43 protein-coding genes, 1 tRNA gene and 2 other RNA genes (1 of these 46 running past the window's edge) are annotated in these 57,671 nt (G+C 61.0%); 9 read left to right on the top strand and 37 right to left on the bottom strand.

Going from position 1 to position 57,671, the window contains the following annotated elements:
• The 6 genes from wecC to trxA all read right to left on the bottom strand — a co-directional run.
• A protein-coding gene (gene wecC, locus REA38_RS17650; RefSeq protein WP_049195650.1) for a UDP-N-acetyl-D-mannosamine dehydrogenase crosses the window boundary here: on the bottom strand, positions 1 to 876 show its 5' portion. It extends 387 nt beyond the left edge of the window; only the first 876 of its 1,263 coding nucleotides appear in the window; the start codon lies at positions 874 to 876; its stop codon lies off the left edge, out of view.
• Positions 873 to 2,003 carry a non-hydrolyzing UDP-N-acetylglucosamine 2-epimerase gene (gene wecB, locus REA38_RS17645; protein WP_041037227.1) on the bottom strand — a complete coding sequence of 377 codons (1,131 nt, stop codon included), beginning with the start codon at positions 2,001 to 2,003 and terminating at the stop codon, positions 873 to 875. The genes wecC and wecB overlap by 4 nt, the downstream gene beginning before the upstream one ends.
• A gap of 86 nt (positions 2,004 to 2,089) precedes the next feature.
• Positions 2,090 to 3,142 (bottom strand): ECA polysaccharide chain length modulation protein, encoded by a 1,053-nt coding sequence (gene wzzE / locus REA38_RS17640; protein ID WP_308886341.1) that lies wholly within the window; start codon positions 3,140 to 3,142, stop codon positions 2,090 to 2,092.
• Between the two features lie 20 nt (positions 3,143 to 3,162).
• On the bottom strand, positions 3,163 to 4,260 hold the full coding sequence (gene wecA, locus REA38_RS17635) for a UDP-N-acetylglucosamine--undecaprenyl-phosphate N-acetylglucosaminephosphotransferase (RefSeq protein ID WP_103772982.1): 1,098 nt from the start codon (positions 4,258 to 4,260) through the stop codon (positions 3,163 to 3,165).
• Between the two features lie 296 nt (positions 4,261 to 4,556).
• Positions 4,557 to 5,816 carry a transcription termination factor Rho gene (gene rho, locus REA38_RS17630; RefSeq protein WP_004934188.1) on the bottom strand — a complete coding sequence of 420 codons (1,260 nt, stop codon included), beginning with the start codon at positions 5,814 to 5,816 and terminating at the stop codon, positions 4,557 to 4,559.
• Between the two features lie 400 nt (positions 5,817 to 6,216).
• On the bottom strand, positions 6,217 to 6,543 hold the full coding sequence (gene trxA / locus REA38_RS17625) for a thioredoxin TrxA (protein ID WP_033636629.1): 327 nt from the start codon (positions 6,541 to 6,543) through the stop codon (positions 6,217 to 6,219).
• A gap of 131 nt (positions 6,544 to 6,674) precedes the next feature.
• Here trxA and rhlB point away from each other — a divergent pair, with 131 nt between their 5' ends.
• Both rhlB and ppx read left to right on the top strand, forming a co-directional pair.
• Complete coding sequence (gene rhlB / locus REA38_RS17620) at positions 6,675 to 7,961, top strand: ATP-dependent RNA helicase RhlB (RefSeq protein WP_004934183.1); 1,287 nt, start codon at positions 6,675 to 6,677, stop codon at positions 7,959 to 7,961.
• 5 nt (positions 7,962 to 7,966) lie between these two features.
• Positions 7,967 to 9,463: an exopolyphosphatase gene (gene ppx, locus REA38_RS17615; protein ID WP_308886340.1), complete on the top strand. Its 1,497-nt coding sequence runs from the start codon at positions 7,967 to 7,969 to the stop codon at positions 9,461 to 9,463.
• A gap of 177 nt (positions 9,464 to 9,640) precedes the next feature.
• On the opposite strand, the gene rep is transcribed toward ppx, so the two are convergent.
• A complete protein-coding gene (gene rep / locus REA38_RS17610) occupies positions 9,641 to 11,665 on the bottom strand; it encodes a DNA helicase Rep (RefSeq protein ID WP_033654001.1) in 2,025 nt (674 codons plus the stop codon).
• Between the two features lie 109 nt (positions 11,666 to 11,774).
• Between rep and ppiC the strand changes: the two genes are divergently transcribed.
• On the top strand, positions 11,775 to 12,056 hold the full coding sequence (gene ppiC / locus REA38_RS17605) for a peptidylprolyl isomerase PpiC (RefSeq protein WP_004934175.1): 282 nt from the start codon (positions 11,775 to 11,777) through the stop codon (positions 12,054 to 12,056).
• Between the two features lie 25 nt (positions 12,057 to 12,081).
• On the opposite strand, the gene REA38_RS17600 is transcribed toward ppiC, so the two are convergent.
• From REA38_RS17600 to bcsR, 9 genes are all read right to left on the bottom strand, one after another.
• Positions 12,082 to 13,584 carry a pitrilysin family protein gene (locus REA38_RS17600; RefSeq protein WP_033636624.1) on the bottom strand — a complete coding sequence of 501 codons (1,503 nt, stop codon included), beginning with the start codon at positions 13,582 to 13,584 and terminating at the stop codon, positions 12,082 to 12,084.
• A 260-nt stretch (positions 13,585 to 13,844) separates the two neighbouring features.
• A complete protein-coding gene (locus REA38_RS17595; RefSeq protein WP_060428425.1) occupies positions 13,845 to 15,131 on the bottom strand; it encodes a dicarboxylate/amino acid:cation symporter in 1,287 nt (428 codons plus the stop codon).
• Between the two features lie 274 nt (positions 15,132 to 15,405).
• Entirely contained in the window at positions 15,406 to 17,412 is a 2,007-nt protein-coding gene (gene hmsP, locus REA38_RS17590) for a biofilm formation regulator HmsP (protein ID WP_033636621.1), read from the bottom strand.
• A gap of 229 nt (positions 17,413 to 17,641) precedes the next feature.
• Positions 17,642 to 21,115, bottom strand: a complete 3,474-nt coding sequence (bcsC, locus tag REA38_RS17585; protein WP_308886338.1) for a cellulose synthase complex outer membrane protein BcsC — start codon at positions 21,113 to 21,115, stop codon at positions 17,642 to 17,644.
• Entirely contained in the window at positions 21,097 to 22,209 is a 1,113-nt protein-coding gene (gene bcsZ, locus REA38_RS17580; RefSeq protein WP_308886337.1) for a cellulose synthase complex periplasmic endoglucanase BcsZ, read from the bottom strand. The genes bcsC and bcsZ overlap by 19 nt, the downstream gene beginning before the upstream one ends.
• Positions 22,210 to 22,214: 5 nt before the next feature.
• Positions 22,215 to 24,521, bottom strand: a complete 2,307-nt coding sequence (gene bcsB, locus REA38_RS17575) for a cellulose biosynthesis cyclic di-GMP-binding regulatory protein BcsB (RefSeq protein WP_308886336.1) — start codon at positions 24,519 to 24,521, stop codon at positions 22,215 to 22,217.
• A 62-nt stretch (positions 24,522 to 24,583) separates the two neighbouring features.
• Positions 24,584 to 27,187, bottom strand: coding sequence for a UDP-forming cellulose synthase catalytic subunit (gene bcsA / locus REA38_RS17570; RefSeq protein ID WP_308886335.1), 2,604 nt, complete (start codon positions 27,185 to 27,187; stop codon positions 24,584 to 24,586).
• Entirely contained in the window at positions 27,184 to 27,924 is a 741-nt protein-coding gene (bcsQ, locus tag REA38_RS17565) for a cellulose biosynthesis protein BcsQ (RefSeq protein WP_033653997.1), read from the bottom strand. The genes bcsA and bcsQ overlap by 4 nt, the downstream gene beginning before the upstream one ends.
• Before the next feature lie 3 nt (positions 27,925 to 27,927).
• Complete coding sequence (gene bcsR / locus REA38_RS17560; RefSeq protein WP_033649881.1) at positions 27,928 to 28,119, bottom strand: cellulose biosynthesis protein BcsR; 192 nt, start codon at positions 28,117 to 28,119, stop codon at positions 27,928 to 27,930.
• A gap of 189 nt (positions 28,120 to 28,308) precedes the next feature.
• Between bcsR and bcsE the strand changes: the two genes are divergently transcribed.
• From bcsE to bcsG, 3 genes are read left to right on the top strand one after another with little or no spacing between them, the layout of a single operon-like run.
• On the top strand, positions 28,309 to 29,877 hold the full coding sequence (gene bcsE, locus REA38_RS17555) for a cellulose biosynthesis protein BcsE (protein WP_308886334.1): 1,569 nt from the start codon (positions 28,309 to 28,311) through the stop codon (positions 29,875 to 29,877).
• Positions 29,864 to 30,067, top strand: a complete 204-nt coding sequence (bcsF, locus tag REA38_RS17550) for a cellulose biosynthesis protein BcsF (RefSeq protein WP_004934139.1) — start codon at positions 29,864 to 29,866, stop codon at positions 30,065 to 30,067. The genes bcsE and bcsF overlap by 14 nt, the downstream gene beginning before the upstream one ends.
• Positions 30,064 to 31,719, top strand: coding sequence for a cellulose biosynthesis protein BcsG (bcsG, locus tag REA38_RS17545; protein WP_041037239.1), 1,656 nt, complete (start codon positions 30,064 to 30,066; stop codon positions 31,717 to 31,719). The genes bcsF and bcsG overlap by 4 nt, the downstream gene beginning before the upstream one ends.
• A gap of 299 nt (positions 31,720 to 32,018) precedes the next feature.
• On the opposite strand, the gene dppF is transcribed toward bcsG, so the two are convergent.
• From dppF to REA38_RS17470, 15 genes are all read right to left on the bottom strand, one after another.
• Positions 32,019 to 33,008, bottom strand: a complete 990-nt coding sequence (gene dppF / locus REA38_RS17540; RefSeq protein WP_308886332.1) for a dipeptide ABC transporter ATP-binding subunit DppF — start codon at positions 33,006 to 33,008, stop codon at positions 32,019 to 32,021.
• Positions 33,005 to 33,985: a dipeptide ABC transporter ATP-binding protein gene (gene dppD, locus REA38_RS17535; RefSeq protein ID WP_004934132.1), complete on the bottom strand. Its 981-nt coding sequence runs from the start codon at positions 33,983 to 33,985 to the stop codon at positions 33,005 to 33,007. The genes dppF and dppD overlap by 4 nt, the downstream gene beginning before the upstream one ends.
• A gap of 15 nt (positions 33,986 to 34,000) precedes the next feature.
• On the bottom strand, positions 34,001 to 34,903 hold the full coding sequence (dppC, locus tag REA38_RS17530) for a dipeptide ABC transporter permease DppC (RefSeq protein WP_033636612.1): 903 nt from the start codon (positions 34,901 to 34,903) through the stop codon (positions 34,001 to 34,003).
• Between the two features lie 11 nt (positions 34,904 to 34,914).
• Positions 34,915 to 35,934: a dipeptide ABC transporter permease DppB gene (gene dppB, locus REA38_RS17525; protein ID WP_033636611.1), complete on the bottom strand. Its 1,020-nt coding sequence runs from the start codon at positions 35,932 to 35,934 to the stop codon at positions 34,915 to 34,917.
• 170 nt (positions 35,935 to 36,104) lie between these two features.
• Positions 36,105 to 37,712 carry a dipeptide ABC transporter periplasmic-binding protein DppA gene (gene dppA, locus REA38_RS17520; protein ID WP_019452584.1) on the bottom strand — a complete coding sequence of 536 codons (1,608 nt, stop codon included), beginning with the start codon at positions 37,710 to 37,712 and terminating at the stop codon, positions 36,105 to 36,107.
• Between the two features lie 601 nt (positions 37,713 to 38,313).
• On the bottom strand, positions 38,314 to 40,005 hold the full coding sequence (locus REA38_RS17515; RefSeq protein ID WP_033636610.1) for a glycosyl hydrolase family 18 protein: 1,692 nt from the start codon (positions 40,003 to 40,005) through the stop codon (positions 38,314 to 38,316).
• Between the two features lie 425 nt (positions 40,006 to 40,430).
• Positions 40,431 to 40,559: non-coding RNA, RtT sRNA (locus REA38_RS17510), on the bottom strand.
• 35 nt (positions 40,560 to 40,594) lie between these two features.
• Positions 40,595 to 40,723: non-coding RNA, RtT sRNA (locus REA38_RS17505), on the bottom strand.
• A gap of 35 nt (positions 40,724 to 40,758) precedes the next feature.
• Positions 40,759 to 40,835, bottom strand: a tRNA-Pro gene (locus REA38_RS17500).
• A gap of 120 nt (positions 40,836 to 40,955) precedes the next feature.
• Positions 40,956 to 42,287: an MFS transporter gene (locus REA38_RS17495; RefSeq protein ID WP_033650009.1), complete on the bottom strand. Its 1,332-nt coding sequence runs from the start codon at positions 42,285 to 42,287 to the stop codon at positions 40,956 to 40,958.
• Positions 42,288 to 42,382: 95 nt separating this feature from the next.
• A complete protein-coding gene (uhpB, locus tag REA38_RS17490) occupies positions 42,383 to 43,927 on the bottom strand; it encodes a signal transduction histidine-protein kinase/phosphatase UhpB (protein ID WP_228657928.1) in 1,545 nt (514 codons plus the stop codon).
• Positions 43,924 to 44,514 (bottom strand): transcriptional regulator UhpA, encoded by a 591-nt coding sequence (uhpA, locus tag REA38_RS17485; RefSeq protein ID WP_033636607.1) that lies wholly within the window; start codon positions 44,512 to 44,514, stop codon positions 43,924 to 43,926. The genes uhpB and uhpA overlap by 4 nt, the downstream gene beginning before the upstream one ends.
• A gap of 127 nt (positions 44,515 to 44,641) precedes the next feature.
• Positions 44,642 to 46,336 (bottom strand): kdo(2)-lipid A phosphoethanolamine 7''-transferase, encoded by a 1,695-nt coding sequence (eptB, locus tag REA38_RS17480; RefSeq protein ID WP_308886331.1) that lies wholly within the window; start codon positions 46,334 to 46,336, stop codon positions 44,642 to 44,644.
• A 226-nt stretch (positions 46,337 to 46,562) separates the two neighbouring features.
• Positions 46,563 to 46,988, bottom strand: a complete 426-nt coding sequence (locus REA38_RS17475) for an organic hydroperoxide resistance protein (protein ID WP_004934114.1) — start codon at positions 46,986 to 46,988, stop codon at positions 46,563 to 46,565.
• 160 nt (positions 46,989 to 47,148) lie between these two features.
• The gene (locus REA38_RS17470) at positions 47,149 to 47,613 is read right to left on the bottom strand and encodes a MarR family winged helix-turn-helix transcriptional regulator (RefSeq protein ID WP_033653991.1); all 465 of its coding nucleotides are present in this window, start codon (positions 47,611 to 47,613) and stop codon (positions 47,149 to 47,151) included.
• A 97-nt stretch (positions 47,614 to 47,710) separates the two neighbouring features.
• Between REA38_RS17470 and REA38_RS17465 the strand changes: the two genes are divergently transcribed.
• Positions 47,711 to 48,310 carry an HD domain-containing protein gene (locus REA38_RS17465; RefSeq protein WP_033636604.1) on the top strand — a complete coding sequence of 200 codons (600 nt, stop codon included), beginning with the start codon at positions 47,711 to 47,713 and terminating at the stop codon, positions 48,308 to 48,310.
• Here the strand turns inward: REA38_RS17465 and REA38_RS17460 are convergent, their stop codons facing one another.
• The 4 genes from REA38_RS17460 to REA38_RS17445 form a co-directional block, all read right to left on the bottom strand.
• Complete coding sequence (locus REA38_RS17460) at positions 48,311 to 49,708, bottom strand: carbohydrate porin (protein ID WP_374213798.1); 1,398 nt, start codon at positions 49,706 to 49,708, stop codon at positions 48,311 to 48,313. It lies immediately after the preceding gene.
• Between the two features lie 124 nt (positions 49,709 to 49,832).
• On the bottom strand, positions 49,833 to 51,236 hold the full coding sequence (locus REA38_RS17455; RefSeq protein ID WP_041037251.1) for a glycoside hydrolase family 1 protein: 1,404 nt from the start codon (positions 51,234 to 51,236) through the stop codon (positions 49,833 to 49,835).
• Positions 51,237 to 51,250: 14 nt separating this feature from the next.
• Positions 51,251 to 53,113, bottom strand: a complete 1,863-nt coding sequence (gene bglF / locus REA38_RS17450; RefSeq protein ID WP_033650002.1) for a PTS beta-glucoside transporter subunit IIABC — start codon at positions 53,111 to 53,113, stop codon at positions 51,251 to 51,253.
• A gap of 260 nt (positions 53,114 to 53,373) precedes the next feature.
• Positions 53,374 to 54,132 carry an SDR family NAD(P)-dependent oxidoreductase gene (locus tag REA38_RS17445; protein WP_101427607.1) on the bottom strand — a complete coding sequence of 253 codons (759 nt, stop codon included), beginning with the start codon at positions 54,130 to 54,132 and terminating at the stop codon, positions 53,374 to 53,376.
• 114 nt (positions 54,133 to 54,246) lie between these two features.
• On the opposite strand from REA38_RS17445, the gene REA38_RS17440 reads away from it, so the two are divergent.
• On the top strand, positions 54,247 to 55,110 hold the full coding sequence (locus REA38_RS17440; protein ID WP_033636600.1) for a LysR family transcriptional regulator: 864 nt from the start codon (positions 54,247 to 54,249) through the stop codon (positions 55,108 to 55,110).
• Between the two features lie 93 nt (positions 55,111 to 55,203).
• Positions 55,204 to 55,953: an NAD(P)-dependent oxidoreductase gene (locus tag REA38_RS17435; RefSeq protein ID WP_103830162.1), complete on the top strand. Its 750-nt coding sequence runs from the start codon at positions 55,204 to 55,206 to the stop codon at positions 55,951 to 55,953.
• Between the two features lie 32 nt (positions 55,954 to 55,985).
• Here the strand turns inward: REA38_RS17435 and REA38_RS17430 are convergent, their stop codons facing one another.
• The gene (locus REA38_RS17430) at positions 55,986 to 57,152 is read right to left on the bottom strand and encodes an MFS transporter (protein WP_308886328.1); all 1,167 of its coding nucleotides are present in this window, start codon (positions 57,150 to 57,152) and stop codon (positions 55,986 to 55,988) included.
• A 411-nt stretch (positions 57,153 to 57,563) separates the two neighbouring features.
• A partial coding sequence (locus REA38_RS17425) for an integrase core domain-containing protein (protein ID WP_308886352.1) occupies positions 57,564 to 57,671 on the bottom strand: 108 nt, incomplete at its 5' end.

Raw genomic sequence — 57,671 nt, 5'->3', positions numbered from 1 at the left:
GTTCACCAGGCGTGCGGTGTGGATCAGGCGCGCCTGCTGCGGATTCTGCGCCACGATAAACCACGGATCGACGGCAATGCAGTGACCGCCGACGCCCGGCCCCGGCTGCAGAATATTCACCCGCGGATGGCGGTTCGCCAGGCGGATCAGTTCCCAGACGTTGATCCCCTGCTCAGCGCAGATCAACGACAGTTCGTTGGCAAAGGCGATATTCACGTCGCGGAAGCTGTTTTCCGTCAGCTTGCACATCTCGGCGGTGCGCGAGTTGGTGATCACGCATTCGCCCTCGAGGAAAATCTTGTACAGCGCGCTGGCACGTTCCGAGCACTTCGGCGTCATGCCGCCGATCACACGGTCGTTTTGAATCAGCTCCACCATCACCTGCCCCGGCAACACGCGCTCCGGGCAGTAGGCGATATTCACGTCCGCCGCTTCGCCCGCTTGCTGCGGGAAGCTGAGATCGCTGCGCGCCTGCGCCAGCCAGTCCGCCATTTGTTCGGTGGCCCCCACCGGCGAGGTGGACTCCAGGATCACCAGATCGCCTTTTTTCAGCACCGGCGCCAGCGATTTCGCCGCCGCTTCGACATAGGCCAGATCCGGCTCGTGATCGCCCTTGAACGGCGTAGGCACCGCGATCAGGAACGCATCGGCCGCCAGCGGTTTGGTCACCGCCCGCAGGAAACCGCCGTCGACGGCGTCCTTGACCACTTTGTCCAGATCCGGTTCGACGATGTGGATCGCGCCGCGGTTAATGGTATCTACCGCATGTTGGTTAACATCTACACCCACCACTTTTTTCTTGCGGGAAGCGAACGCCGCCGCCGTTGGCAAGCCGATATAACCCAGGCCGATAACCGAAATAGTGTCAAAACTCATAGTGTCACCTGATGATTCTTTAAAGCTTCGAGGATACGCTGACAGGCATGTCCGTCACCGTATGGGTTATGCGCCCGACTCATCGCGTGATATTCGCTTTCGTCCGTCAACAGCCGGGTCACCGCTTCAACAATTTTGGCCACATCGGTGCCGACCAGCCGCACCGTGCCCGCATCTATCGCTTCCGGGCGTTCGGTGGTGTCGCGCATCACCAGCACCGGTTTACCTAACGATGGCGCCTCTTCCTGAATGCCACCGGAATCGGTCAGGATCATGTAAGCCTGGGTCATCAAATAGACAAACGGCAGATAATCCTGCGGCTCGATCAGCATGACGTTGTCGATGCCTTTCAAAATGCGATTCACCGGCTCACTGACGTTCGGATTGAGATGCACCGGATACACCACCTGCACTTCCGGGTGATTGCGGGCGATCTCCGCCAGCGCGCTGCAAATCCGCTCAAAGCCGCCGCCAAAGCTTTCGCGGCGATGACCGGTGACCAGGATCAGTTTCTTGTCGGCGTCGAGGAACGGATAACGCTGTGCCAGGCCAGCCCGCAGCGCGGCATCGCTCATCACGCGGTCACGCACCCAGAACAGCGCGTCGATCACCGTATTGCCGGTCACGAAAATACGGTTGTCCGGCAGCAGCTCGCGCAACAGATTTTGGCGCGAGTTCTCGGTTGGCGCGAAATGGTACATCGCCAGGTGGCCGGTCAGTTTGCGGTTGGCCTCTTCCGGCCAGGGAGAATACAGATTGCCGGTACGCAGCCCGGCCTCGACATGCCCGACGGGGATGCGTTGATAGAACGCCGCCAGGCTGGTCGCCAGCGTGGTGGTGGTATCGCCATGCACCAGCACCACGTCCGGTTTGAAGTCTTCCAGCACCCCTTTCAGCCCTTCCAGGATGCGGCAGGTGATTTCCGTTAGCCCCTGGCCGGGTTTCATGATGTTCAGGTCGTAATTCGGCGTGATCTCAAACAACCGCAATACCTGATCCAACATCTCACGATGCTGCGCCGTTACGCAGACTCTTGCGTCAAAAGCCTCATCCTGGGCCAGTGCATGTACCAGCGGCGCCATTTTGATGGCTTCAGGTCTGGTGCCGAAAACAGTCAACACTTTCACAGCGACTCTCTTTTGGTCGGTTAATCGCAGGCCCCGCCTGCGAATCGGGCGCTCACGCGCCCTGCATCAGATTATTATATTATTTTTTAACTACGCGGCCGACGCGCCAAGGCAACGCCCGCGCCAACCAAAGCGCCCATCGCGCCCCACAGAATCAGCCAGAATACCCGGCGCGGGCTGTCGCGTTTTACCGGCTCTTCCGGCGTGCGCAAATAACGATAGGTCTGGAACTTCTCATCCAACGTCGGGCCAACGTTCAGCGTCGCCAGCATCGCACGGTTCTGATCGTAATCCAGGTCATAGGTCGGGCCGGAGGCCTGCAGACCTTCCAGACGCGCCTGCAGCATTGGCCGGCCCAGCAGGAACAGATCCGAATCCGGCAGTTGCTCGGCCGGGGTGTCGGTCTGCGCGCGGCTGATCCCCTGGCTTTCGGCGATTTTCAGCGCCTGCTGCGTGGTGTTCAGCTCGCGCTTGTAAACCGACTCCGCCACCGCTTCCTGCCGCTTGACCTGCGCCTTCATTGAGGTAGTGCGAGCGGCCCACGCCCCCTGGATCTCTTCGTTCAGGTGCAGGGCAGCGCGGTGGCTGGCGAAGGCCACGTATTGACGCAGCAGGCGGTTGGCGTCCGCGGCAGTTTCCGCCGTCAGCCTCACGCCGTCGTTCGGCACTTTCTTGTCGTCGCGCGGCGTGAACAGGATGTTGTTGATCAGCTCGTCGAGCAGCGCCGCATCCGCGCGGGCATCCCCTTCCTGACGTTGCTTGTAGTAATCGCTCTGCAGCCAGAAATCGCGACGCGTATCGTAAGCCGCCAGCTGCATGATGAACTCATTGTAGGCTTCGTCCGCGATGCTCGGCTGATCGCCGGCCGTCGCCGGCAGCGTGCGCACATCCAGATTGCGCAGGAACTGCTGCTGGGAGTAGTAACCGCCCAGCGCATTCACCGTGGGTTTGTCAGTGATTGCGGTCGCGCTCCATTCTTGCTTAACCAGATAAGAGACGATCAGCGCGACCGCCGCGAACAGCACCGCAATGCCGATAATCCACGGTTTGCCGCGCCACAGGGTGCAGCACAGGCCGCGGATATCGAGTTCGTTATCCACCGCCGGGGTATGCTTGTCAGACGTTGTTTCTGGATTCATCACAGCCAAAAAGCCTCTGGTTAAGATACTTGCTTGTTATCGCCCGAACGCCGCAGGCGACGCTTGATACGCTTAATGTACCGCGCAACCCGCCAGGCGCGCTTGATGCAGTAACCGTACAGGAAGAAAGCAAGCAAGAATAATGCCAACATAACCCACTCTGGGATAAAAGTCAGGCGTTCGCCGATCACGCCAACCGCCGCCAGCAATGCGGCCGCCAGGGTAATCAACACAAAAGCCTGCCGCGGCGTAAAGCCGGCTCGCATGATCAGGTGGTGAATATGTTGACGATCGGGAGAGAAGGGGCTCATCCCCTTGCGTAAACGACGATACATGATTGCTATCATGTCCATCAGCGGAATAGCGATGATCCACAGTGCGGTCACCGGATTAATCGAGTGTGCCTTGCCCTGCGAGCTTTGCAGCAGCAGCCAAATGGCGGTAAAGCCGATCAGGGTACTGCCGGCGTCCCCCATGAACACCTTATAACGGCGGCCGAGAATGCCGAGGTTGAGCAAAATATAGGGAACGATGGTGGCGATCATCGCAAAGCACCAGAACGCCATCTCATGGTGGCCGCTCAGGTACAGCAACAGACCCAGCGCGCCGAAGGAGACGCACGACAGCCCACCCAGCAGGCCATCAATGCCGTCGACCATGTTGAAGGCGTTGATCGCCGCCCATACCGCAAACAGCGTCACCAGATAGCCGAACGGCCCCAGCAACATCTCCCAGTCGCCCAGTACATGGCCGAAGCTGCGCAGATACAGACCGGCGAACACCATCATGGCGATGCCGACCAACGCCTGCACCAGGGCGCGGATTTTAACGCTGATGTCGAAACGATCGTCGAGCGCGCCCACAAACACCAGAATGCCGGCGCAGGTCAGATAAAGCTTGGCGTGCGCGATAGGTTGTTCGGAAATCCAAAACGCGAAGCACAATCCGGCATAAACGGAAATACCGCCGACCAGTGGAATCAGCCCCTGATGGCGTTTGCGATAATTGGGTTTATCTACCAGACCAATACGTTTTGCCGCCTTGCGGGCAACAAAGAGAAAAGCCAAAGAAAACAGGAAAACAAATAGAATTTCAGTACTCATAGTGAGTAAGTTCACAGTTAACAGATCTCTGTAGAAGATAAGGCAGCTTACCACGGGCAATAGCTTGTGCCATCGACCCCCGCCACCTTTCGGTCATTTCCTATGACAACGGTGATTCATGCCTATTTTCTTCGCATCGGCTGACAAAACGACAGCAGCAAAGCCGACCGGCACCGAGCCGACCGACAAACAAGATGAATTCTCAATAAGTCGAGGAAACAACTTACTTTTCCATTACTGCTACTTATCGTATCCGCCAAAAGCGAAAAACGCCACGACTAGGCGTGGCGTTCAGCGAATTTTTTAACGAATTATGAGCGTTTCATCATATCGAAGAATTCATCGTTGGTTTTAGTCATCGCCAACTTATTAATGAGGAACTCCATCGCGTCAATCTCACCCATCGGGTGAATGATTTTGCGCAGGATCCACATTTTTTGCAGCTCTTCGGAAGTGGTGAGCAGCTCTTCTTTACGGGTACCGGAGCGGTTGTAATCGATCGCAGGGAATACGCGCTTCTCGGCGATTTTACGCGCCAGGTGCAATTCCATGTTGCCGGTACCTTTGAATTCTTCGTAGATCACTTCGTCCATCTTCGAACCGGTATCGACCAGCGCGGTCGCGATGATGGTCAGGCTGCCGCCCTCTTCCACGTTACGCGCCGCACCGAAGAAACGCTTCGGACGATGCAGGGCGTTGGCGTCCACACCACCGGTCAGCACCTTGCCGGAAGCCGGTACCACGGTGTTGTAGGCACGCGCCAGACGGGTGATGGAGTCGAGCAGAATGATCACGTCTTTCTTGTGCTCAACCAGACGCTTGGCCTTCTCGATCACCATTTCGGCCACTTGCACGTGGCGCGAAGCCGGTTCGTCGAAGGTCGATGCGATCACTTCGCCTTTCACCAGACGCTGCATCTCGGTCACTTCTTCCGGACGTTCGTCGATCAGCAGCACCATCAGCACGCAGTCTGGGTGATTGTAGGCGATGCTCTGCGCAATGTTCTGCAGCAGCATGGTTTTACCGGCTTTCGGCGGCGCCACGATCAGGCCGCGCTGGCCACGGCCAATCGGTGCCGCCAGATCCAGTACGCGCGCCGTCAGGTCTTCGGTCGAACCATTGCCGCGCTCCATCCGCAGACGGGAATTGGCGTGCAGCGGCGTCAGGTTCTCGAACAGGATCTTGCTGCGGGCGTTTTCCGGCTTGTCGTAGTTGACTTCGTTGACTTTCAACAGGGCAAAATAGCGCTCGCCTTCTTTTGGCGGGCGAATCTTACCGGAAATGGTGTCACCTGTGCGGAGGTTGAAGCGGCGGATTTGGCTAGGGGATACGTAGATGTCGTCGGGACCGGCGAGGTAGGAACTGTCTCCAGAGCGGAGGAAACCGAATCCATCCTGCAATATCTCGAGCACGCCGTCGCCGAAGATATCTTCTCCGCTTTTCGCATGTTGCTTCAGAATGGAGAAGATAATGTCCTGCTTGCGCATGCGGGCAAGGTTTTCCAGCCCCATATTTTCGCCGAGAGTAATCAGCTCAGAAACCGGCGTATTCTTTAATTCGGTAAGATTCATAGTGGTGGGTTCTTAAACTCGGGGTATGTCTCGAACTTGTATCGTGAATGGTATGGCAGCGAGATGCGTGCCTGTTTACTGGACGTTCGATCACCGGGCGCAGAGCCGTCGCGGTAAGAAATGGCTTACATCGGGCGCACGCATTGACGGTTGAAGATCGAAGGTACCTTAAAAATGATTTTTGCAAAACCGTTTGATTGCCAAAACACGGGCTGAGTTCAGTTTACTTTCAACGCCAGTGATTCGACACAGAGTATAGCTTTAGATTCAAACTCTTTAGATTTAAAACTTCGGGCAAGTTCTATATGCAGTGTGGTTAAACTTAACACGCTTCTTGGCAGGCGTCTAGCGGTGAATTGAACATCACCGCCAGGCGCCTGATACTGGGCTTCCCGCCCGATTACAGATTCGCGTTCAGGAAATCTTTGAGCTGACCTTTGGACAACGCGCCAACCTTGGTCGCGGCCACTTCACCGTTCTTGAACAGCAACAGCGTAGGGATGCCACGGATACCGTACTTGGGCGCGGTAGCCGGGTTCTGATCGATATTCAGCTTGGTGATGGTCAGTTTGCCTTCGAACTCTTCGGCAATCTCATCCAGAATCGGAGCAATCATCTTGCACGGCCCACACCATTCAGCCCAGAAATCGACCAGGATCGGCCCTTCCGCTTTCAGCACGTCAGCGTCGAAGCTGCTGTCAGTCAGGTGAATAATTTTATCGCTCATGTTCTACTCCACAGGATTATGTCTACCTTGTTGGTGTAGCATTAACCAACTCAAGGTGATTTTATTGCACCGCGTTTATTTCAACGGATGTGCTTTCGTAAAGCAATAGTTAGCTGATATTCTACCACACTATGAGCAAAACACACTTGACTGAACAGAAGTTTTCCGACTTCGCCCTGCACCCGTTAGTCCTTGAAGCCCTTGAGAAAAAAGGGTTTCACAATTGCACGCCCATCCAGGCGTTAGCATTGCCGCTCACGCTCTCCGGGCGTGACGTTGCAGGTCAGGCGCAAACCGGTACCGGAAAGACGCTGGCGTTTTTGGCGTCTACTTTTCACTATTTGCTGACTCACCCGGCGAAACAGGATCGCCAGACCAATCAGCCGCGCGCCTTGATCATGGCGCCTACGCGTGAACTGGCGGTGCAAATCCACTCCGACGCAGAAGCGCTCTCCCAGAGCACCGGCCTGAAACTGGGCCTGGCCTACGGCGGCGACGGCTACGACAAACAGCTGAAAGTGCTGGAAAGCGGCGTGGACATTCTGATTGGCACCACCGGCCGTTTAATCGATTACACCAAGCAGAACTATGTCGATCTCGGCGCGATGCAGGTTGTCGTGCTGGATGAAGCCGATCGCATGTACGATCTCGGCTTTATCAAAGACATCCGTTGGCTGTTCCGCCGCATGCCTGCGGCCGATCAACGCCTGAACATGCTGTTCTCCGCCACCCTGTCCTATCGCGTACGCGAGCTGGCCTTCGAGCAGATGAACAACGCCGAATATGTTGAAGTGGAACCGGAACAGAAAACCGGCCACCGCATTAAAGAAGAGCTGTTCTACCCGTCCAACGAAGAAAAAATGCGTCTGCTGCAGACGCTGATCGAAGAAGAGTGGCCGGATCGCGCCATCATTTTCGCCAACACCAAGCACCGCTGCGAAGACATCTGGGGCCATCTGGCCGCCGACGGTCACCGCGTGGGCCTGCTGACCGGTGACGTGGCGCAGAAAAAACGCCTGCGCATCCTTGACGACTTCACCAAGGGCAACCTCGACATCCTGGTCGCCACCGACGTCGCCGCGCGCGGTCTGCACATTCCTGCCGTCACCCACGTCTTCAACTACGATCTGCCTGACGATTGCGAAGACTACGTGCACCGCATCGGCCGTACCGGCCGCGCAGGCGCCAGCGGCCACTCCATCAGCCTGGCGTGTGAAGAGTACGCGCTCAACCTGCCGGCGATCGAGACCTATATCGACCACAGCATTCCGGTAAGCAAGTACAATAGCGATGCGCTGCTGACCGATCTGCCGGCGCCGAAACGCCTGTCGCGCCCGCGCGGCGGCAACGGCCCACGTCGCAACTCCGCGCCTCGTCGCGGCGGCGCGCCGCGCAACAACCGTAAACGCTCGAGCTGATCGCCATGCTCAGCTCCAGCACGCTTTATGCTGCCATCGATCTCGGCTCCAACAGCTTCCACATGTTGGTGGTGCGCGAGGTGGCCGGCAGCATTCAGACCCTGGCGCGGATCAAGCGCAAGGTGCGCCTGGCGGCCGGGCTGGATCAGAACAATCACCTGTCGCATGAGGCCATGCAACGCGGCTGGCAGTGCCTGCGGCTGTTCTCCGAACGCCTGCAGGACATTCCGCGCGAGCAGATCCGCGTCGTCGCCACCGCCACGCTGCGCTTGGCGTCCAACGCCGATGAGTTCCTGCAGGCCGCCGAGCAAATCCTCGGCTGCCCGGTACAGGTGATCAGCGGCGAAGAAGAAGCACGGCTGATTTATCACGGTGTCGCGCACACCACCGGCGGGCCGGATCGGCGGCTGGTCGTCGACATCGGCGGCGGCAGCACCGAACTGGTCACCGGCACCGGCGCACAGGCATCGCAGCTGTATAGCCTGTCGATGGGCTGCGTCACCTGGCTGGAGCGCTACTTCAGCGATCGCAACCTCGGGCAAGAAAACTTCGAGCGCGCCGAACAGGCCGCGCGCGAAATGGTGCGGCCGATCGCACCACAGCTGCGCCAGCAAGGTTGGCAGATCTGCGTCGGCGCTTCCGGCACCGTACAGGCGCTGCAGGAGATCATGGTGGCGCAAGGCATGGATGAGCGTATCACCCTGCCCAAGCTGCGCCAGCTGAAACAGCGCGCCATTCAGTGCGGCAAGCTGGAAGAGCTGGAGATCGAAGGGTTGACGCTGGAGCGCGCGCTGGTGTTCCCGAGCGGCCTGTCCATTCTGTTGGCCATCTTCCAGGAACTGGACATCGAAAGCATGATGCTGGCCGGCGGGGCGCTGCGTGAAGGCCTGGTTTACGGCATGCTGCATCTGCCGGTGGAGCAGGATATTCGCATCCGCACCATCCGCAACCTGCAGCGCCGCTACCTGATCGACACCGAGCAGGCCGAACGCGTCAGCCAACTCGCCGCCAACTTCTCGCAGCAGGTCGCCAACGAGTGGCAGCTGGATGCGCGATGTCGCGAGCTGTTGCACAGCGCCAGTCTGATCCACGAACTCGGCCTCAGCGTCGATTTCAAGCAGGCGCCGCAACACGCCGCCTACCTGATCCGCCATCTGGACTTACCCGGCTTTACCCCGGCGCAGAAAAAACTGCTGGCCACCCTGCTGCAAAACCAGAGCAACCCCCTCGACCTGTCGCTGTTGAACCAGCAAAACGCCCTGCCGCCGCGCACTGCGCAGCGTCTGTGCCGCATTTTGCGCCTGGCGATCATCTTCGCCAGCCGCCGCCGCGATGACACGCTGCCGGCGGTGCGGTTGCGCGCCAATCAGGACGATGAACTGACGGTGATCTTGCCGCCGGGTTGGCTGGAACAGCATCCGCTGCGCGCCGAGGCGCTGGAGCAGGAAAGCCACTGGCAGAGCTACGTCCACTGGACGCTGCGGTTGGAGGAACAGCGTTGAAATGACCAGGGCGCGATTCACGCCTGAGGTTAATGGCAAACCTGATGACATTGCCAGGTTTACAGAAGACAGCATATAAAAAATAAGGAAAATCAATTCATTGATTTTCGACTGATAACCACAAAGGAGGAAAAACCACGCTTTTTCCTCCTTTGTCAGTCATCTAGCCCTGTCTTTTTAATTCCCGCCTTTGGCCTTGGCCAGCTGGGCGCGGATATTGGCCAGATGGCTCTGCCCTTTCTGCATCCGCTCCTGCGGGCTCACCACTTTGCGCTCGGTTTCCCATGCCAAATCGTCCTGCGGCAGCTCCAGCAGGAAGCGGCTCGGCTCCGGCCGCACCAGCTCGCCGTACTGACGGCGCTCGCGGCACAGGGTGAAGATCAGCTCTTTTTGCGCGCGGGTGATCCCCACATAGGCCAGACGCCGCTCTTCATCGACATTGTCTTCATCGATGCTGCTCTGGTGCGGCAGCAGGCCCTCTTCCATGCCCACCAGGAACACATAAGGGAACTCCAGCCCCTTGGAGGCGTGCAGCGTCATCAGCTGTACCTGATCCAGCTCTTCTTCGCTTTCACCGCGTTCCATCATGTCGCGCAGGGTGAAGCGCGTCACCACCTGGGTCAGCGTCATCGGCTCGTCCAGATCGCTGCCTTCCAGCATCTCCGTCATCCAGCCGAACAGCGTATTGACGTTCTTCATTCGCATTTCGGCGGCCTTCGGGCTGGTCGAGGTTTCAAACAGCCAGCTCTCATAATCCACGCCGCGGATCAGATCGCGCACCGCCGCCACCGGCTCACGTTCCGCCTGCTGGGCGATGCCGCCCAGCCAGTGGGTGAAACGCTGCAACGATTCCAGCCCGCGTCCGGTCAAGTGCTGGCTCAGCCCCAGATCGAAACTGGCGTGGAATAAACTCTTGTTGCGCTGGTTGGCCCATTCGCCGAGCTTCTGCAGCGTCGCCGGGCCGATCTCGCGCTTGGGGGTATTGACGATGCGCAGGAAGGCGCTGTCGTCTTCCGGGTTGGTCAGCACGCGCAGGTAGGCCAGCAGATCCTTGATCTCTGGGCGCGAGAAGAATGAGGTGCCGCCGGAAATCTTGTACGGGATGCGGTTCTGCATCAGCATCTTTTCAAACACCCGCGACTGGTGGTTGCCGCGGTACAGGATCGCATAGTCGCCGTAGTTGGTCTTTTTCACGAAGTGGTGGGCGATCAACTCCCCCACCACCCGCTCGGCTTCGTGATCCTCGTTGTTGGCGGTCACCACCTTCAGCTCTTCGCCATACCCCAGCTCGGAAAACAGCCGTTTTTCAAACACGTGCGGGTTATTGGCGATCAGAATGTTGGCCGCCTTCAGAATGCGCTCGCTGGAACGGTAGTTTTGCTCCAACTTGATCACCTGCAGCGCCGGGAAATCTTCCTTCAGCAGCACCAGGTTCTGCGGCCGCGCGCCGCGCCAGGAGTAGATCGACTGGTCGTCGTCACCCACCACGGTAAAGCGCGCGCGGTTGCCCACCAGCAGCTTAACCAGCTCGTACTGGCTGGTGTTGGTATCCTGGTACTCATCCACCAGCAGGTAGCGGATGCGCTGCTGCCAGCGTTCGCGCACCTCTTCGTTGCGTTGCAGCAGCAGCGTCGGCAACAGGATCAGGTCGTCGAAGTCCAGCACATTGCACGCCCGCATATGGGCGTGGTACAGGCCGTAGCAGTGGGCGAACAGCTTGTCGCGCTCCGAGCGCGCCAGCGCCGCCGCCCGCTGGGGATCGATCAGGTCGTTTTTCCAGTTGGAGATGGTCGAAATCAGCTGCGCCACCAGCGTTTTATCGCTTTCCAGCCACTTTTCGGTCAGCTCTTTCAACAGCGCCAGCTGATCCTGATCGTCGAACAGCGAGAAGTTGGACTTCATCCCCAACGCCACGTATTCCCGCTTGATGATCTCCAGCCCCAGGGTATGGAAAGTGGAAATCATCAGCCCGCGCGCCTCTTTGCGCCCCAGAGTTTGCGACACGCGCTCTTTCATCTCGCGCGCGGCCTTGTTGGTAAAGGTCACGGCGGCGATGTGCCGCGCCTGATAACCGCAATGGTGGATCAGGTGGGCTATCTTGTTGGTGATAACGCGCGTCTTGCCGGAACCGGCACCGGCCAACACCAGGCAGGGCCCGGTAACGAATTCGACGGCTTGTTGTTGGCTGGGGTTTAATCGCATGGTGCTGGCTTGCTCGGCTGTAAAACGTGGAAGGGAATTGTAGCAGAAAGCGCCGATGAGATTTAGCGGGTATAATCAGCGCAATTTTCGCATCGACAAAGGCAATACCATGGCAAAAACGGCGTGCGCCCTGCACATTCTGGTAGACAATGAAAAGCTGGCCAACGAGCTGCTGGCCAAGCTGAAGCGCGGCGTCAGCTTCGACACGCTGGCGCGCAAATACTCGAGCTGCCCGTCAAAACGCAACGGCGGCTCGCTGGGCGAATTCAACAAGGGCGCGATGGTGCCGGCGTTCGATAAAGCGGTGTTCAGCATTCCGCTGCTCAAACCTTACGGCCCGGTCAAAACCCAGTTCGGTTACCACATCATCAAGGTGCTGTACCGCAACTGAGGGGGCCTGAGCCCCCTGCTGGGCATTACTGCGCGCCGGCGTCCGTCGCCGGTGCAGCCACCGCGGCGTCGGCCGGTTTGGCTTCCTCCGTCACCACCGCCGGCGCCGGCATCATGATGCCGTCATAGGTTTCCTGCAGCTGCTTCATGCTCATTTCCGGCTCGCCCTTCGGCTGCATCAGCACCAGCGTCGCCTCCTGAGAAAGCTGCAGCTTCAGCGCCTGATTCAGCGTCTCCAGCGTCAGGCTGGACAGGAACTCCTGGCGCAGCTTCTGATACAGTTCCGGCGCGATATCCACCACCCCGCTCTGCTGCGAACGCAGGCGCTGGCTCATCAGCACATCGGTGTCGGTGCGGGCGTAGGTCGCGAACAGCTTGCTCAGCTGATCGTTTTTCTGCGCCAGCAGCGCATCGAATTCTTCTTTCGACAGGCCGTTGTCACGCACGTTGGCCAGCTCGCGGGCGATAAAGCCCAGGCTGCCGTTCAGGTTGTTGTTCGGCGTATCCAGATGGATGGCGCACTGCCCGCGTTGGTACTGCACGCGGCAGTCAAAGCCCAGATGCAGGCTCTTCTGGTCGCTTTTTTCCAGCGTCTGCTGAAGATGCCAGAACAGCGCCTCGCGGGCGAGATCGCCACGCCAGTAACGCAGCAGGCTCTGCGAATCGCGAATCGGATGCCACGGCGAATCCCACATGATCGACAGCGTATCCTGTTTCACCTGCTCGCTGATCAGGCTCACCGGCTGTTGCGGCAGCGGCGTCAGAGTCGGCATCGGGGCCGGGGTTTCACGTTTGCCCTGCAGCGGCGAGAACGCCTTGTTGATCTGCTCGCCCAGGCTGCGGCTGTCGACCTTGCCGACAACGAACAGCGTCATGGCATCCGGGGTATACCACTGTTGATAGAATTTCTTAAGCTGTTCGAGGTTGACCGGCCGTTTCGCCGGCTGCGCCGGATCGTGCGCCAGCAGCGTCGAGCCTTTCAGGCGGTAACGCCACCAGACGTCTTGGGTATTGGGCGGGAACGTGCCGACCGGATTGATGGTGGAGTTCATCACCGCGTGCACCGTATGTTCGTCGATCGCCAGTTTGCCGGTGGTGTCCGCCAGCCAGGCCAGCGCTTCTTTCAGCAGGTCAGGCCGGTTATTCGGCAGGCTGAGATTATACATGGTGAAATCATACGAGATGATAGCCGGCGGCAGCGGCCGCTCGTTATCCACGCTCTGCTGCCACAGGGCGCGCAGCTGCGGCGCGGTAAAGCTTTCACTGCGCGTCAACGCCAGCCGCGGCAACAGCTGGGCGAAGCCGGTCTGTTGCGAAGACTCCACCAGAGAGCCGGTATTGACGATCAGCCGCAGTTCCACGCGGTCGCTTGGCCGCTGCGGCGTATCGAGAATTTGCCATGAAAACCCGTTGGCCAGCGCCCCCTGCTGCCAGGCAGGATCGGGTTGTAGTGCTTCAGCCTGCACGCTGCTACTGGCTGCAGCCAATAGCAGCCCACCAACTATAAGATGAATTCTGGTGCCCTGCATGTGAACCCCTACTTAATGACTATCCAATTTCTTATGCAAATGCGTGTATTCCATTCAATGGAATCATAAAAATACGCCCTGAGTTTCACAGTGGGGCGGAAAGCAGAAAGTGTACCATCGTGTTAGACCGCGCGCCTTTGCGGATGTCACTCATTAGAGTGAAAAATAATAGATAGCGGGGTTTTTAATGCAAGAAATCGTTACGAGGCAGGGGGAAAACCTCACCGGCCGCGGCTGCGGCCGGTGATTCGCCGTCAATATCAGGCGGAAGGCAGCGTTTTGTCCGCGCCGGCGTTTTTGTTGTTCAGCGTGGCTTTCAGCTGTTTCTCATCCAGTTGGCCGCACCACCTCGCCACGACCACGGTCGCCACCCCGTTGCCCACCAGGTTGGTCAGCGCGCGGGCTTCCGACATGAAGCGGTCGATGCCGAGGATCAGCGCCAGGCCGGCCAACGGCAGGTGGCCGACGGCGGAGATGGTGGCGGCCAACACGATAAAGCCGCTGCCGGTCACGCCCGCCGCCCCTTTGGAGGAGAGCAGCAACACCACCAGCAGGGTAATCTGATGCATGATGTCCATGTGGGTGTTGGTCGCCTGCGCGATAAACACCGCGGCCATGGTCAGGTAAATAGAGGTGCCGTCCAGATTGAAGGAGTACCCGGTCGGGATCACCAGGCCCACCACCGATTTCTTGCAGCCCAGCCTCTCCATTTTATCCAGCATGCGCGGCAGCGCGGACTCGGACGACGAGGTCCCCAGCACGATCAGCAGCTCTTCTTTGATGTAGTTGACGAATTTGAAGATGCTGAAGCCGTTGGCGCGGGCGATGCTGCCCAGCACCACCACCACGAACAGGATACAGGTGATATAGAAGCACACGATCAGCTGGCCGAGTTGCACCAGGGTGCCAACGCCGTATTTACCGATGGTAAACGCCATGGCGCCGAAGGCCCCCAGCGGCGCCAGGCGCATGATCATGTTGATGATGCCGAAAATCACCCGCGAGAAGCTGTCGATCACGTTGAAGATCAGCTGCCCCTTTTCACCCAAGCGATGCAGGGCGAAGCCGAACAGCACCGCGAACAGCAGCACCTGCAGAATGTTGCCGCTGGCGAACGCGCCGATCACGCTGCCGGGGATGATGTCCAGCAGGAACGGAATGATGCCCTGCTGCTGCGCCTGTTCGGCGTAGACTGCCACCGCCTTGGCGTCCAGCGTGCCGGGATCGACGTTCATGCCGGCGCCCGGTTGCACCAGGTTGACGATCACCAGGCCGATAATCAGCGCGATGGTGCTGACGATTTCAAAATACAACAGCGCGATGGCGCCGGTGCGGCCCACCGCTTTCATGCTTTCCATGCCGGCGATGCCGGTCACCACGGTGCAGAAGATCACCGGGGCGATAATCATCTTGATCAGTTTGACGAAGCCATCGCCCAGAGGTTTCATCTCGGCGCCGAGGTCAGGGTAGAAATGGCCAAGCAGGATACCCAGCGTGATCGCCGTCAGCACCTGAAAATAGAGGCTCTTAAAGATCGTTGTTTTCATATGAACATCCTATGGGGGGAAGACACGCACCAGGCAGCAGTCTAAAAATCCAGCCTGTTCATTGCTTGCGCGGAAAATAACACCCACTTAACAACATGGAAATAATTTGTTGCACCCGCCCCTGGGAGTTGATGTGAATTTAAGAGCTGAAACGCGTCAGTCGGGGTGCAAAGCTGAAAATTGCGTAATGCTTTGTTTGCACTAACGCAAAAGAGGTAGAAGAGAAATAGCGATTTTCGGACGGGGAAAAGTACCGGAAAGGTAAACGCGGCGCTTACGGCGCCGCGCGGCAAAACTCGGCTTCGAACGCTGCGCGCGGCAGCGGCCGGGCGAACAGGAATCCTTGCCCGCTGCGAATGCCGTGCTGCAGCAGGCAGTCGCGCTGCTCGGCGTTTTCCACGCCTTCGGCCATCACCGGCAACGCCAGCACTTCGGAGATCGCACTGACGATGCGCACCATCGCATCGTCGGCCGGCAGCCCCTGAATGAAGCTGCGGTCGATTTTAATCAAATCGATCGGCAGGGATTTCAAGCGGTTCAGGTATTCCAGACTGGAGTAGCCCATGCCGAAGTCGTCCAGCGCGATCGACAATCCCAGATCGTGCAGCTCGCGCAGCAGCGCCAGCGCGCGGTCGAGATCGTCGATGCGCACCGTCTCGGTGATCTCCAGCAGCAGCTTGCGCGGGTCTATCCGATACTGCGCCAGCAGGTTTTTCAGATGCGGGACGAACGCCTCATGCTGCATCTGTATACCGGAAACGTTGACCGCCAGCGGCAGCGCAATGCCGCGTTGCTGCCAGTCCGCCAGGATGCGGCAGGACTCTTCCAGCACCCAGTTGCCGAGAGGCACGATCACGCCCAGCTCTTCCGCGAGCGGGATAACGTCGGCCGGCAGGGTATAGCTGCCGTCATACTGCTGCCAACGCAGCAGCGCTTCGGCGCCGATCACCTCGTTGGACTGCATGTCGATCTGCGGCTGCAGGAACAGCGTAAAATGCCGCTGCTCGATGCCGTGCAAAATCTCGCTCTCCTGCGTCAGCCGCTTCTGCGTGCGTTCCGTCAGGCTGGGCTCGAAAAACAGGATCTGATTTTTTCCTTCACGGTGGGCGGACATCATCGCCGAGGTGGCGCTGCGCAGCAGCTGTTCCGCACTTTCCCCCTGATTGAGGTAGTGCGCGATGCCGATGCTGGCGTTGGGCCGCAGCGCCAGACCTTCCAGGGTCAAGGGCGCGTTGATCTCCGCCATGATGCGTCGCGCCAGCTGCATGGCGTGGAACGGCCGCTCGGTCCCCTTGGCCAGGATGGCGAATTCGGTATTGCTCAGCTGCGCCAGCACGCCGTTTTCGTCGATGCAGCCGCGCAGCTTCTTCGCCAGCGCCAACAGCAGCGCTTCACGCATCGCCGGGCTCATCACGCCCGAGGCTTCATGCAGCGTCTCGATGCCGATCACCAGTAGGTTAAAACGCTCGGGGCGCAGGCTGGAGGCGATATGCTGTTCCAGCAACGCGTTCAGCAATGCCGGATTCGGCAGTTCGGTCACCGGATGGCGGGTGCTCAGGCGGCTCATGTCGGCATGCGCCTTGGCCAGCGTCTGTTGATTGCGGTTGTAGTTGCGCACCAGCAGGCCGAGCTCGTCGTCCTGGTGCAGCGTCGGCAGCATCAGTTGGTGGTAGGGCGCTTCGTCCTGCGAGATGTTTTCCAGCTCTTTGGCCATCGCGCGCAGCGGATGCACCATCAACCGGTTCATGCACCAGGTGATGGCCACCGACAGGATCAGCGCCAACAGCAGGTAGGTCGACAGCATGGTCGACAAAATGCTGCGGATAAACTGGTACATGCGGAACGAATCGGCCTGCAGCACCAGATAGGCCAGCGGCTGCTGGTTGGCCGGCACCCGCTCCAGCGAATAGAGCGGCACGGAAATTTGGATCGGCAGCTCAAACAGCCGGGCGATCAGCGTCGGCACCGGCCGCTCCGGCGGGAAATTGGCGTGCAGTGCCTGAAACTCGTTCGGCAAGACGATATCCGCCCGGCTGAGAATGCCGACCGGCAACAGCGTGTTCAGCACCTTTTTGGCTTCCGGCACGTCCATGCGCAGCACCGCTTCCGCCAGCGGCTGGCGCACGGATTGAGCGATATTCTCCAGTTGCTGGGCGTAGTCATCCCTGCGCTGCTGCACAAAGTGGAATAACTGGATCACGATAAAGATGCAGATCGTGACCAGCGCCACGCCGGACACCGTCGCCATCTGCTTAATCGTTAACGAACGCCTGACCCGCAAACCTGCTCTCCGTGAAATCGGGCTGAAACAAAAAAGGGGGCTGACTCTCACCCGCCCCCTCGAACCGGGCTGATTATACTCGATCATCGGCTGTTTTTATCTGGCTATGCCGCAGGCAAAACCAAGAAAATCGCGGGTTTCAGTCTTTTCCTAAAGCGAACAAACGCGACCCGGACACAGGGTAACAAAACTCCCCGGTGTCCGACACTCCGAATCTTTCCCCTCCCGGCTACTTGAAGTCGGCGTAAGGCGTCAGCGGCTGCGGCGGCAAATCGAGATCCCCCTGCCAGCCGGCCAGGGAATAGCGCAGATAAATCAACGCGTGGCTCGGCGTATAGTCCTTCGCCTGTTGAATGTCGATACCGGCGCCGAGCGTCCAGTGCGAACTGAGACGGCGTTCGACGATCGCCCGCAGCGTATAACCGACGCCGCTCGAGGAGCTGCCGTCCTCAACGGCGAACTTATCGGGCAGCGAATCCGGGATCAGCCCCTGCAGCGGATAGCGGCGCTGGCTGTCGGTTTTCGAATGGGACAGCGAAACCGAACCGCCCAGCTCCCACGACCAGTTCTCGGTGCGCTGGCGATAGTTGACCGGCAGCGACAGCGACAGATATTGCTGCGGGCTGTAATAGCCGCCCTGCCCCAGCGAATAGCCGCTCAAATCCTTCTGGTAGTGCCACAGCATGGTATTGAGCCCGACGCTCAGACGGCGATTGTCTTCGTTGATCAGCTTGTAGTAGTAGCCGGCCATCAACCGCTGCCGCTGGTTATCCGCCACGTTCTTGCCGGTAATCTGGTGCGCGCTGAGATCGGCCCATACGCCGTTCGCCTCGCCGCGATCGTAGCTGGCGCTCAGGCTGACGCCGGTAGCGCGCACGCCGCCCCAGGTGGTGCCGGTGTTCGGATCCTTGGCGCCGCCGAACGCCAGCAGCGAGCTGGAGATCGGCCGCCGCGAGGCCGCCAGCGTCCAGCCGATGTGGTTCCAGTCGCCGCTGTAGGCCAGGCCGCCGGTCCAGTCGACCACCTCGAAGCCCATCGGCGTCGTGCCGATATCGGCGGCCCAGCGGTCGTTTTTCCAGCCGGCCGCCACGCTGGTGCCGGTGGATTTCTGATGTTCATCGCCGCGGCACCCTTGCGTATTGCAGGTGCCGAAGGTCTCGTAGTATTTGCCGCTGCCGTCGGTCGAGAAGCGGCCGGCGTCCAGCTGCACGGTGTCGGTGCGCAAAAAGGCGCGCCCGTCATACAGCGGCATGTCCACCTGCAGCATGGTGTCATGCGCATTGAAGTCGGAAATACCGCCGGTGCCGCTCGAGCGCCAGTAATCGTGGTCGAGCGTGACGTTCACGTCTTGCTGCCGGTACAGATCCGCGGCCTCGGAACGGATGCCGCGTTTCAGCCAGTCGTCGCTCGGATTATTGCGCGTCAAATAGGTGTAGCCGTCATTATCCTGCGGCAGCGTCGGCGTGATGCCGCCGGCCACCATCGCCTGGCGGTAATCCTGCTGCGCCCGCTCCGGCTGCCGCTGCGCCCGTTCCAGACGGGCAGCGTCGCGGTAGATCAGCGCCTTGGTCTGCCCCACGGGCTCCGCGGCCGCCGCCGTTTTCAGCCGGCCGAAGATAGCTTCGGCCTGCTGCGGATAGCCGACCGCGCCCCAGGCGTTGGCGACCCGCCGTTGGCTGTTGAGCGAAGCGTCTTGCGGCTGCGGTTCGGTTTTCAGCCGCTGGCGCGCCGCGTCCAGATCCCCCTGCGCCACATAGGCTTCGATCTCGCCCAGCTGCGCATCCGGGTTGTTCGGTTCGCGCCGTTTCACCCGCTGATAGTCGCCCAGCGCCGCCGCATACTCCCCGCGCGCCAGCGCCCAGTCGGCCAGCAGCAAATCGATGCGGGTGTCCGCCGGCTGCCGGCGCAGATAGGCTTCCGCCGCCGGTTCGTCGCCGGCCGCCCGCAGCCCCTCGGCATGTGCAATCACCGCCTGCATTTTTAGCCGCTGCGCCAGTTCGCGCATGTTGTCGTTCCACTGCGCCGCAGGCAGCGTATTGAGCTGCGCCAGCGCCTGGTCGTCGCGATCGCTGCCGGAAAGGTAGAGCGCATAGGCATAGGCCAACTGCGGATTGGCGCGCTGACGCTGCGCCAGCTGCCGGAATAAGGCGTCCGCCTGTTGCGGCTGCCCGGCCTGACGCAGCGCCTGCGCATAACGATAGGTCAGCCAAACGTCGTCGGGATCCATCGGCTGGGCGCGGCGATAGATTTCCGCCGCCTGCTGCCACTGCTGCTGCGCCGCCAGCGTCTCCGCCTGTTGCTTCAACATATCGAGCCGCAGCCCGTCGAGGGTGCTGCGCAGCTTGGCCTGTTGGCTGCGCGGCAGGCCGTTGAGGTAGGCCAGCGCTTTTTCCGGCGACTGACGTTGATAGAGATTCACCAGGCCGCGCAGCGCGCTGCCGTTACCGGGATCGCGCCGCAGCGCCTGCTGATAAAACCCTTCCGCCGCGGCGTCATCCTTGCTCGCCACCGCCACATCGCCCAGGCCGATAAACGCATCGCCGTCTCGGTCGTCGAGCTGGCGCGCCTGCAGGTATTTCTGCCTGGCCAACGCGAGATTGCCGGCCTGCAGCGCCTTGTCGCCTTCGTCGATCGCCAGCCAGTAACTGGTGCTCTTGATCAGGCTTTGCCACTTGCCGCTGTCGTAGCCGTTCGTGTCGGCGGCAAGCGCCTGGCGGAACAGCTTCAGCGCCTGCGGGCGGTTGCCGGCGCGCGAATAGGCCTGGCCGAGCGCACCCAGCACCTCGGCGTCGTTCGGCGTCGCCGCCAGCGCCTTTTGCAGCTCCGGAATGGCCGCCCGGCTGCCGCCTTTATCCACCTGCGCCAGGCCGCGTACCCGTGCCTGATACGCCGGATCGGCCAACAGTTTCTGCTGTCTGGCCAGCTCTTCGCGGGCGCTGGTCGCCTGATCGCCGGTATCGAACACGCCGAGGAAACGGTTGAGCGCCGCCACGCTTTGCGCGCTGACCGGCATCGCTTTGACCTTGTCCAGCCACAGATCGGCGGCATCACCGCGCCCGGCCGGATCGGCGGCGATCTTCTGCAGCAGCTCATAGGCCTGCGCGTCCTGGTTCTGACTGAACAGCATGCGCGCCAGCGACATGCGCAGCGCCACGTTGCCGGAATATTGCTGATCCAGCGCCTGCAGCTGCTTCAACGCCTTCGCCTCCTGCCCCGGCAAACGCGCCACCAGCCGCCAGTACTCCACCGCCAGCTCGAGCGTCGGCGGCTCGCCGTGGAACAGCGCATCGTACTGCGCCTTGGCCTCCGGCAACCGGCCGGCGGTCGCCATCAGGCGCGCCTGCTGCAGCTTCTGCCGGGTTTCCGGCTGGGTCAGCAGCATGTTCATTTGCGCCTGGCGATAGGCGCTGGACTGCGGCGCGAGGGTTTTCAGCTTGTCCAACTGCTGCTGCGCCAGCGCCATATTGCCCTGCCGCAGCGCCAAACGCATGCGCGCGGCGGTCACGTCCGGATTGTTCGGATCCATCAGCTCGAGCCGGTACAGCGACTGGCGCACCAGATCGTCCTTGTTGCCGGCCTCGCCAATGCGCACCTGTTCCAGCAGCCACTGCTCCGGGGCCACGGCTTCCGCAGCGCGCGCCTGCGGCAGCATCGCCAGGCTCAGCGGAATCAAATTCAGCCAGTTTATTTTGAAGTTGTGCATTGGCCGTCCCACGAGGGTTGCAATTCACCCTGACGATTAAAGCGATAACGCTGTTGATCCCACCCCTGGCCGAACAGCGTCAGCGAGGCGCTGAAATAGGCGTCGTCCCCCGGCGGATGTTCGCTGATGCGTTGCCGCTGTGCCGCCAGCGCCTCGGCCTGCGTCGCCAACATCGGCAACATCGAGGCGGAAAAGCCGACCGGGCCGCCGCCGGTGGTTTTGCCGCTGGCGGTATCGGTTTTCTCCGGCGGCACGCCCTGTTTGGCGGTGAGCTGCGCCATCGGCTGAAAACGTTCGAGCAGCGCCGCCTTGTATTCATCGTCGTCCGCCAGCATGCCGGCCCACAGATAAACCCGAATGGCGTCGTAGCTGCCGACGTTCGGCTTGACGGGATCCGGCTGCCAGCCGGCGCCGACCCGCCACACCACCCAGTCCGGCGAGAAACCGTGCGGCGCGGTGTCCAACCACAGCCGTTGATTGACCTGGCGCATCGCGCGCCACGGGCCGTTCAGCGCCGCAAAACGCGCCAACAGCTGCGGCGGCAGGTAGCTGGGATTCAGCCGCCAGCGATCGTCCGTCACGAACCCGACTTTGCCCGGCAGCAGCATCAGGCCCAGGCCAGGAATGTCGGCCACCTCCTCGCGGCCGATGCGTTGCAACAGCAGCGTCCCCAGGGTTTGATAGCGCCGGCTTTTCCACAGGCGGCCGGCTTCGAGCAGGTTGTAGGCGATCCACAGATCGGCGTCCGACGCCGAGTTGGCGTCCAGCACCTTCCACTGTTTGTCGTCGCTCTCGCCCCACAGCCAGGCGGGCAAACGGGCGCTGAGATCGCCCGCCGCCAGGTTGTTCTCCGTCCAGGCCAACAGCAGATCGAAGGTCGGCCGGTCGTTGGCCACCAGGGCGAAGAACAGGCCGTAGCTCTGCCCCTCGGAGGTGGTGATTTTGTTCGGGCTGCTCGGATCGATCACCCGCCCCTGCGGGCTGATGTAGAACTGCTTGTACTGTTGCCAGCCCGGCCACTCGCAGGCCGCCGCGGCGCTGAAGGCGCACAGCAGCAGCATGCCGAGCGACAGGCGTTGCAGCATGGCGTTCACCGCCGTCAATCCCGATCTTCAGGCGCCAGACGACGCCGGCTGAAGGCCTTCAGGCCACGCCACAGCATCAGCCCCAGGATCACCACCAGCACCACCGCGATCACCGCCAGCAGCACCGGATGGATGGAGAGGGCATACCACAGCCGCTCCCACCACGGCAGGTGGCCGACATAGTAAATATCGCCGACGCGCAGGCTGTTGACCCCCGATTCGCGGATCACCGCCACCGAGCCGAACACCGCGGCGCGCTTGCCGCTGTCCAGCAGGGCATTGTTCAGCAGCTCATAGCCGCGCGGGCTGTCCGCCAACAGCGCCACGATGCTGCGCTGGTCGTTGAACGGCGACTGCACGCCAATGATCGCCGACATCGCGCCCTCGGAGCTGACTGCGGTCTTGCTGTCCGGCCGGGTGTCCTCCGCCAGCGCTTCCGCGCTGGGCAGCGGCGGCTGCCGCGTCGGCTGTTTCACCCAGCTTTGGGTCGCGTCCACCAGCAGGCTGATTTTCTTGTCGTCGCGCAGCGCCGGCGGAATGGTGCCGATCATCAGGATATCGTCGTCGCGATCCTTGGCCTGCGACCAGTCGTCGCTCAGCGTGAAGGCCAGCGCCGGGTAGCCGGTTTGCGCACCGATCACGCCCAGCGCGTTCAGCAGCGCGCTGACCTGCGCCGGCTGCGGTTTCTGATTCACCAACACCAGCGTTTGCGACAGATCCGCCAGGCGGCTGAACGGGAAGCCGGCGTTGGCGAAGGCGCGCAGATCCGGCATCGCCATAAAGTGGCGGTAGCCGGAGAAATCGATGGTGGACGCGCCGTCGATCACCGCGTGGTTTTGCGTGAAGGAGTAGGTTTCACAGCGCCCTTCCGCGCCGCTGGCCAGCAGCGTGGTGTAGTCGAAGTCAAAGCGCAGCTGGTTGGTGGCCCCCAGCCGCAGCGCCGGGATATTGACGTTCTTGTCGGAATCGAGCAGCCCCTGCGTCAACGGCAGGCGCAGCAGCTGCGCGCCCTGCTCGTGCTCCGGCACCAGCGAGTAAGCCTGCACGAACTGGTTGTTCAGGCTGACGCTCAGCCGCGAACCGTCCTGAATGCGCGGCGCGGTGTAACGGTATTTCAGGTGCATGTCGATGCCGGTGCTGCGGATCAGGAACAGGTCCGGCGGCAGGTTCATGGTCAGCGAAATAGGCCCGGGCTCGATACCGCTGGTTTGCAGCTGCTCGGCGTACTGCTGCAGCTCGGCGAAGGTCATCGGCCGATCGGTACGCACCCAGTTCGGCGCGTCGTACGGCTGGCGCGGCGCCAGCTGTTCCACCTTGTCCACCGTTACGTTCTGGCCGCGGAACAGGATGTTGCCCTGCGCGATGCCCTTCACCGCGGTGATCAAATCGTTGTCGTCACGCCCCTGAATCAACAGCAGTTTGACGTACGGATTGTCCGGGTGGCTGATCATCTCCACCGTCGGGCCGTTGACCGCCGGATAATCGCGCAGGAAATCCGGGCGCTGCGAGTTGGTGGCGAACACCACCGCGTGCTGCGTCGGCAGCGCGTTGTACAGCGTCGGGAAGGATTGCCCGCGCCACTGCGCCTTGCTGCCGAACCAGGACGCCAGAATGCCCGCCGCACGCTGCTGGGCGAGATCCGGCTGGCCGGCGAACACCATCGGCAGCGTCAGCGGCCGATTATCGCGACTGTCGAAGAACGGCTCAGGGAAGTGCGACAGCTCGTTTTTCACCGGCAGCGTCTGGAAACGCAGCTTCAGCGCGCTGGACTTGCTGACGTCGAGCCACAGCGAGGTGCTGGCCGGGTTTTCGCAGATATTTTGATAATGGCCGACGAACACCAGCCGAACGCGGTTAAAATCGGTGATATAACGCGGATCGATCGCCATCTGGATGCGATTGGGCTTGCCCAGCTGCTCCTTGGCGATCGTGGTCACGCCCATCAGCTCGTCGTTCAGGTAGACCTTGACGTGCGACTCCACCGGGATCAGCGCCGGCGACGGCGTAAACTCCATATCGAGCATCGCCTGCGAGATCACCTCGTCGCTGCGCACGCCGAATTCGATCTGCCCGTCCGGCCGGGTGCCGCGCAGAACAAAGGTGCCCGGCGGCGGCGCTATCTGCGCAAACGGCAGCGACACGTCGCGCACCGGCGCATTCGGATCCTGCGGCGCGGCGGCCGGCGGTGGCGCGATCGCCGTATCGGCCGCCGCGGCAATCGGCGGCTGGGCCGCCACGGTCGGCGCGGTGGCGGTTTCGGCCTGCGACAGGGTGCTGATGCCTAAGGCCAGAGCAGTTAACCAGGTTATTTTTCTCGTCATCGTATCATCATCAATGTTGGAGCCTGTTCACCGGGCGAGTGAGCGGGCGGTTGAACTCGCAGCTAACCCACTGTTTCTTGTTGACCCAAGGTCGGATCCCTGCCGACGCCGCGCGGAATAAACGACACGACCCAGGCGGTCAGCGAGGTGACCCCGACCAGCAGACCGCGCACCAGCGGCGGCGCGTAGTCCGCCATGCGCACATACCCCCGGAAGCCCAGCGCCAGCACGTCGCGCAGGCTTTCGATCGGCCGGTCTTCGGGGAACCCGTCCTGCCACAGCGCCCAGGTATCGGCGCGGGCGAAGGTGCACTGAATGAAATCGATGTGTTCGCGGGTGGAGAGGTCGACCAGGCGCACCCCCACCTTGTTGCCGAAGGCGCGCGTCACCACGCAGGGGAAGCTGTACTCCTGCTGGCCGCGCTTGAGCAGCAGCGAGAGCCTGTCGCCGTCTTTCAACGCGTTTTCCACCCGCATCTCAATGCCCACGCCGCCGTCGGAGTAATCGCGCAGCGTGCAGGGATACAGATGGCCGTCGGCGCGCGCGATCGCCGCCGGCATGGCGATTTCCACGCGGTGCGCCTGACGCACCTGCTTGGCCTCCACCGCCACCGCCACCGCACCGCCGAGAATCGTCATGTTGTACAGCACCCACACCAGGCTGATGATCACCGTCATCACCTCGTCCGTCGGGCCATAGGCCAACCGCCAGACGCCGAACGCCAGCCCGGCCAGGTTCAGGATCACCAGGAACATGTAAGGCCGGGTGATCACCCAGTCGACGTGCTCCTCCTCCACCAGCCCGCCCTTGGCGGTGACGTTGAATTTGCCCTTGTGCGGATTGAACAGCGCCACCGTCGTCGGCCGCGCGATATACCAGGCCAGCACCGTTTCATAGATTTCGCTCCAGAACGAATGGCGGTATTTCCCCTGGATACGCGAGTTGGTCAGGCTGGCGTGGATCATGTGCGGCAGCACGTAAAGCGCGATCGCCAGCGCCGGCGCGAAGATGATGTAAGCATGCAGCAGCAAAAACGCCAGCGGCGCGGTGAGGAAGATCAGCCGCGGAATGCCCGACAGGAAGTGCAGCATGGCGTTGGCGTAGCACAGGCGCTGCGCCAGTTTCAGCCCCTTGCCCAGCAGCGGGTTATCCAGCCGGAAGATCTGCACCATGCCGCGCGCCCAGCGAATGCGCTGGCCGATGTGCGCCGACAGGCTCTCGGTCGCCAGCCCGGCGGCCTGCGGAATGCGGATATAGGCTGAGGTGTGCCCGCGCCGGTGCAAGCGCAGCGAGGTGTGGGCGTCTTCGGTGACGGTTTCCACCGCGATGCCGCCGATTTCGTCCAGCGCGCTGCGGCGCAAGATGGCGCAAGAGCCGCAGAAGAAGGTCGCATCCCACATGTCGTTGCCGTCCTGCACCAGCCCGTAGAACAAGGTGCCTTCGTTGGGCGTCTGGCGGAAGCGGCCGAGGTTGCGCTCGAACGGATCCGGCGAGAAGAAGTGGTGCGGGGTTTGCAGCATCGCCAGCTTTTTGTCTTTGAAGAACCAGCCCATGGTCAGCTGCAGGAAGGAGCGCGTCGGCACGTGATCGCAGTCGAAAATCGCCACGAACTCGCCGGTAGCCTGCTTCAGCGCGTTGTTGATGTTGCCGGCCTTGGCGTGTTCGTGGGTCGGCCTGGCGATGTATTTCACCCCCACTTCGGCGGCGAACGCCCGGAATTCGGGGCGGTTGCCGTCATCGAGGATATAGATATTCACCTTCTCTTTCGGCCAGTCGATGCCCAGCGCCGCGTAGAGGGTGGGCTTCACCACCCCGAGATCTTCGTTGTAGGTCGGCACCATCAGATCGATGGTCGGCCAGCTGGCGCTATCGGCGGGCAGCGGCACCGGCTGGCGGTTAAGCGGCCAGATGGTCTGGAAATAGCCCAGCACCAGCACCACCCAGGCGTAGGTTTCCGCCACCAGCAGCAACAGGCCGCACACCAGGCTTAGCGGGTCGTCCCAGTTCAGCGTGGCGGTATAGCGCCACCACAGGTAGCGACAGGAGACGGTCAGCGACAGCACGATCAGCATCAGCGCGGGCAAACGCCCCGGCACCCGGCGCACCACCATCGCGATCCCCCACAGCAGCAGGACGAACACGAACTGCGCCGGCAGATCGAACGGTTGCGAGATGCACAGCATGGCGAGGATCGCCGCCAGCACGCTGACCAGAATAAACAGCGCGCGCCGCATGCCGCGGTTCATGCGGCCGAGGCGCTCCACCGAGCGCTGTTCCACGCCGGCGTTCTTCAGCCGCTGCGGCAGGCCCTGCAGCCAGTCGGCATAGCGCTGCTGCAGGCGGCGCCAACCGGCGAAATAGTCGCGCTGCACCGGCGCGCGGCCGCTGCGAAACAGCAGCAGCCACAGCCCTTGCAGCAGATAACGCAGCGCATCCGCCGGGCGCGGGCGTTCGGCGGATAGATGCGGGAACCAGTAAGCGCGGCCGGTACGCACGCGCTGCCAGGCCGGCGACTCGAAGCGCAGCAGCAGCCAGCCCAACGCCACCAGCAGCGTGGCGAAAAAGGCGGTCAGCGCCGATGCGCCATTGCGGCGATAGCCGCGGTAGCGCGTCTGCACCGCCTGACGCACCGGCGGCACCAGCAGCAGGCTCAGCACCCGGCTCATGGCGCAACGCCCCGTTTGAGATTGATCAGGCACCAGTTGGCCAGCGTCAGCACTTCATCCGCCGCCAGGCTCTCGGGGCGGTACTCGCCCAACGGCTGTTTGACCGCCAGCGCTTCCGCCAACGCTTCGTCGCGGTGGATCACCACCGGCAACAGGCCACTCAGCGTTTGCAGCCACAGCTGATGCAGATCCTGCTGCAGCTGGCTGGCGGAGGAGTAGTGATTGACCAGGAAACGGCAGTCGTTCGGCAGTGTCTGCTGATGGAGCCGCACCTGGCAGTTAGCGTCGGGGTTCAACAGCATGAACACGCAGTCGGCAAGCTGCAGCGCCTGCTGCGCCAGCACGCCGTCCCCAACCGGGACATCCAGCAGGATCCAGCGCTGCGGATCGCCGGCGATCAGTTGGCGCAGGTTGTCGCGCCAGCGTTCCGGCTGCTCCCGACACTGACGCTGCACTTCCAGCCGTTCCGCCGCATTCAGGCGGCCAAAGGGCAGAAAGTCGAGGTTTTCACAATAACGCAGCGCGCCTTCCTGCCAGCCGCCGCCATCCCGCTCCGCGCGAGCCCAGCCGCGCGCCAGCTCGAACGGCGTGTTGAAATGCAGGCGCAGCAGATTATCCGGCGTGAAATCGATCGCCAACACCGACTCACCCAGCTGCTGCAACGCCCAGGCGAGCGCCGCCGTGACCGACGTCGTCCCCATTCCACCCCGCAACCCTTGCAGCGCGATCACCGGCATAGATCAATGGCTCCCCGTGGTCTGCGCCAATTCGGCCAACAGTGGCCAGCGCGTCATCATTTGCGTTAACCGCTCCTGCCGGGAAATATCGACATAGCTTAATTTCGGCAATGAAAAAGCCTGGCTGAGCGCCTGCAGGTCATCCTGGCTCTCCCCAGGCGCCGCTGCACGAAAATGGGTGGGTGCGTTATTCATTCTTCCGCCTTGGCGAAAATAGGCTATGTTAATTAACTATAGCAACGATACAAAAAGAGAGAGGCAATAAGATGATTCTCAACAAATATTGTTGCAGAGCGTCGGAGATTTGTTATTGCCAGAGTAAAAATGGCTATCTTTAAATATAAACGCCTTTAGTCGGCTTTCAACGAAAGTAGAACACATCCTATGGCGCACTCTTTTTCTCTAGGCATTCGGCAGATTTGGGAAGAGCTGTCGGTGATGCAGGCCCCTGGGCTTTATTGGATCAATATCGACAGGCAAAGCGACGCCGCGCTGCTGTGTCGCCAGGTCATTGCCGCCCAGCCGGCCACCCACAAAGCCGCCCTGATCTGCAGCGGCGACAAACCCGATCGCCTGCTGGCCGAGCTGGCTTCGCCCGCGTTGCAGAAGCTACCGCTGTATCAATTACCGGAGAAAAAAGCCGCGCTGACGCAGCTGAGCGACGATCTGATGCGCGCCCTGCGGCCGCAAAATCGCTTACTTATCCTGCTGGCCCACGCCAGCCTGTGGCAAACCTTCACCACCGAAGAGCTGCGCGAGTGGACGCGCGCCCTCGCCGCCTGGCTGCGGCGGCAGGGCTGCACGCTGTTGATTCTCAGCCACGGCGGCGGCATCAATAAGCTCAAAGGGCAGCTCAGCGCGCAGCATCGCATCCTGAACGGCCTGTCCAGCCTGCAATGGCAACAGGACAGCGCGCAATATCTGGTGAACTGGTGGAGCACCGAAAACGGCATCAACGCCAATCAGCTGCTGACGCTGTACGCCGCGGAAGGCGGCTGGCAGGGTGAGGAGGAAAACAGCCAACCCTCCCCCACCGCCTTGCGCAGCGATGAAGGCCTGTATCTGGCCGAGCGCAGCATCCTGGAAGGCGCGCCACCGCTGTCCGCCAACTGGCAGCTGCTGGAGAGCAACGACGAACTGGCGCAGCACGGCATGCTGAGACTCTCGGCGACGTTGATTTTCGCGCTGTACCAAAGCGACCAAATCGATCACCTGGCGCACCAGATCCACACCCTGCGCCGCAGCCGCGGCAACGGCCTGAAAATCGCGGTGCGCGAGATGAGCGCCAGCCTGCGCTACAGCGACGAGCGGCTGCTGCTGGCCTGCGGCGCCAACCTGATCGTGCCGCACGTCGCGCCGCTGTCGCGTTTTCTGACCATGCTCGAGGGCATCCAGGGGCAGCGCTTCTCGCGCCATGTGCCCGCCGACATCGATGCGCTGCTGGCCGGTTTGCGCCCGCTGCAGCTTAAAGGCTATATGCGGCCGGAACCGTTCAGCCAAGCGGTGCTTTCGCTGATGGGCAACACGCTGCTGCCCGAGGACGGCAAAGGCGTGATGGTGGCGCTGCGGCCGGCCACCGGCCTGCGCGCCGAACAGGCGATGACCCTGTGCCACCTGCGGCGCTTCGGCGACGTGATGACCGTGGTACAGGGGCGGCTGGTGCTGTTTCTCTCCACCTGCCGCATCAACGATCTGGATACCGCGCTGAGGTTCATCTTCCGCCTGCCGGTGGATGAAGCCTTCAGCAACCGGGTGGTGTGGCATCAGGACGTCGATATCATTTCGGAAATCAAACGCATGGCCCAGGGGCGCTGGCAGATTTCGGCCACCGGCACCGCCGGCGCCGCGCCGCGCCCCCGCGAGACGGCGGCCGAGGCGCCCGCAGAACGGCGGCAGCCGGTCGCCTTCACGCTGACGCTTGGCCCGCAGGAGGAACCGCATGCTGAACCTTAACGACATCGTGCAACTGATCCTGCTGTGCGCGCTGATCTTCATCCCGCTGGGCTACGCCTTTCATCGGCGTTTTCCGCATTTGCGTCAATACTGGCAAAACCTGTTGTTATCGCCGCGCTATTTGAAATCCGCCGGTTTGTGGGTGCGCACAGGCTCCTCATCTCAGATTAAACGTAAGAAGCAGCCATGAATCCAAACTCGAAGACGCAATCCGATAACGCTCTATGGCGCTACTGGCGCGGACTGGGCGGCTGGAACCTGTACTTTCTGGCCAAATTCGCCCTGCTGTGGTTCGGCTACCTGAACTTCCACGCGCTGCCGAACCTGGTGTTCATGGCGTTTCTGCTGATGCCGATCCCGTCGCAGCGCCTGCATCGCTGGCGCCATTACCTCGCCATTCCGATCGGCATCGCGTTGTTCTACCACGACACCTGGCTGCCAGGCATCAACAGCATTCTCAGCCAGGGTTCGCAGCTGGCCGGCTTCAGCGCCCAGTATCTGCTGGAGCTGATCGGTCGCTTTATCAACTGGCAAATGATCGGCGCGGCCTTCGTGCTGTTTATCGCCTACCTGTTCGTCGCGCAGTGGGTGCGCGTCACGGTGTTCACCGTGGCGGCGCTGGTGTGGCTCAATATCGTCAACATCGCCGGACCGGCAGTCTCCCTGCTGCCCGCGACCTCCACGGCCGCGGCCGGCGGCGCCAATACGCCGGCCACGTCTGCGCCGGCGGCGGGGGATGCTGCGCCGGCAGACAGCCTGCCGCCGACCAGCGCCAACCTGACGGCCTACCTGAACCAGTTCTACGAGCGAGAAAAAGGCCGCACCACCGCGTTCCCGGCCAGCTTGCCCGCCGATGCCCAGCCGTTCGATCTGCTGGTGATCAACATCTGTTCGCTGGCCTGGGCCGATATGGACGCGGTCAACCTGCAAAATCACCCGCTGTGGTCGAAGATGGACATCATGTTCGACAACTTCAACTCGGCCACCGCCTACAGCGGCCCGGCGGCCATCCGTTTGCTGCGCGCCAGCTGCGGCCAGCTTTCGCATCGCGATCTGTATCAGCCGGTGAACCAGCAGTGTTACCTGTTCGACAACCTGGCGAAGCTCGGCTTCAAGGAACAGCTGATGCTCGATCACTCCGGGGTGTTCGGCAACTTCCTGAAAGAGCTGCGTGAACAGGGCGACATGCAGGCGCCGCTGATGTCGCAGGCCGGCATCGGCAACGAGCTGACGTCGTTCGACGGCGAGCCGATTTATAACGATCTCGAATTGCTGACCCGTTGGCTGGATCAGCAGCAAAAAGGCGGTGACGGCCGCACCGCCACCTTCTTCAACGTCATCCCGCTGCACGACGGCAACCGCTTCGTCGGCTCCAACAAAAGCGCCGACTACCCGCCGCGCGCACAGAAGCTGTTCGATCAGCTGAACACCTTCCTCGATCAGTTGGAGAAATCCGGCCGCAAAGTGGTGGTGGTGATCGTGCCGGAACACGGCGCGGCGTTGGTGGGCGACAAGATGCAGATGTCCGGCCTGCGCGACATTCCCAGCCCGAATATCACTCATACGCCGGTCGGCATCAAACTGGTGGGCATGAAGGCGCCGCATCAGGGCAGCCCGCTGCAGATCAAAACGCCGAGCAGCTATCTGGCGCTGTCTGAACTGGTGTCGCGTCTGGTGGACGGCAAGGTCTTCAGCGAACCCAGCGTCGACTGGCAGGCGCTGACCCAGGGGCTGCCGCAGACCCCGGTCATCTCCGAAAACGACAACGCCGTCGTGATGCTGTATCAGGGCAAGCCCTACATTCGCCTGAACGGCGGCGACTGGGTGCCTTATCCGCAATAAGCGCGGCCTCACTCACCCAAAGCACGCCGTCGGCGTGCTTTTTTATTGGGTTTTTATAATAAAAATGGCGAACGCTATCGGCTGAAATAAACTTATTAACAGCAACCCGTTGAATTCTCTTATTCGATTATTATTATCATGCGAAGATTCTTAAAAATATAACGCTTTGTCAGAATGACGTTAAGAACATAATTTAAAAGACGGGTTGTCACGATCGTCTACTGACCAACCCTTTGATTGAATAATAAAAAACGCCGGCGCTGTGCCGGCGTTTGGTTTAAGCAGGAAAATCCGGCGCTTCACGCCCCCGGATGTTCGTCCTGATCGACCGCAAAGCAGGCCACCATCTGCTCACCGTACTGTTTGAGCTGCGGCTGCAGCTGAACGCAAGTGCCGAAGGCGCGGCGGCAGCGGGCATTGAACGCACAGCCCGGCGGCGGATTCATCGGGCTGGGCAGCTCGCCGGTCAGCTTGATGCGCTCGCGGCGCATATCCGGATTCAATCGCGGCGTCGCCGACAGCAGCGCCTGAGTGTACGGATGGCGCGGATTATTGAAGATCGCCTCTTTGCTGCCCTTTTCCACGCAGCGGCCGAGGTACATCACCATCACCTCGTCGGCGATGTGCTCCACCACCGACAGATCGTGCGAGATGAACACATAGGACAGCCCCAGATCCTGCTGCAGATCCATCATCAGGTTCAGCACCTGAGCGCGCACCGACACGTCCAGCGCCGACACCGGCTCATCGGCGATCACCACGTCCGGGTTCAGCATCAGCCCGCGGGCGATGGCGATACGCTGACGCTGGCCGCCGGAAAACATGTGCGGGTAGCGATCGTAATGCTCGGTCTTCAGGCCGACCTTCGCCATCATCTCCAGCGCTTTTTCCCGCCGTTCGGCGGCGCTGAACGAGGTATTGATCAACAGCGGCTCCTCGAGGATCTGCCCGACCTTCTTGCGCGGGTTGAGCGATCCGTAAGGATTCTGGAACACGATTTGGATCTTCTGGCGGCGCAGCTTCTCGGCAGAGGCGTCCGGCTTCAGCAGATCTTGCCCCTGATAGTACAGCTCGCCGCCGGTCGGCACTTCGATCATCGTCAGCAGGCGGCCGAGCGTCGATTTGCCGCAGCCCGACTCACCGACCACCGCCAGCGTTTTGCCGCGCTCCAGGGTGAAGGAGACGCCGTCCAGCGCCTTGACCAGCCGCTCCGGCGCGAACAGGCCCTTTTTCACCGGGTAATGCTTCTTCAGGTCAATTGCCTGCAGTAAAGGTTGATTCTGGCTCATACGGTCGGCCTCCCCGCATCATCCAGCGGTGTGTGACATTTAACCTGACGGCCGGGAATGCTGCGCAGTTCCGGCTCCTCGTTGCGGCAGCGCTCGTTGGCGTAGGGACAACGCGGGTTGAGCAGGCAGCCGGTCGGGCGATCGTATTTGCCCGGCACCACGCCCGGCAGCGAAGCCAGCCGCGCCTTGTCGGCGGCGAACTCCGGCAGCGCGCGCAGCAGCGCCTGAGTGTACGGGTGGCGCGGGGCGCGGAAAATCTCCGCCGCCTTGCCGGATTCCACCACCTGGCCGGCGTACATCACGATGATGTGGTGCGCGGCTTCCGCCACCAGCGCCAGATCGTGAGTGATCAGCAGTAGCGCCATGTTTTCGCGCTGCTGCAGATCCAGCAGCAGTTCGATGATCTGCGCCTGGATGGTCACGTCGAGCGCGGTCGTCGGCTCATCGGCGATCAGCAGCTTCGGCCGACAGGCGATGGCCATGGCGATCATCACGCGCTGGCTCATGCCGCCGGAAAGCTGGTGCGGGTACACGTCCAGCCGCGAGGCCGGATCGGGAATGCCCACCTGGGTCAGCAGGTCGATAGCGCGCTGGCGGCGAGTGCGGCGGTTGCCGCCCTGGTGCACCTTCAGCGCCTCCATGATCTGATAACCGACGGTATAGCACGGGTTCAGGCTGGTCATCGGATCCTGGAAGATCATCGCCACTTCGGAGCCCACCAGCTGGCGGCGCTCTTTTTCGGAGATCTTGCGCAGATCCTGGCCGTTGAACTCCAGCTTGTCGGCCATCACCTTGCCGGGGAAATCGATCAGGCCCATGATCGCCAGCGAACTGACGGATTTGCCGGAGCCGGATTCACCGACGATGCCGACCACCTGACCTTGCTCCACGCTGTAACTGATGCGGTCTACCGCGCGGAACGGGGTGCCTTCGTCACCGAAGTGCACCGAAAGCTTGTCTACATTCAATAACGCCATCTCTCTCGTCCTCTGTTACTGCTTGAGTTTGGGGTCGAGAGCGTCACGCAAACCGTCCCCCATCAGGTTGAATGCCAGCACCGTCAGCAGGATCGCCAGGCCGGGGAAGGTCACCACCCACCAGGCGCTTTGCGCGAACTGCAGCACGTCGGAGAGCATGGTGCCCCACTCCGGCGTCGGCGGCTGCGCGCCCATGCCCAGAAAGCCGAGAGCGGCCATGTCCAGAATGGCGTTCGAGAAACCGAGAGAAGCCTGCACGATCAAAGGCGCCAGGCAGTTAGGCAGAATATTGACGAACATCTGGCGCAGCGCGCCGGCGCCCGCCACCCGCGAAGCGGTGACGTAGTCGCGGTTCACCTCCACCAGCACCGCTGCGCGCGTCAGACGCACATAGTGCGGCAGGGCGACGAAGGTCAGCGCCAGCGAGGCGTTGACGATCGACGGCCCGAATACCGCCACCAGCACCAGCGCCAGCAGCAGGCTCGGCAGGGCCAGCATGATGTCGACGACGCGCATGATAATCGCGTCCACCACGCCGCCGAAGTAACCGGCCAGCAGGCCGAATATCACGCCCATGATCAGCGACAGCACCACCACCAGGCAGCCGACCAGCAGCGACAGGCGCGCACCGTACATCAGGCGCGACAGCACGTCGCGGCCCACGTCGTCGGTGCCGAGGATATATTGCCAGCTGCCGCCCTCTTGCCACACCGGCGGCTTGAGCAGCGCGTCGCGGAACTGGTCCGCCGGCGCATGCGGCGCCAGCACGCCGGCGCCGAGCGCGATCACCAGCATCAGAACGATATACACCAGGCCGACCACGGCCCCTTTATTGCGCTTGAAATAGTGCCAGAACTCCTGAAACGGGGTCATCGGCTTCGGCGCACCTTTAACTGCAGACTCAGTGATTTGAGACATGAGAGCGCCCCTTATTTCTTGTGGCGAATACGCGGGTTGACCACGCCGTAGAGCACGTCTACCAGCAGGTTAACCAGAATGATCATACAGGCGACCAGCAACACCCCGCCCTGCACCACCGGGTAGTCGCGGCGCTGCAGCGCGTCGATCAGCCAGCGGCCCAGCCCCGGCCAGGAGAAGATGGTTTCGGTCAGAATGGCGCCGGCCAGCATGGTGCCGACCTGCAGCCCGATCACCGTCACCACCGGCAGCAGCGCGTTGCGCAGCGCGTGAACAACGATCACCCGCATGCGGCTCACGCCCTTGGCGCGCGCGGTGCGGATGTAGTCTTCGCCCAACACCTCCAGCATCGAGGAACGGGTCATGCGCACGATCACCGCCAGCGGGATGGTGCCCAGCACGATGGCCGGCAGGATCATGTGCATCACCGCGTCGACGAAGTCGCCCGGCTCGCCCCAGATCAGGGTGTCTATCAGCATGAAGCCGGTCAGCGGCTGGCTGTCGTCGAGGAAGACCGTGTCGCTGATGCGCCCCGACACCGGCGTCAGGTTAAGCTGCACCGACACCAGCATGATCAGCATCATGCCCCACCAGAAAATCGGCATCGAATAGCCGGTCAGCGAGATGCCCACCGCGGTATGGTCGAAGACCGAGCCGCGTTTGACCGCCGCCAGCACCCCGACCGGGATGCCTACCAGCACCGCGAAGATCATCGCGCAAATGCCCAGTTCCAGCGTGGCCTGAAAGCGCGGAACGAACTCGCTCCAGACGGAGATGCGGCTTTTGAGGGAGGTGCCCAGATCGCCTTGCAGCACGTTGGACACGTAGGAGAAATATTGTTGATAGAGCGGCTTGTCCAGCCCCATTTCCGCCATCAGCTGCGCGTGGCGCTCGGCGGAGATACCGCGTTCCCCGGCCATGATGGTCACCGGGTCGCCGGGGATCATATGGACGAATGCAAAAGTCAGCAATGTAATGCCGATAAACGTTGGGATAACTAACCCCAAACGTCGGAGTATGAACTGCAACATATCCCGAACTCTCTGTATCAATGCCCGGCAGCTCATCGTCCGCCAGGCTTATTAACGCTCACATGCCTTTGAACGATTCGACGGCCATACGCCGGAGACTGGTCAGCAGGGGCGCAAACCTGTTGCGCCCCTGCAAGTCCATTCGTGCGTCTCCGGTAAAGCGGTCGAAATCAGTCTACAGAGACATTCTCGAAGTGATGCTTACCGAGCGGATCCACGACGTAGCCTTTCACTTCCTTACGCACAGGCTCGTACACGGTGGAGTGTGCGACAATCAGCGCCGGAGCCTGATCGTGCATCACCACCTGCGCCTGCTTGTACAGTTCGATGCGCTTGTCGTGGTTGGATTCGGCGCGCGCCGGTTGAATCAGATCTTCAAACGGCTTGTAGCACCAGCGGGAGTAGTTGGAGCCGTCTTTCGCCGCCGCGCAGCTGAACAGCGTGGCGAAGAAGTTGTCCGGATCCCCGTTGTCGCCGGTCCAGCCCATCATCACCGTCTGGTGCTCACCCGCTTTGGCGCGCTTGAGGTATTCACCCCACTCATAGGTCACGATTTTGGCTTTCACGCCGATCTTGGCCCAGTCGGCCTGGATCATTTCCGCCATGCGGCGCGCGTTCGGGTTGTAAGGACGCTGTACCGGCATCGCCCACAGGTCGATGCTGAAACCGTCGGCCATGCCCGCTTCTTTCAGCAGCTCTTTCGCCTTGGCCGGATCGTAAGCGTAATCCTGCACCGCGTCGTTATAGCCCCACATGGTCGGCGGGATCAGGTTCTTGGCCGCCTGGCCCGCGCCCTGATAAACCGCATCGATGATCGCCTGCTTGTTGACCGCCATGGTCAACGCCTGACGCACCTTCAGGTTATCCAGCGGTTTTTTCTCGACGTTGAACGACAGGTAGCCCACGTTCAGGCCCGGCTGCTCCATCAGGTTGATGGACTTGTCTTGCTTCATGCGGGCGATATCGGCCGGGTTCGGGTACGGCATCACCTGACATTCGTTTTTCTGCAGTTTGGCGTAGCGCACGGAGGCGTCAGGCGTGATGGAGAACACCAGGCGATCGATCTTCGGCTTGGTGCCCCAGAAACCGTCGAATGCCTTGTACAGGATCTTGGAGTCTTTCTGGTATTGCAGCAGCTGGAACGGGCCGGTGCCGATCGGGTTCAGGTCGACCTTCTCCGGCGTGCCGGCTTTCATCATCACGTCGGCGTATTCGGCGGACAGGATGGACGCGAAGTCCATGCCCAGGTCAGCCAGGAACGGCGCTTCCGGGCGGTTCAGCACGAAGCGCACGGTGTTGTCGTCCACTTTTTCAATCTTGGCGATCAGCTTAGGCATGTCCATGCCTTCAAAGTATTCGTAGCTGCCGCCTGACACTTTGTGATAGGCGTTGTTCGCATCCAACTGGCGTTCAAAGGAGAACACCACGTCGTCGGCGTTGAAATCGCGCGTCGGTTTGAAGTCTTTGCTGCTCTGCCACTTCACGCCTTTGCGCAGGTGGAAGGTGTAGGTTTTGCCGTCTTCGCTGACGTCCCACTTCTCAGCCAGGCCCGGCTGCAGTTCGGTGGTGCCGATTTTGAATTCGACCAGGCGGTTGTAGATCGGTACCGAGCTGGCGTCGTAGGTGGTGCCGGAGGTAAACAGCTGCGGGTTGAACCCTTCCGGGGAACCTTCAGAACAGTAAACCAACGTCTTGGCCTGTACGCTGGCCGCCACGGTCAGCGCGATCAGCCCAATGCCGAATTTCAGAACCCCCGATTTACCCAAGGAACGTGTCATCGTTAGTGCTCCATTGTGTGATGTGATGTGTGTCATTGCCGCCAGACCTGTATTTTTTATTGCGTGGCCTGTGCGATCGGCGCCCGAAGGCAGAAGGTGTACGAGGAGAGAATGCCGGATGGAACGCATCGCGGCGGGGACGTCTGAGCGCGTGGAATTCACTCAAACAACTCTCGCTCTTACCCCTGAGGCTATCAAGTTGCCAACTGTTTGGGGTGTCGTCAATATAACCAGTGGGGATTTACGCAGACTGTGAGAAACAGCAAACAAACATAAAAAAAACCTTTTGTTAACACTTACAGCATGAAAATTTATGCTAAGCGGACATTTTCAGCGCATTGGTCTGACCTTCACAAACTTACTGGTTTTTAACTCCGTTAAAAAACGCCAAAACTTTGTTGCTGAATGATGAATATCTGAACGGTTATTTTTGTGATCGCCGTTAAAGACAGGAGGAAATGCTGAAGGATTACCCAAAAGGGTGAGTCCGATGAGCGCTTTTTGCGCCGGGCAGGCCCACAATCTGTGCGGCGTAAAAAAACTTTCGGCGGCGAAAAAGCCGGGGGCGAAAGGATATCCCCCGGCAACGCACTGCAACCGATTATTGAACGCCGGCGCTGTTGCCCAGGCTGGCGTTCATGCTGTTAAGAATATCGCCGTTGTCCGCGTCGATCTCCCAGGAGAACAGGCCGCCCAACTGCTTATCCAACACGTACTTGCCCTTGGCCTGCACCGAGCGGGCATCGTCGAAGGTGATCAGATCGCCGGTGGAAGGTTTGAACACGTAAGGCGCTTCCGCCGTGGCGTCGTAGGTGTACTGCCAATCGCCGCTCATGAACTGGCTGGCGATTTGGCGGTAGTCCACGATGCCGTTCTCCCAGGTGCCTTTAACCGGCCCGGTGGCGGTGCCGGTGAACGGAATGTTGTTCTGATAGCCGTTCACCCCGGTCCAGCCACGGCCATACATGGCGGTGCCGACCACGATCTTGCCCGGCTTGACGCCCTGCGTCAGCAGCGCATTGACGCCGTTCACCGTGGTGTAGGCGGTGTCCGGTTTCCAGGCCGGCGCATTCAGCGCGGTCTGATGCCCCAGGTTTTTCAGATCGAAGGCGCCGTAGAAGTCGTAGCTCATCAGGAAGATGTGATCCATCGAGTTCTGCGCGACGTTGTAAGCCACCTTGTCGATCTTGTCCTTGCCGGCGCTGATGGCGGAGGTCAGCTCATACTTGCGGCCGGTTTCCGCCGACAGCTGATCCAGCATCGCCCGCAGCTCCTTCATCAACAGCACATAGGTCTCCCCGTCTTGCGGGCTGCCCAGGTTCGGGTTGGCGCCATTGCCGCCCGGGAACTCCCAGTCGATATCCACGCCATCGAAGAACTTCCAGGTCTGCAGAAACTCTTTCACCGAGCCGACGAAGCGATCGCGCTTCACCTTGTCGCCCATAAAGAAGAACGGGTCGGACAGCGTCCAGCCACCGATCGACGGCAGGATTTTCAGGTCAGGATGCGCCTGCTTCAGCGCCATCAGCTGGCCGAAGTTGCCCTTGTAGGGGTCATCCCAGGCGGTCACGCCCTTCTGCGCTTTTTGCAGCGCGGCGAACGGATCGTGGATCGAGACTTTGAAGTCCTCGCGGCCCTGGCAGGAGCGCTGCAACGCCTGGAAGCTGCCTTCGATCTCTTTCAGGCTGTCGTTGATGCCGTTGCCGCCGCAGATCGGGATAAAGCCGTACAGCAGATGGGTCAGGTTCTGCGCCGGGATCTTGTCGACGGTGAAATTGCGCCCGTAAACGCCCCACTCGACGAAATAAGAGCCGACCACTTTGCCGGAATTCTGTTTATAGGGTTTATTCTTTTCCAGCAGCGGCTCTTTCAACGGCGCCAAATGGCTGCCGTCGGTGTCGGCCACCACAATTTCGGTGGCGTCGCTGGCGGTGCAGCCGTCGGCATTGCACAACGCCACCTGCATTTGATAACGGCCGCCTTTATTCACTTTAAAATTCGCCGTACCGGAAGCGCCGGTTGAAGGGCCGCTCCACGCCTCTTTGCCATTTAATAAAATTTTTGCCGTCGTGCCGGTGTCGCCATTCCATAAATTCCAGGAGACCGAAACGTCGGCGGCATTTTTTACCTTCACCAGATTATTATAAGCGGTGGCCGCCTGATCGACTTCGACGATGGCGAACTTGGTGTTGCCCCAGGCGATGGTCGGCTTGCCCGGCGCGGCGGCCTGCGCCGCGGAACACAGCGTGCTGCCGATCACCAGCGCCAACAGCGGTTTATTAAATTTGCGCATAACTGATTCCTTTATTCCGAGAGGATAAACATAAAAGAGTTAATCAACGCCACGCATTGCCGGAGCGAAATGATTCCGCAATAATCCACGAAGATTAACGTTAATAAATAATCACGGTATTTTCCACGCGGCGGGAATAACACATCCCGCGTTGTCCATTCAGACTATAGGTAAAAAAAGCGTGAAAACAAGAGCGCTATCAACCGGGTTTTATTCGGCAAGCATGAATTTATTTAAATATAGAAATAAGAACCCAAAGGGAATAAGGAGTGTGAATTAATTAAGCGTAAAGAATAAATATATTTCACTAGGAAGGCAGATTGAGGCACGCCATAAAGCGAAGCCGGCCATATCGGCGGAGGTGCTCATCCTAATAAACCACGGGCGAAAAAAAACCTGCTTTAAAAAGCAGGTTTTTCGAATGGTGGTCGGCGAGAGAGGATTACGCGCATCGTTGATGCGCGCCCTGCGGGCCGTTGCCAAAGCAACGTTGTCTCGCTTCGCGAGGCTCGAACCTCCTGCGGAGGTACTCATCCTCATAAACGACGGGCGAAAAAAAACCTGCTTTAAAAGCAGGTTTTTCGAATGGTGGTCGGCGAGAGAGGATTACGCGCATCGTTGATGCGCGCCCTGCGGGCCGTTGCTGAAGCAACGTTGTCTCGCTTCGCGAGGCTCGAACCTCCTGCGGAGGTGCTCATCCTCATAAACGACAGGCGAAAAAAAACCTGCTTTAAAAGCAGGTTTTTCGAATGGTGGTCGGCGAGAGAGGATTCGAACCTCCGACCCACTGGTCCCAAACCAGTTGCGCTACCAAGCTGCGCTACTCGCCGATGCGGGGCGCATCTTACTGCTGGCGGTTATAGGCGTCAATCACTTTTTTGCCCCTGCATTTCAAGTGGTGATAAAAGCGCCATAATGCGCTGCGCCGGGGGCTGCGCAGCGTATTTTGCTCAGGCTTTGGCCGGTTTCAGCGCCGGCGTCTGCGCGCGCAGGAACGGCAGCAGGAACAGCGCCGACAGGCAGGCGGCGATGGAAATCACCACGAAGAAGCCGTTCCACTGCCAGATCTCCATCACCCGCGCAATCGGGTAGCCGGACAGCGCCGCGCCCAGGTAGGCGAACAGGCCGACAAAACCGGTCGCCGCGCCCGCCGCATCCTTGTGCGAGCACTCCGCCGCCGCCATGCCGATCAGCATCTGCGGGCCGAAGATGAAGAAACCGATGGCGAAGAAGCAGCAGGCCTGCAGCAGGTAGGTCACGCCCGGCATCAACCACAGTGCCGCCACCGACAGGAAGATACCGATGGCGAAGATCAGGTTCATCGGGCCACGGTTGCCGCGGAACAACTTGTCGGAACCCCAACCGGCCACCAGCGAACCGATAAAGCCGCCCACTTCAAACAGCGAAATGGCCGAGTTGGCGGTCATCAGCGAATAGCCCTTTTCCTGCGTCAGGTAGAGGTTGCCCCAGTCGTTGATCGCGGTACGCACGATGTACACCAGCACGTAAGAGACCGCCAGCAGCCAGATGTACTTGTTGGTCAGCACGTAGCGTTTGATGATCTCGCGGTTGCTCAGCCCCTGGCCTTCCGATTCCTGCACCAGCTCCATGGCGTCGTTGCGCCATTTGCCGACGCTCGGCAGCCCCAGGGTGGATGGCTTGTCGCGCAGGCGCCAGCACATCAGCAAGCCAAGCACCACGCCGATGATACCGGGAATGATCATGCCGTAACGCCAGCTGAAGTGCAGCGAGATAAAGCCTACCAGCAGCGGGATCAGCGCCCCACCGACGTTGTGCGAGGTGTTCCAGATAGCCCACCAGCCACCGCGCTCGGAGCGCGAATACCAGCTGGTGAGGATTTTGGAGCACGGCGGCCAGCCCCAGCCCTGGAAGAAGGCGTTGAGGATCCACAGCGTGCCCAGCATCAGCAGCGACGAACTGAGGCCGAAGAAGATATTCAGCACCCCGGTCATGATCAGGCCCAGCCCCATAAAGTAACGCGGGTTGGAGCGATCGCTGATCATGCCGGAAATGAATTTCGAGCAGCCGTAGGTGATGTAGAACAGCGTGCCGAGGATGCCGACGTCGGACATCGTCAGGCCCAGATCGCTCAGCATCGCCGGCATGATGAAGTTGAAACTTTTGCGCGTGAAGTAAAACGCGGCGTAGCCGATGTACATGGTGCACATCAGCTGGATGCGCCAGTATTTGTAGCTGGCGTCGATCTGCCGTTGATCGGTGACCTGCGGCGCGTCCGGGCGGCTTTTAAGGAAAGACCACATGTGGAACCTCAGAGGATTGAATAAAGTGCCGCTATGATGCTCCTCGCGCGCGCGGGAGGCTTACGCCGGATTCCCGACGCGGTTAGGAGTTTTTCCTAGTTTTGCGTTTGCGCCGGCGAAACTGTGGGCAAGATCACACTCAAACAGGCGCCCCCCTCAGCGGTGAACCGCAGGCTGCCGCCGAGGGCGCTGATGCGCTCCTGCATGCCGCGCAGGCCATAGCCCGGCTGATGGTTTTCCGCATCGAAGCCCACCCCGTTGTCGCGGATGGTCAGGGCGATCTGCGGCGCGGCGCCTTTGCGCGACTGCAGGCGCGCATCCAGCTCCAGGCGGCTGGCGCCGGCGTGGCGGCACACATTGGTCACCCCTTCCTGGCACACCCGGTACAGCGTGATTTTCAGCGTTTCATCCAGCAGCTCGTCCGGCACCTGCCACTGCAGGCTGCTCACCAGCGACGCGTCCTGCGGCAGCGACTCCCGCAGCATCGCCGCCACCGCCGCCGACAGCGGCAGGTTGTTCAGCGCAGCCGGCCACAGCTGAGTCAGCACATCATGCACCCCGTCGTAGACCCGCAGCGCCAACGCATCGATGGTGTCGGCGCAGCCGACCACCGCCGGCTCCGGTGCCAGGCGTTTGACGATGCTGGCCTGGGTGCGGATCACGGTGATGGTCTGCCCCACTTCATCGTGCAGCTCGCGCGCCACCTCGCGCCGGGTTTGCTCCTCCGCCGTCACCAGCGCCCGCGCCAACTGGCGGTTCTCCGCCAGCCGCAGCCTCAGCTGCTGATTCAGCTCGCGCTGGCGCTGAATGCCGGCGCCCAGCAGCAGCCCGGTCAGGCTTTGGGCCAGCAGCGACAGCAGCAGATCGCGGTGCGACTCCGGCTGCGGCGGCTCGTTGACCATCAGCGCCACGCCGTTGAGCAGCGTCGCCAACAGCGCGCCCTGCCAGCCGTAGCGGTAAGACATGAACACGATAGGAATGGCCAGGCAGAAAGGCGCAAAGCGCCGCAGCTCGGCGGCGTTCACCTGCTGCTGCAGCCAGATGCTGAACGCAAACAGCAGCAGATAGCTGGCCAGATGGCCCAGACGCAGCTCCACCGGCTTGTGGATCAGCCCCGGCTCCAGCGGCACCCAGATTTGGCGCGCCAGATAGTGCCACAACAGCAGGCAGGTCGGTGCGATGGTGAAACCGCCGGTCAGGCCGAGCAGCAGCGCGCGGGCGCCTTCACCGCTCACCAGCTGCCACACCAGCGCCTGCAGCAAGGCGGCGGCGCCCACCACCGCGCCCTGCAACAGTGGCCAGCGCCATTCGCTGTCGCTCTGCTGATGGCGCAACAGCCACGGCGAGGCCAGCAGGCTGAGCAGCACCGTCAACACCAGCACCGCCACCGACGCCCACAGCGCCGGGCCGTAACCGAACTGGTCCGCCAGCAGCGCCATCAGCAGCAGGTCGGCCAGCAGGATCCCCGGCCAGAAACGGTACGGGCTCTGCAGCAAAATACCCATGCGCAGGCCGAACGGGAACAGCAGCAGCGCCTGCCAGGGCGGGTCGATCAGCGCGGTGCCGATGCCCCACAGGCAAAACGCGCTGGCGGCGTAGATGAAAAACAGCGCCAGCTGGGTGATCAGGCGCTGCGTCACAGGTTCAGCATCCGTCTGGCCAGCTCGACGTTGTTGTTGATGCCCAGCTTGGCGAACAGGTTGGCGCGATGCACATGCACCGTCTTCGGCGACAGCCCCAAGGCGGCGGCGATCTCGCGCACCTCCTGGCCCTGCGCCAGCAACAGCGCGATCTCGCGCTCGCGGCGGGTCAACGGATCGACCCTCACCCGCGCCAGCTGCTGCGCGATTTCCGGCATCAGGTAAACGCCGCCGCCGGCGACGGTGCGCACCGCGGTGATCAAATCTTCCGGCTTGCAGCGCTTGGAGAGAAAGCCGCCGGCACCACGATCCAGCGCCATTTCCACCAGCGCCGGGTTATCGTGCATCGACAGCATCACCACGCGGATGCCGGAGGGAATGTCCGCCAACAGATCCAGCCCGCTGCCGTCCGGCATCGAAATGTCGCAGATGCAAACGTCCACCTCCAGCCCCGGCAGGCCGGCGCGCGCCTGCGCCGCACCGCTGAATTCGCCCACCACCTGAATATCGGCTTCCAGCGACAGCAGCTGCACGAAGCCCGAACGCACAATGTCATGATCGTCGATAAACGCCACGCGCAGGGTCATGGAAATCTCCGGTTAACAGGGGGAAGTGCGCAAGTATACCGTATGCACACACCGGAATAATTGATGAAGAGAATGTATTGGGTGAAATTGCCGGGTGCGCAAGGCAGGCACCCGGCGGGAGGGGTTACTACAGGCTAGCGGGTGCCGTTTTATCCTGCGGCAGATGGCACCAGTTGTTTTTATCCACGATGCCGCCATCGGGAGACGTGTAGCCGAGGCAGCCGAGGATGGTGTCAAACAGCTCGACGTGGCGATGCGTTTTGCCGATGCGCTGCTGCGCCTGCAGCTGCTCAAAGGCGCTGAGGTGCTGCGGGTTCTCAAGGAATTTGTCCGACGCCCATACGATCATCGGCACGCGGAACTGCTCCGGCGGCGCCATCTCGCGCGGCGTACCGTGCAGGTGCGTGTTTTCACCGATCGATTCGCCGTGATCGGCGGCATAGAACACGATGGCCTTCTTGTCGCGCACCTGGTCTATCACATTGGCGATAAAGCTGTCGGTATACAGCACCGTATTGTCGAAGGCGTTGATCAGCTGCGCCTTGGTGCAGGAATCGTCCACCCCCATGCACTCCGGCTGATAGCGCGCATAGCTGCGCGGATAACGCTGCGAGTACAGGTAGTGCGAGCCTTTGGTATGCAGGATCACCAGGTGTTTGCCCTTCGGATAGCGCGCCAGCGACTCCTTCATTTCGTCCACCAACAGCATATCGTCGACCGCCTTGCCGTCGTTGCGCTTCTCGGACGCGATCATCTCGCGGAACGAATAGTTGTTCACCTCGGTGTTGTTGTAGAACCACACCTCGCTCTGCATGGCGAACAGCTCGGAAGAGAAGCCCAGATCCTTCAGTACCGCGAACACGTTCTGCTCTTTCAGCGTGCGCTGCGAGTTGTCTTCGGTGCCGCCTTCGCGCACGAACATACAGCGCAGCGACAGCTTGGTGGAGGTGTCGCACGACTCGCCGCGAAACGCCACCAGATTCTTCTCTTTAGACAGCCGCGGCGTGGTATCGCGCTCATAGCCCAGCATGCCCATGTGGTCCCAGCGCGTGGTCTCGCCGATGATGAACACCACGTAGGTGTCGTCGATATCCGCCGGCGGTACGTAGGTGAAGTGTTTGCCCGGATCGAACATCGTGCTCTGATCCTGGCTTTCGTCATAGCGGGTGTAGGCAAACAGCCCCAGCGCCGACAGCCAGTTGGACGGCAGATACGAGTGCGCCACCACGCCGCCGTAGCTCGGCAGATCGACGTTGGAGAGCTTCTCTTGCACGCTCTGCTCGTCGTCCAGCATGCGCAGCGGCAGCCAGACCAGCGCCACCACCGCCAGCAAGACCAGCAGCGGCTTGATGCGATGACCGGGGGTTTTCAGCTGTTCTATCAGGGTGTAACGCAGGCTGTTTTTCCAGATCAGCAGCAGCGGCAAGGCGCTGAGCGCCACCATCCACAGCACGAAGTGCAGGCCGACCACCTCTTTCGACAGATCGATGTCGGTGGTCATCACCGACACCACGATGCCGTAGCCGATCACCACGTTGAAAAACGTCATGTAGTAGCTGGCGGCAACCGAAATCAACACCAGCAGCGAAGCGACGATGCGATAAAATAGCCGGCCGCCGAGCGATACCAGCCGCATGATGAAGAACGTGAACAGGACGATAGCGATGACTTCCGTCACCGCCGAAATCACCTTAATCCCCTGAATGCCGTGCGCCAGCGAATCAAAACGACGATAAAAAACGGACAGGTTGAGAAATATGCCGATATAGATCGCTAACAATAACGATAAATTCTGCTGTGATAGCGATTTAACTTTGTTCATGTAACGCGGTGGCTCCGGGGACGGTGTAGCGGTTCTGGATCAGTCAGACACTTATTAGGGCTTCTGGTTCAGCCAACCGGCAATAAGCGTTATTTTGCGGGTAATAATCAAGAGAATTCTCACAAAACGGGCAATTTTTACGCTTTTTGCAAACGGCTTTCAAGCGGGGCAGATAAGAAAATGGAGGGTCAAACCCTCCATTTTTTTCGCGATAAGGATAAAAATCTTACTTAACGTTCAGAGTCACATCGATATTTCCGCGGGTGGCGTTGGAGTATGGGCACACCACGTGCGCCTTTTTCACCAAATCTTCCGCCACGCTGCGCTCGATGCCCGGCAGCGAGATATCCAGCTGCACTTCGATGCCGAAACCGTTCGGGATTTCACCGATGCCGACGGTACCGTCGATTTTCGCTTCGGCCGGGATTTTAACCTTTTCTTTCGCCGCGACAAACTTCAGCGCGCCGAGGAAGCAGGCCGAGTAACCGGCGGCGAACAGCTGCTCGGGGTTGGTGACTTCGCCGCCGGCGCCGCCCATCTCTTTCGGCACGCCCAGTTTCACGTCCAACACGCCGTCGGAGGAGGTCGCACGGCCGTCGCGGCCGCCGGTTGCGGTGGCGTGAGCGCGGTAAACCACTTTCTCAATAGACATCGTTCATTCCTTCTTGCTGGTTGGCGAGATGACTACGGCTTCCACGAGGTAAAGCCGGTCACATATTTATCTTTTGCGATTAAATCGCGCACTACTTATTTTTGACACTTATTAACCAGTGTAGACCACCCCTGCCGTTCTTGCGTCCGGCGGCGGCGGGTCAAATCTGATCGATCAGGCTGCCGCGCAGCTTTTCCAGCTGCTGTTTGAGCGAGACGATCTCGTCCAGGCTGCAGTCGGTGGCGCACATCACCGCCTCGGGCACCGATTGCGCCCGCTCGCGCAGCGCGCGGCCGGCTTCGGTGAGTGCAATGATCACCTGCCGCTCGTCGGCGGTGGCGCGATAACGCACCAGCAAACCGGCGGTTTCCAACCGCTTCAGCAGCGGCGTCAGCGTGGCGGAATCGAGGAACAGCCGCTCGCCGATATCCGATACCGTCACCCGATCGCGCTCCCACAGCACCATCATCACCAGGTATTGCGGGTAGGTGAGTTCGAGCTGATTCAACAGCTTGCGGTAGACTTTGTGCAGCGCCAGGTTGGCGGAGTACAGCGCGAAACAGAGCTGCTGATCGAGCTGCAGCAGATTCTTCGCGAGGGGTTGTTCGGTATCGGTGCTTTTCATGTGTCTGAATATAGATAGCGCACGATGTAATCGCAAGCTATTTCTTGTGAGGTATGCTACCTTTTTTTTATGCAGAGGATGCTCGGAGGGAAAGGAAATGACGAACACGCTTGTAGAACGCGCGCGCCGCTACGCCACCAAGGCGCATGCGGCCATTGATCAGCGCCGCAAATACACCGACGATCCGTACATCGTCCACCCACAGGCGGTGATGGAACTGGTGCGCAGCGTGCCGCACACCGAAGAGATGCTGGCGGCCGCCTGGCTGCATGACACGGTGGAAGACACGCCCACCACCCTCGGCGATATCGAAAGCCACTTCGGGCCGAAAGTGGCGGAGCTGGTGCGGATGCTCACCAACGTCAGCCGCGCCGAGGACGGCAACCGCTTCGAGCGCAAAAACCGCGATCGGCGCCACAGCGCCGGCGCATCGCCGCAGGCCAAAACCATCAAGCTGGCGGATCTGATCGACAACACCCGCTCGCTGCTGGACTATGACAGCCACTTCGCTCAGACCTACCTGATCGAGAAACAGCGTCTGCTGGAGGTGCTGACCGAAGGCGACCCGACGCTGTGGCGCCAGGCCAGCCATATCGTTGAGCAAGGGCTGCTCCGCTTGCAGCAGCCGCCGCACAACGTGCCCGCCAGCTGGTTCGAACACGCCCGCCGGCGCTACCGCGAGAGCGACGCGGCCTGATCAGAAGGTCACCACCGTTTTCAACGCCGTCACCCAGGCGTCCTGCGTCTCGCTGACGCCCGCCGGGTGATGCCAGTACTGCAGGCCCGGCTGCAGCTGCAACCACGGCGTGACGTTCACGCGATAATAGAGCTCCGCCGTCACCGAGTGGCCCGGCACCGGCCGGTAGCTCGGATCGTGATAATCGCTGACGCCGTTGATTTGGTTGAGATAACGCTGATTATCTTTGTAGCGGTCGCTCAGCTTCACCACCGAGACGCCCAGCCCCAGCCAGTCGTTCGGCCGCGCATCGAACAGCCCGCGATAGCGAATGCCGGTCGAGGTAGACCAGTGCAGGTAGTTGCTGCGCTGATCCCCCAGCCCCAGGCTGTAAAACACGCTCAGACCGCGGTTGACGTCATCCGCATGGCGCGTCACCTGCTGGTTAAAACCGGTATACAGGAACCAGGTGCGATCGTGGCTGCGATAGCCCTGCGGATCGCTGGCGCCCGGCCCACCGGACACCCCTTCATAAAGATCGCTCTGGCGCGCGTTGGTGAACAGCACGCCCAGGTTATACACCCCCGGCAGCTGGTTGACGGCGTGGGTTTTCAGCTCCAGCTCCATCGGCAACAGGAAGCCTTTGCTGCCCTTGGTGGACCAGCTCCAGGCGTGGCTGCGGCTGGGGGCGCTCGGGTTCTGCTCCATCACGCCGCCCTTGAGGGTCAGGCCGTCGGTCAGCTTGTATTGCAGCGTGGTGCCCCAGTAATGCACGTTCCAGTTGTACCAGGTCAACGAGTTGGCAGACTTGCCGCCGCACAGCGTCAGCGTCTGAAAATCGCAGGGGATGATCTGATCGAAATCCTGCACCTTGTTCATCATGCCGATGCGCCACTGCAGCCGGCGATCGAGGAAGGACCGGCTGAAGGTCAGCCAGCCCAGGCGGGTAATCGACTGCCCGCCAAAGCTCTCCTGCGACAGATCGGTCAGGCCGACGCGCGGATCCTGCAAGCGATCGCGGGTCAGGTTGTTGTCATGGTTGCGGTTGACGATATTGCCTTCGATCGCCGCGTCCGGAATGCCGGTCAGCGCCTGCAAATCCTGGCTGAAGGTCAGCGAGAATTGGTCGATGTACGACGCCTGTTTATCGTGGTTGTAACCGCCGCCAGCGTTATACGACAGCTGGCTGAGGTAGCCGAGGTTATAGTGGAAACCGTGATCCTCCAGGATCGGCCTGATCCCCAGCATATCCCCCAACAGCCCGGGCTGCGGCGGTTCAAAGCCGAGCGCCACCCCTTCCCACTTGGCGGTGGGGGCTTCGACGTCCTTGCCGGTTTGCAGCGTTTCCGCCTGCGCCTGGCTACAGAGCAGCGCCAGCGCCGCCAGGGTTATGGAACGAGGTAATAAGCTTTTCATCATTATTATATTTCTCCGCATAACGGCTGACTGCGGGCAACAGCATTCCCTGGGAGAGAATTTCCCATCATGAACAGCAGCGAATAACGTTAGGTTAACGCCCGGCGCTTGCCGCCGGGCTTAGAGGTTAGCGTCGGTCTTTCAGGCTGGCGCCGTTGCTGTGGATCACATCGCGATACCAGAAGAAACTCTTCTTGCGGCGGCGCGCGAGGCTGCCGTTGCCGGCATCGTCCCTGTCGACGTGAATGAAGCCGTAGCGCTTCGACATTTCGGCCTTCGAGGCGCTGACCAGATCGATCGGCCCCCAGCTGGTGTAGCCCATCACCTCGACGCCGTCGTCGATCGCTTCCGCCACCTGCACCAGATGGTCATTGAGGTAGTTGATGCGGTAGTCGTCGTGGATGCTGCCGTCGGCTTCGACGCGGTCTTTGGCGCCCAGCCCGTTCTCGACGATGAACAGCGGCTTCTGATAGCGGTCGTACAGCACGTTGAGCAGGTAGCGCAGCCCGATCGGGTCGATTTGCCACCCCCACTCCGAGCTGGCCAGATGCGGGTTCGGCACCATATCGAGAATGTTGCCGCGCGCCGTCTCGTACTGCTCCGGATCGGCGGTGACGCAGCCGCTCATGTAGTAGCTGAACGAGATGAAGTCGATGGTTTCGCGCAGCGTTTGCCGATCTTCCTCGGTGATCGCCACCTGAATGCCGTTTTCACGGAAGAAGCGCTGCATATAGGCCGGGTAATAGCCGCGCGCCTGCACGTCGCCGAAGAACAGCCAGTCGCGGTTTTGCCGCTGGGTTTCCAGCAGATCTTCCGGCTTGCAGCTCAGCGGATACAGAATGCCGCCCAGCAGCATGTTGCCGATTTTGCCCTCCGGCACGATCTCGTGGCAGGCTTTCACCGCTTTGGCGCTGGCCACCAGCTGATGGTGGATCGCCTGATAGATGGCGCTCTTGTCGCTCTCCTGCGGCAGGCCGACGCCGGTGAAGGGCGCGTGCAGCGACATGTTGATCTCGTTGAAGGTCAGCCAGTGTTTGACCTTGTGCTTGTAGCGTTCGAACACGGTGCGCGCATAGCGTTCGAAGAAATCGATGGTGCGCCGATCGCCCCAGCCGCCGTAGTGCTTCACCAGGCCGTAAGGCATCTCATAGTGCGACAGCGTGATCAACGGCTGAATGCCGTACTTCGCCATCTCGTCGAACAGCCGATCGTAGAACGCCAGCCCGGCTTCGTTCGGCGTCTCTTCGTCGCCCTGCGGGAAAATACGCGTCCAGGCGATCGAGGTGCGCAGGCACTTGAAGCCCATTTCGGCGAACAGCGCGATATCCTCCGGGTAACGATGATAGAAATCGATCGCCACGTCCTTGATGCCGCTGTCGCCCGCCGTGCGCGGCGTGATGGCGCCGAAGATGCCCTGCGGCTGCAGATCGGAGGTCGACAGCCCCTTGCCGTCGGCCTGATACGCGCCTTCTACCTGGTTCGCCGCTACCGCGCCGCCCCACAGAAAATGTTGCGGAAACTTGCCGTTCATCGCTTGCTCCTCAATTAACGTAATAAAGTCAGCAGCGGCGCCTGTTCCTGCACCGGAGACAGGCCGCTGGTCAACACGTCCACGTAGTCATCGCTGTTGCTGATGATGATCGGCGTGGTGGTGTCATAGCCGGCGGCATGGATCGCCGCCTGGTCGAACTCGATCAGCAGATCGCCCGGGGCGACCCGCTCGCCTTCCCGCACGTGGGCGGTGAAATGCGCCCCGTCCAGCTTCACGGTATCGATGCCGACGTGGATGAGAATCTCCGCGCCGTCGTCCGATTCGATGCCGATGGCGTGTTTGGTTTTGAACAGCGACGCCACGCTGCCGCTCACCGGCGCCACCACGCGCCCCTGCTGCGGCGCGATCGCCACCCCTTTCCCCAGCAGGCCGCTGGCGAAGGTCGCGTCGTTCACCTGATCCAGCGGCACGATGTCGCCGGCGATCGGGCTGAGGATGGCCTGTTTGCGGTTAAGCGGCGCGGCGGCTTCAGGCTGCGCCGTCTCTTCCGCCGGCGCGACGCCGAACAGGTAGCTGGCCAGCGCGGCGAACACGAACGACAGCAGGGTGCCGCCGATCGCGCCCCATACCGTGGCGTCGATGCCGCCGCCGGGGATGATCTGCGCGAAGGTGAATACGCTCACCAGGCCGAACGAGTAGACCGAGGTCTGGAAGTAGCCGATCACCGCACCGCCCAGCGCGCCGCCGATGCAGCCGAAGATGAACGGGCGTTTGTTCGGCAGCGTGACGCCGTACACCGCCGGTTCGGTGATGCCGAAAATCCCGGCGCCGATGGCAGAAGCGGACAGCGCCCGCAGTTTGGCGTCGCGGGTGCGCAGCATCACGCCCAGCGTGGCGCCGACCTGCCCCATCACCGCCGGCAACAGCAGCGGCACCATGGTGTCGCGCCCCAGCACGCTCAGGTTATTGATCATCAACGGCACCAGTCCCCAATGCAGGCCGAAGATCACGCACACCTGCCACATCGCCCCCATAAAGGCGCCGGCAACGATCGGGTTAAAGGCGTAAATGCTCTGATAGCCGTTGGCCAGCAGGTGGCTGAGCCAGGTCGCCGCCGGGCCGATCAGCAGGAAGGTCAACGGCACGGTGATCGCCAGGCACAGCAGCGGCGTGATGAAATTGCGCAGCGCGCTGTGGATCACCCGGTTAAACAGCGGCTCCAGGCGGCAGGATACCCAAGCCGCGAAGATGATCGGGATCACCGACGAGCTGTAGTTGATGAAGGTCAGCGGAATGCCGAAGAAATACTCGCGCACCGCCCCCGGCTGCTGCGCCGCTTCGAACGCCGCCATCATCAGCGGATGCGTCAACGCGCCGCCGATCGCCATGGTGACGAAGGGGTTGCCGCCGAATTTTTTCCCGGCGGTGTAGCCGAGCATGATCGGGAAGAAGTAGAACAGCGAGTCACTGGCGGCGAACAGCATTTTGAAGGTGCCGCCGCTCTCCAGCAGCCAGCCGCAGGCCAGGCTCAGCGCCAGGAAGCCTTTCAGGATCCCCGAAGCGGCCATCACCCCGAGCAGCGGGGTGAAAATGCCGGACACCAGATCGATAAAGCGGCTGAGCAGGTTGTCTTTTTTGCCGCCCGCGTCGTCGCTCGGCGCGCCGTCGGCCAATCCGCCAACCCGGTTGACCGCGTCGAACACCTCCGCCACGTGGTTGCCCACCACCACCTGGAACTGGCCGCCGCTCTCTACCACCATGATGACGCCAGGATTTTTCTTCAGCGCTGCCGCGTTGGCGCGAGTGTCATCGCGCAGCTTGAAACGCAGGCGGGTGGCGCAGTGCACCAGGCTTTTCACATTGTCGCGGCCACCGACGCCGGCCAAAATCTCACTGGCTAATGTGTCATATTTCATACGGTTATCCTTAGACTTCGCGTTCTGCCGCTCCCCCCCCCGCACTGGCCTGGCGCTGAGGCGGAATTCGGCGCAAAAAAAAACCTAAACCTCGCGGCCTCTGCCCCATCGGGGAACAGAAACGCGAGGTTTAGGTTTTGCCTGCCGTAGCAGTAACAACCCTAAATCGGTTGAGTTATGACGTTAACACCGCGGATTTTGCCGGCGCAAGGCTTTGCGCCGGCAAATTGCCGAACTGTGATCGCGGAGGCAAAACGGCCTCAATGCGCGAAATAATGCATGCCGCCATCTACCGGGATCACCGCGCCGGTGATATATCGCGCGAGCGGGGAGCAAAGAAACGCCGCCAGATACGCCATGTCTTCCGGTTCGCCGAAGTAGCCAATCGGGATATGTTGCGCAATGAACGCCTGGCGCGCTTTATCACAAGCGTATAAGCGCTCGCGGATCTGTTCACTGTTGATACGCCCGGGTTGCAGCGTATTGACGGTAATCCCCTGCGCAGCCACATCGCCGGCCAATCCTTTGGCCCACAGATGCAATGCGCCCTTGGCGGCGCTGGCGGCGCTCAGGCTGCGCGGCTCCATCGAGCCGCTGATGTTGATAATCCGGCCCCAGCCTTGCGCCTGCATGGCCGGCAACAGCGCCTGAGTCAATCTACGGGCCGGCGTGAAGTTCAAAGCGAAAGCGTCATCCCAGCTGCGATCGCTGTCGTTCAGCGTCGTGGGGTGAAACGCGCCGACCGCGTTGATCAGAATATCGACTGTCCCCACCTGGCGCAGCGCCTGCGCCGCCAAACGGGCGAGAGCCTCAGGCTCGGTCACATCGGCAACGATCGCCTGCGGACGCGCCGCCCCTTGCCGTTCCACCTCATCCGCCAAGGCCTGCAGCCGGTCACCGCGTCGTGCGGTGGCCACTACCTTGACCCCTTGAGCGGCCAATACCCTGACCATGCCGGCACCGATCCCTTCGCTGGCACCCGTGACCAATGCCGTGCGTTGCTGTAATTGCAAATCCATAAGAAACCTTAATTGAATAATTCAATTTAAGAGGAAACGTTCACACATTGAATCACGCCGTTATTCGTGTGAATATTCCCGAAAACCGCATCATCAATGTGCAGGAATTCACCGATGTTTGACTGGCAGGATTTAAAACACTTCGTGGCGCTGGCGCGCACCGGTTCGTTGTCGGCGGCAGCGCGGGAGCTGGGTTGCGATCACGCCACCGTTGGGCGACGCGTAGCGGCGCTGGAACAGGCGCTCGGCCTGCGTTTGATCGTACGGCTGCCGCGCAGCACGCCGTTGACCCAGGACGGACAGGCGATTGCCGGGCTGGCGGCGGAGATCGAGGCGCAAAGCCAGGCTATTGCCCGCCATGCGCGCAGCGCCGGCGCAACGCCCCAGGCCGGCGTGCGCATCAGTGCGCCGCCGTCGATCGCCGCACATATTCTCGCGCCGCGCATTGCCGCATTTAACCAGGCTTTTCCACAGATCGTCGTCACGCTGTCGGGTGAATCGGCGCTCGCCGAGCTGGATCGCGGCGAAGCCGACATCGCCGTGCGCATGGTGCGCCCGCAGCAGCCAGAGCTGCTGACGCAGCGCATCGGCATGATGCGCTACGCGCTGTATGCCGCACCCGAGCACGCCGCACTGCCCGACGCGGCGCGCCGCTTTCTCGCCTATGACCATCACTACCAACAGCAGCCACATCAGCAATGGCTGCAACAGCTGTTGCAGGGGCGTCCGGTGGTCTTTCAGGCCAGCGATCTGTTTTCACTGCAACAAGCGGCGCGTTCAGGGCTGGGTGCCGCCGTTTTGCCGACGTTCGTCGCCGATGGCGATCCGGATCTGGTCCCGTTGCCCACGGCCAATGCCGCGCCAACGCGCGAGCTTTGGCTGGTGACATATCCCGATTTAGCGCGCACCGCTGCCGTGCGCGCGGTGATGAATTTCCTGGTCGAAACGCTCGGCAAAACGTGCCCATTACCGGCATAAAGTATCAGAATGACTAATATAAATACTGGACAAAAGTCACGCGGGGGATTATTACTGGTCAACGCGTAATCGAGAGTAGGGATGGCAGTCATCATGGTGTTGCGTACTGATGTAGGACGGATTCTGATCACCGGCGCCGGCGGCCGGGTAGCCACGGCGTTTCGTCTGGCGATGGGCGATCGCTACGCGCTGCGCCTGGCGGAACGAGACATCAGCCTGCTGAGCGATCGGCAGCCGGGCGACGAAGTCATCAGCTTCAACATCGCCGATCTCGATGCCTGCCGCGCGGCCTGCGCCAATATCGACACCGTGTTGCATTTGGCGGCCGATCCCTCCCCCGATGCCGACTTCTGCGGCTCGTTGATGGACAATAACATTCTCGGCACCTTCAATATCTTCCGCGCGGCGAAAGACGCCGGCTGCCGCCGGGTGGTGTTCGCCAGCAGCGCGCAGGCGGTGGAAGGCTATCCGCTCGATTACCAAATCCGCCCGGATGACGCGCCGAAGCCGAAGAACCTGTACGGCGCCAGCAAAGCCTTCGGCGAAGGCATCGCCGCCTACTTCGCCCATCAGGAAGAGCTTTCCGCCCTGTCGGTGCGCATCGCCAACTTCACCACCCTCAGCCCGGGCGATCGGCTCAGCGCTCGCGACATGAGCGCGTTCCTCAGCCATCGCGACGCCGCCGATCTGCTGGAGCGCTGCATTCGCGTCGAAGGGGTGCAATATGCGGTGGTGCACGGGGTTTCCAATAACCGCTACACGCGTTTATCGCTGGAAGAGACCCGTCGCCTGCTGGGTTACGCCCCGCAGGACGATGCGTTCAGCCTGCTCGGCTTTGAGTAGGTGCGGCGAGCAGGCCCGCCGCATCTGCGTATTTAGCCGTTGGCGTAAACGACTTTTGCGGCGGTGCGGCTGGTGAACAACACCAGCAGCAGCGCCAATCCGGCGATAATCGCCCCCATCACCGGCACGAAGCTGTAGCCCAAACCGGCGGAGACCACCACGCCACCGGCGGCGGCGCCCAGCGCGTTGCCCAGGTTGAAAGCGCCGATGTTGACCGAAGACGACAGCCCCGGCGCTTCGCTGGCCACGCGCATCACGCGCATCTGCAGCGGCGGCACCACGGCAAAGGTCGCCGCTCCCCAAATCACCATGCTCACCGCCGCGCCGATGCCACTGCGCGCCAGCAGCGGGATCAGCAGCATGATGGCCACCAACAGCAGCAGGAAGCCCTTCAGCGTCGCGCTCTCGGAACGGTCGGCGAACTTGCCGCCGAGGTAGTTGCCGATGGAGAAACCGACGCCGATCAGCACCAGCATCACCGTCACGAACAGCGGCGTCGCCTCGGTGATGTGCTGCAATACCGGCGAAATGTAGGTATAGAGCGTGAACATCGCGCCCGCCCCCAGCACGGTGGTCAGCAGCGCGGTCAGCACCTGCGGCCGCACCAGCACCGACAGCTCGCGTTTCACGTCAGGGCGCGCGCCGGCGCTACCTTTCGGCAACGAGAACCACAGCCCCAGCATGGCGATCACGCCCAGCCCGGCCGTCGCCAGGAACGACATGCGCCAGCCGATGGTTTCACCCAGCCAGGTCGCGGCAGGCACCCCGCCGATATTGGCGATGGTCAGGCCCATAAACATGGTCGCTACGGCGCTGGCCTGTTTCTCTTTCGGCACCACGCTGGCGGCCACCACCGAACCGAGGCCAAAGAAGGCGCCGTGGTTCAGGCTGGTGATGATGCGCGACAGCATCAGGGTGGTGTAATCCGGCGCGATGGCCGACAGCACGTTGCCCAGGGTAAAGATCGCCATCAGGAAAATCAGCGCACTTCTGCGCGCCCGGTGCGACAGCAGCAGCGTCATCAGCGGCGCGCCGACCATCACGCCGACGGCGTAGGCGCTGATCAACATGCCGGCCATCGGAATGGAGACGTCCACCCCTTTGGCGATGGTCGGCAGCAAGCCCATGGGAGAGAATTCGGTGGTGCCGATGCCAAACGCCCCCACCGCCAGCGCTAACAAGGGATAATTCACTTTCATGCAACAACTCCGGTTTACCGCTGCCGAAGCGCGGGAACAGTTAAGATGCCGAAAGTATGACATTGATCACACCAAAGATAAGCAGGCGGGAGGCTAAAAGACTTTTGCAAATTTGTTAAAAGTGAGGAGGTGAGATCGGCATTGGGCATCAAGGTTGCTTTACCGCGATCGCGGCGATGCGTGCGGAGAATGGCGTTAATGCGTCTGAAGGATAAGCGCCGAGGGGAATCACTCTGCACTTGGGGTATTTAACCTCCGCATACCATGCCCGGATAAATCCAATGAAAAACCAACGATATTCCTTACTGATTATGCGTTATCGGCGATAGCATGGAAAACCCTTGCCCTACCAACTCACTGATATACACGCAATGAATGTTGACCTTGGCCCAAAATCAGTGCAGTGCTAAATCAGAGATCTTCGTCTTTCCGGAGACTTCGGATGAATTCAGCCGGAGTCATGTCATTTAATGATGAATGCGTCCTTTCGTGATTGTATTCCCTGCGCCAGCTATCGAG

It is taken from the genome of Serratia sp. MF1(2023), from assembly GCF_030954545.1.
GTDB lineage: Bacteria > Pseudomonadota > Gammaproteobacteria > Enterobacterales > Enterobacteriaceae > Serratia > Serratia sarumanii.
Note: the sequence above shows the minus strand (reverse complement) of the source record. Positions and strands in the feature narration are given on the sequence as shown.

Bases quoted from the DNA above. Each gene is read 5' to 3' on its own strand.
- REA38_RS17435 (WP_103830162.1), top strand. From the start codon at position 55,204: ATGGTGTTGCGTACTGATGTAGGACGGATTCTGATCACCGGCGCCGGC.
- uhpA (WP_033636607.1), bottom strand. From the start codon at position 44,514: ATGACCCTGCGCGTGGCGTTTATCGACGATCATGACATTGTGCGTTCG.
- dppA (WP_019452584.1), bottom strand. From the start codon at position 37,712: ATGACACGTTCCTTGGGTAAATCGGGGGTTCTGAAATTCGGCATTGGG.
- bcsA (WP_308886335.1), bottom strand. From the start codon at position 27,187: ATGAGCCGGGTGCTGAGCCTGCTGCTGGTGCCGCCGGTGCGTCAGGCG.
- REA38_RS17445 (WP_101427607.1), bottom strand. From the start codon at position 54,132: ATGGATTTGCAATTACAGCAACGCACGGCATTGGTCACGGGTGCCAGC.
- REA38_RS17515 (WP_033636610.1), bottom strand. From the start codon at position 40,005: ATGCGCAAATTTAATAAACCGCTGTTGGCGCTGGTGATCGGCAGCACG.
- bcsR (WP_033649881.1), bottom strand. From the start codon at position 28,119: ATGAATAACGCACCCACCCATTTTCGTGCAGCGGCGCCTGGGGAGAGC.
- wzzE (WP_308886341.1), bottom strand. From the start codon at position 3,142: ATGAATCCAGAAACAACGTCTGACAAGCATACCCCGGCGGTGGATAAC.
- bcsC (WP_308886338.1), bottom strand. From the start codon at position 21,115: ATGCACAACTTCAAAATAAACTGGCTGAATTTGATTCCGCTGAGCCTG.
- rep (WP_033654001.1), bottom strand. From the start codon at position 11,665: ATGCGATTAAACCCCAGCCAACAACAAGCCGTCGAATTCGTTACCGGG.
- ppiC (WP_004934175.1), top strand. From the start codon at position 11,775: ATGGCAAAAACGGCGTGCGCCCTGCACATTCTGGTAGACAATGAAAAG.
- bcsF (WP_004934139.1), top strand. From the start codon at position 29,864: ATGCTGAACCTTAACGACATCGTGCAACTGATCCTGCTGTGCGCGCTG.
- dppD (WP_004934132.1), bottom strand. From the start codon at position 33,985: ATGGCGTTATTGAATGTAGACAAGCTTTCGGTGCACTTCGGTGACGAA.
- REA38_RS17455 (WP_041037251.1), bottom strand. From the start codon at position 51,236: ATGAACGGCAAGTTTCCGCAACATTTTCTGTGGGGCGGCGCGGTAGCG.
- rhlB (WP_004934183.1), top strand. From the start codon at position 6,675: ATGAGCAAAACACACTTGACTGAACAGAAGTTTTCCGACTTCGCCCTG.
- bcsQ (WP_033653997.1), bottom strand. From the start codon at position 27,924: ATGCCGGTGATCGCGCTGCAAGGGTTGCGGGGTGGAATGGGGACGACG.
- REA38_RS17475 (WP_004934114.1), bottom strand. From the start codon at position 46,988: ATGTCTATTGAGAAAGTGGTTTACCGCGCTCACGCCACCGCAACCGGC.
- REA38_RS17595 (WP_060428425.1), bottom strand. From the start codon at position 15,131: ATGAAAACAACGATCTTTAAGAGCCTCTATTTTCAGGTGCTGACGGCG.
- REA38_RS17465 (WP_033636604.1), top strand. From the start codon at position 47,711: ATGACGAACACGCTTGTAGAACGCGCGCGCCGCTACGCCACCAAGGCG.
- REA38_RS17470 (WP_033653991.1), bottom strand. From the start codon at position 47,613: ATGAAAAGCACCGATACCGAACAACCCCTCGCGAAGAATCTGCTGCAG.
- bglF (WP_033650002.1), bottom strand. From the start codon at position 53,113: ATGAAATATGACACATTAGCCAGTGAGATTTTGGCCGGCGTCGGTGGC.
- bcsE (WP_308886334.1), top strand. From the start codon at position 28,309: ATGGCGCACTCTTTTTCTCTAGGCATTCGGCAGATTTGGGAAGAGCTG.
- eptB (WP_308886331.1), bottom strand. From the start codon at position 46,336: ATGAACAAAGTTAAATCGCTATCACAGCAGAATTTATCGTTATTGTTA.
- trxA (WP_033636629.1), bottom strand. From the start codon at position 6,543: ATGAGCGATAAAATTATTCACCTGACTGACAGCAGCTTCGACGCTGAC.
- bcsB (WP_308886336.1), bottom strand. From the start codon at position 24,521: ATGACGAGAAAAATAACCTGGTTAACTGCTCTGGCCTTAGGCATCAGC.
- REA38_RS17430 (WP_308886328.1), bottom strand. From the start codon at position 57,152: ATGAAAGTGAATTATCCCTTGTTAGCGCTGGCGGTGGGGGCGTTTGGC.
- REA38_RS17440 (WP_033636600.1), top strand. From the start codon at position 54,247: ATGTTTGACTGGCAGGATTTAAAACACTTCGTGGCGCTGGCGCGCACC.
- REA38_RS17600 (WP_033636624.1), bottom strand. From the start codon at position 13,584: ATGCAGGGCACCAGAATTCATCTTATAGTTGGTGGGCTGCTATTGGCT.
- ppx (WP_308886340.1), top strand. From the start codon at position 7,967: ATGCTCAGCTCCAGCACGCTTTATGCTGCCATCGATCTCGGCTCCAAC.
- dppF (WP_308886332.1), bottom strand. From the start codon at position 33,008: ATGAGCCAGAATCAACCTTTACTGCAGGCAATTGACCTGAAGAAGCAT.
- rho (WP_004934188.1), bottom strand. From the start codon at position 5,816: ATGAATCTTACCGAATTAAAGAATACGCCGGTTTCTGAGCTGATTACT.
- dppC (WP_033636612.1), bottom strand. From the start codon at position 34,903: ATGTCTCAAATCACTGAGTCTGCAGTTAAAGGTGCGCCGAAGCCGATG.
- dppB (WP_033636611.1), bottom strand. From the start codon at position 35,934: ATGTTGCAGTTCATACTCCGACGTTTGGGGTTAGTTATCCCAACGTTT.
- REA38_RS17460 (WP_374213798.1), bottom strand. From the start codon at position 49,708: ATGATGAAAAGCTTATTACCTCGTTCCATAACCCTGGCGGCGCTGGCG.
- REA38_RS17495 (WP_033650009.1), bottom strand. From the start codon at position 42,287: ATGTGGTCTTTCCTTAAAAGCCGCCCGGACGCGCCGCAGGTCACCGAT.
- bcsG (WP_041037239.1), top strand. From the start codon at position 30,064: ATGAATCCAAACTCGAAGACGCAATCCGATAACGCTCTATGGCGCTAC.